The sequence below is a fragment of the Polaribacter sp. SA4-12 genome, from assembly GCF_002163675.1.
GTDB lineage: Bacteria > Bacteroidota > Bacteroidia > Flavobacteriales > Flavobacteriaceae > Polaribacter.
This window is the reverse complement of sequence record NZ_CP019334.1, coordinates 10,001-67,671: the sequence shown is the minus strand read 5'-3', so window position 1 is coordinate 67,671 and position 57,671 is coordinate 10,001. Positions and strand designations below refer to the sequence as shown.

The window sequence follows — 57,671 nt, the reverse complement described above, 5'->3', positions numbered from 1 at the left end:
ACACCAATTAACAGAATAAAAAACTGCATTGGCACTTTTAACAATCCGTTAAAAATTAAACCTAACTGACTTTCTCTAACGGATTTCCCAGATAAATAACGCTGCACCTGACTTTGGTCTGTTCCAAAATACGATAACATTAAAAAAGTTCCACCAAGAATACCTGTCCAAACTGTATAACGATTGCTTAAATCAAAAGAGAAATCTAGCACTTTCATTTTATTACTTGCTCCAGCAATTTCCAATGCTTTCGTAAACGTAATATTTTCTGGAAGCTGACTCATAATCATAAAAAACGCGATTAACATTCCAATAAAAATGATAATCATTTGTTGTTTCTGAGTAACATTTACTGCTTTTGTTCCTCCAGAAACCGTATAAATAATTACTAAAAAACCGATGATAATATTTAACGTTAATAAATCCCAACCTAAAACTGCACTTAAAATAATTGCAGGCGCAAAAATGGTAATTCCTGCTGCCAAACCTCTCTGAATTAGAAACAAAATTGCGGCTAAACTTCTGGTTTTTAAATCGAATCTTCCTTCTAAAAACTCATATGCAGTGTACACTTTTAATTTGTGATAAATTGGTATAAAAACCACACAAATAATCACCATTGCAATTGGCAATCCGAAGTAAAATTGCACAAACCCCATTCCGCTATGAAAAGCTTGTCCTGGAGTTGATAAAAACGTTATTGCACTCGCTTGCGTTGCCATTACAGACAAACCAATTGTCCACCATTTCGAGTCACTTCCACCTTTTATATAATCGGTAACATTGTCGTTTTTTCTGGTTACGTAAGTTCCGTAAGCAACAATAAAAATTAATGTTACAGATAAAATTATCCAGTCTACTGCGTGTAATTTGCTTTCTATCTCCATCAATTAAACCGTAAAATAATTAGTGATAAAATAAAACGCGATAATGTAAATTACATTCGCTATTAAAACCAATGAATACTCTTTTTTCCAGGTATATTTTTGTCCTTTCATTCTATTTTGTTTTATTTTTTTGAAGCTATTTCCTGCTTTCCACTATATCTTTTTTATGAAAAATAAAAAAGGATGCCGTTTCAATCAGGGCTAAACTTATTTGCCAACTTTATTTATTTCCGAAAATATAGTTTTCTAAAATCACTTATTATGGATTCCTGTTTTCACAGGAATGACAACACGAATCCTGAACTTTGCAACTTTAAAACTTTGTAACTTTCAATCTATTCTTTCCCAACAGACAACAAATTCGCAAATAATTTATAAGCTCCAGAAACTCCTGCAGGCAATTCTCTAAAGAAACTTAAACCTGTATAAATGTAATTTCCTTTTCCATATTTCGCAATTAGCAAACTTCCATTTTTAGCAGTTTCACCTTTATCGTTCATAGATAAAATTGGTGTGTATTCTCTACTCCAATAATCAGGAAAATACAATCCACGTTCTTGCACCCAACCTTTAAAATCTTCGTTTGTAATTTTATTTGGGAAATTTAAAAGGGAATTATTTTTATCTAAAATCCGAACCTCAGCAAATTCATCAGTAACTCTATCTCTCGAAAGACTTAATGAAAAAGGCGCAGCAACATCTACTCTTCTATTTGTATTGTACTGCACAATCATGTTTCCTCCTTTTGCTACATATTCTAACAAGAATTTTTGCTTGAATTTCAATTCCTTCACAACATTATAAGCTCTAATTCCTAAAACAATGGCATCATATTTTAATAAGTTTTTCTCATTAATTTCTAATGGATTAATATTTTCTACAAAATACCCAATTTGACGTAAACTTTCTGGAACAACATCTCCAGCTCCTTTTATATAACCAATCTTATCTCCTGCTTTTTTAATGTTTAAACGAACAATTTTAGCTTCAGAATTTGATAAAACTGATTGTTTAGGAATGTGATTATAATTGATTTCAATCAACTCCTTTTTGTATGTTTTTCCTTCTGAAGTAGCAATTACTTCTAACTTTCCTTCAGATTGATTTTTTGGTGGAGTTACAAAAAATGCTACAGTTCTTTTATCGTTCTTTTGATTGATATTAAAAGCAATTTCTTTTGGAGAAACCATCCAACTTGTTGGTACTTTTAAACTCACATTTCCAGAAACATTATTTGCCCCTGCTCTTACCTCAACCAAAACTTTTTTAACAACATCATCAGAAAAAATAAGTACTTTATCTTTTAGTTTTGTAGTAACTCTAGGTAAAATTTCGAAAGGCTCATAAATTTCACCTTTATCGCGTTCTGCATACCTTCTCACCACATTTTTTGTGATAGAAATAGCTACATCATCAATAATTAAATTGAAATCAATTTTTGCTGGTCTTGGTGTTTCTGGATTTCCAATCAATAATTGATCATCTACATTGTACATTCCTAAAGAAGCTTCTTTTCGCAACCAATAAGGATCAGAAAAACTCTTTGCTTTTAAGTTGATTGTCTCTTTAAAATTGATTTTTTTATTCAATTCTAAATCTAATTCTTTAGAAACCGTTTTGTTATCAATTGTTGATGTAATTGAAGTCAATTCAATATTTACATCACTCCTATTTAAAGCTTCAAAATTAACTTCAATAGTAGAATTTGGTGTTCCTGAAGAACTCACAGCAGAAGCTTCTAAATACAAACCAGCACACCCTTCAATAATTGTTTTAATTTGCTTTTCTTTAATTACTCGCCAATGATTGTCCTTTAATTCTTGAATCAATTGATACGCTTCCATCAATTTTGGTAAATGTTTAGACGGATTTACAAAATCGAAATTATTTTCAATTTCATATAAAATAGTTCCTATTTCTCCTCCGTTTTTCACACGATTCCAAGTAGTATTTATTCCTGAAAAAATATCCGTTTTATCTTTTAAAGGATTTCCTTTTAATAACTCAGCATATTCAGTTTGTTCTCCTCTTGTTGTTAATCGCCCAAAACCTTGACATAAATGTTGACTGCTTGCCATTGAAGCTAGCTCATTATTAGAAACTCCTTTTAAAGGATAGTAAACTCCAATATTGAATTTCGTAAAACCTTCGGTTGCTTTTTTAAATTCATCTTCTCTTCCTCTATAAAACCAAGAAGATGTATTTTGAAACAAACGTTTTGGTTGCCAAACACTCGTATATTTAAGTTGTTTAGCATATTTTGTTTTATCATTTGCAAGATCAAAAGCTTCAACACTTAACATCGCAGAAGCTGTATGATGACCATGTGTTGTACCTGGAGTTCTATGATCGAATCTATTAATAATTACATCTGGTTTAAAAGTTCTAATTGCCCAAACAACATCACTTAAAACTTCTTTTTTATTCCAAATTTCTAAGGTTTCATCTGGATGTTTCGAATAACCAAAATCATTTGCTCTACTAAAAAACTGTTCTCCTCCATCTACGCTTCTTGCGGCTAATAATTCTTGAGTTCTAATTACGCCTAACAATTCTCTAATTTCTGGACCAATTAAATTCTGACCTCCATCGCCTCTTGTTAGCGATAAATAGCCAGTTCTTGCTTTTACGTTATTTGCTAAATATGCAATTAATCGCGTATTTTCATCATCTGGATGTGCAGCAATGTATAAAGCGGTTCCTAAAAAGTTTAGTTTTTGAATTTTCTCGTAAATCTGATTCGAAGTTAATTTTTGTGGCTTTTGAGCGAATAAACTCAATGATATCAACAAAAATGTAAATATAAAAATCGTAGTTTTTTTCATGTAATTGGTTTCGTGGTAGTGACAAAAATAGGTTTTTTATGTCCCTTAAAAGTTGAATTAACATAATTATAACGTTTATGAATTCATCAACAAAATGCTAATAACCTGTTAATAAAATAATTTTTAAAGTCACTTATTTAGAATATATTTGTAAAACAAACTAAGAAAAGACATTACATGAAATTTATTGTATCTAGTTCGCAATTATTAAAACAATTACAGGTTTTAGGAGGCGTTATAAATAGTAACAACACATTACCAATTTTAGACAACTTTTTATTTGAATTATCTGAAAATGAACTAAAAGTTTCTGCATCAGATTTAGAAACAACTATGAGTTCTGTAGTTGAAGTAGAAAGTGAAAGTTCTGGTTCTATAGCTGTATCTGCTCGTTTATTATTAGATACTTTAAAAACATTTCCTAATCAACCTTTAACGTTTAAAACGGAAGGTGATAATGCTATTGAAATTAGCTCTGATCAAGGTAAATATGACATGGCTTATTTTAGTGGAGATGAGTTTCCAAAAGCGGTTTCTTTACCATCACCAAGTAAAACAGTTGTTCCTGCAAGTATATTAGGAACAGCAATTTCTAAAACAATATTTGCTGCTGGTAATGATGATTTAAGACCAGTAATGAGTGGAGTATTCTTTCAATTTAGTTCACAAAGTTTAACTTTTGTTGCAACAGATGCTCATAAATTAGTAAAATATTCTAGAACTGATGTTACTGCAGATCAAACTGCAGAATTCATTATGCCAAAGAAACCTTTAAATTTATTAAAAGGAATTTTAGGTGGTTCTGATAGCGAAGTAACTATTGAATATAATGACGCTAACGCAAAATTCACTTTTGATAATATCGTTTTAGTTTGTCGTTTAATTGACGGAAAATATCCTAATTACGAAGCTGTAATTCCAAAAGAGAATCCAAATAAATTAACTGTTGATAGAGCTTCTTTCTTAAACTCTGTAAGACGTGTTTCTATTTTCTCTAGTAAAACGACTCACCAGATTCGTTTAAAAATGGCAGGAACAGAATTAAATATTTCTGCTGAAGATTTAGATTTCTCTAACAAAGCTGACGAACGTTTAAGTTGCGATTATCAAGGTGATGATATGCAAATTGGTTTTAACTCTCGTTTTTTAAGCGAAATGTTAAACAACTTAAGTTCTAACGAAGTTTTAATTGAAATGTCTTTACCAAACAGAGCAGGAATTTTAACTCCTATTGACGGTACAGATGAAGGTGAACAAGTTACAATGCTTGTGATGCCTGTAATGCTGAATAACTAGTACACGCAGTGTACATTTAATTATTCCTACTAAGTAAGTAGGAATCTATAATATTGAAAAGCATCGTTTAATTACGATGCTTTTTTTTGTGGTTAACTTTTTGTCTCTATCAATCTACACTCTAGAGATTATAAAGTTAATAGCTCTTTAAATAAAGAAGCTTTAAAAAGTTAAAACTGCAACTAAACTTTCATATGACTTTTTAATTATTACCTTTATAAATACAAACCCTAAAATCATTAAAGATTCAAATTTCTTATATGAAAAAAATTACCCTCTTTTTTTTACTATATGCTACTACCTTTTTATCACAAAATGCGACAAAAAAAGAAGCATCTATTTGGCTAGATTCTATTGTGGGTCAGCATAACTTACCTATAAATAATGGAGTTATATACATAGAACAATATAGAACACTTAAAGGCAATCATCATTTTTTAATAGACAACAACTTTCATAATGGAGATATTGTATATGATGAGCAGACCTATTACAACGTTCCAATAAAATATGATGTTTTTGAAGATAATATTATCGTAAAGATTCCTTCAGTAAACGAAAACTATCCTTTGCTTTTAGAAAAAGAAAAAATTAGTCAGTTTTATTTAAATGGTAATCATTTTATGAAACTAAATGATTTTGGATTCAGTCGGAAATTATTACTGAAAGACGATTTCATCCTATATAAAAAATATTATAAAGAAAGAATAAGTAAAACATCTACAAAGTTTTCTTACAATAAATTTAAACCCGATAATAAGTATTTTATTTATCATAATGGAGCCTATACCATTATCAAAAATAAAAAATATTGGATGCAACTATTCCCTAATAAAAAGGATATTATACGAAGCTATTATAAAGTTAACTCAAAAAAAATTGAAAATACCCCAGATGTTTTTATGATTGAATTGCTAAAAAAATGTATTAATAAATGAACAAAAAATTCATAATCATTCTTCTTTTTTTAAGTATTAAATTTTATGCTCAAGAAAAAGAACAAATCTCTATTGACTTTAACCAATTAACACAATTAGAAGCTATAAGTTTAATAGAAAGTAAAACTAATTACAAATTCTTCTACATCGATAAATGGTTTAACAAAGAAACTCAAGTAAGTTTAAAGTTTACAAACAGTTCTATCACTAAAATTTTAGAAGCTCTTTTAGAAAACACCAATCTAAATTATTACATTCTAAATAATGTCGATATCATTTTAACACAAAACAGCTTAATTTATGATAGTGTTTACCAAGAAACTATTGAATCTACAGTGTCTGAAACAGAGAACATTTCTGAAGATAAAAAAACAGCTCCTATTCTTATTTCAACCAACAATGCTATAACTAATTCTTATATAAAAAGAATTAAAATAGGTAAAGAAAATAATCTTGCTAAACAGAAAAACTACAAATTATCTGGTACTGTAAAAAATAGTATTACAGGAGAATCAATTGCTAATGTCGTTTTATTTGTTAGAGATAAAAACATCTATACATCAACAGATAAAAATGGTAAATACACTTTTAATCTACCTTATGGTTCTAATATTATTGAACCTATTTTAACAGGAATACAGAAATCTAAAACAGAAGTAATAATATACGGAAACGGAACTTATAACTTTAAACTAAACGAAGTTTCTGAACAACTAGAAGGATTTGAAATTGAATCTAGTGCTAAAAAAAATATTAGAAGCACACAAACTGGTATTACACAAATTAAAGCTGAAGAAGTAAAAACGATTCCACAAGTACTTGGTGAAAGAGATATTTTAAAAATAGCAACTACATTACCAGGAATTCAAAGTGCTGGTGAAGGTGCAGATGGCGTAAACGTTAGAGGTGGAAAATCTGATCAGAATTTATTTTTATTAGATAAAAGTGTTTTATACAATCCTACTCATTTTTTAGGATTATTTTCTGCGGTAAATCCATTTACAACAGATAATTTAAAAGTATACAAAGGAAATATTCCTTCTGAATTTGGAGGAAGGATATCTTCCGTTTTTGATATTACTACGAAAGACAATGATGCTAAAAAGTTTAAAGGTGAAGCTTCTATTGGGCCAATAACGAGTAATCTTAGTATAGAAACACCTATTATTAAAGGTAAATCGACTTTACTATTTGGTGTAAGAAACACCTATTCTAACTGGCTTTTAAAAGCTTTAAATGATAAAAAATTAAAAAATAGTAGCGCTTCTTTTTATGATATAATAGCAAAATACAAACATCATATTAATGAAAATAATGTAGTAAGAATCTCTGGTTACTATAGCAACGATAAATATAGTATTGCATCAGACACTACAAATGCTTATGGTAATAAAATTTTAGCAGTAGATTGGACTCATAAATTTAATGACAAAAACTCTGGAAACCTTTTATTATCAAATAGTAATTATTCTTTTAATATTGATTTAGATAGTGATTCAAATAATAACTTTACATTAAAATATGTAATTGATGAAGTAAATTTAAAATTGAAAATGAAATACTTATATTCTAAGAAGCATAAATTCGATTATGGTATAGCTTCTAAATTATATAATGTAAAACCTGGAAATAAAGATCCAAAAGGAGAAAATTCTATCATTACTCCTATTAGTGTTCAAAAAGAAAGAGCAATAGAAAATGCTTTATTTATTACAGACAACTACACTATAAATAAAAAACTCGCAATCAGTTTAGGAGCACGTTATACGCTCTTTTCTGCTTTAGGAGGATCTACACAAAGAACCTATGCAGCTAACACTCCTAAAAGTGATGCTTCTGTAATTAGCGTACAAGAATATGATAATAATGAAGCTTATAAAACCTACCAAGGTTTAAGTCTTCGCCTTTCTTCTAGATATGCTATTGATGATGAATTGTCTATAAAAGCTAGTTTTAGCAACCTTTATCAATTTATTCATCGACTTACTAATAACACTTCTGCTTCACCAACTGATACTTGGAAACTGTCTGATTTAAACATTAAACCACAAGAATCTTTACAAGCATCGTTAGGAATTTATAAAAATGTAGATGGAAACAATTATGAATTTAGTTTAGAAGGCTATTACAAAGCTTATAAAAACATTCTTGATTATAAAGTTGGCGCTACTTTTTTATTAAATGAATATATAGAAACTGAAGCGTTACAAGGTCCTGGTAAATCTTACGGAATTGAATTTTTAGCAAGGAAAAATAAAGGAAGATTAAATGGATGGTTAAGTTATAGTTACTCTAGATCTTACCAAAAACTAGACAGTGATTTTCTAGAAGAAAGAGTTAATAATGGTAATTATTTCCCTACAAGTTATGATAAACCACACGATTTAAACGTTATCGCTAATTACAAACTAACAAAAAGATTTAGTCTTTCTGCCAATTTTGCTTACCAAACTGGAAGACCTATCACCTATCCTACAGGAAAATACATTTTACAAGGAAATGAATATTTACTTTATAGTGATAGAAATAAATTTAGAGTTCCAGACTATTTTAGATTAGACCTAGGTTTAAATATAGAGGGTAATCATAAAATAAAAAAAGTTGGTCATAGTTTCTGGAACATTTCTGTTTACAATGTATTAGGTAGAAATAATCCATACGCTATCTTCTTTGTTACAGAAAATGGAAAAGTACAAGCTTACAGAAGCTCAATTTTCTCGAAACCAATTCCAACAATTACTTATAACTTCAAATTTTAAAGAAACTTATGAAAACTATAAAACTATTTTTCTTTTTAATCATAATTCTCACATCAGCAAATAGTTGTGTAGAACCTATTGAAATTAAAAACATTACGTACGAAAACTTTCTAGTTGTTGAAGGAAATCTTACAAATGAATTAAAAAATCATACAATAATACTATCCCGAACTTTTGCAACAGAAGAAACGGAAGCAAACCCAGAAACAAACGCTTCTGTACTTGTAAAAGGCAATAATGGAAGTACCTTTTTATATTCAGAAAACACCCCTGGAGTTTATGTTTCTACAATAGCCTATAAAGCTGAAATAGGGAAATCATATACTTTAGAAATTACCACTAAAGATGGAGCATCTTATATGTCTACTTCTCAAGAAATTTCTGGTATAAATGAAATTAATACAATTAAATCAAAAAAAATAACAAGACCAAATGGTGATGAAGGAGTTGGTATTTACGTAAAAAGTGAAGGTGCAAATGATGGCGCTAATTATTATAGATATACATATGAAGAAACATATAAAATTGTAGCTCCAGAATGGTCTCCTTTAAAATTAGAAATTATTTCTGACATTCCTACTTTTAAAGTAAAAACAGTTTTAAAAAACACAACAGATGGTAAAGTTTGTTACAAAACAATTAACGCTACAAACATTGTACAAACAGAAACATTTTCTCTTTCGGAAAATAATGTGGACTTAAACGTACGATTTCTTGATAAAAACGATTTTATCATTTCTCATAGGTATAGTATGTTATTAACACAACATGTAGAATCTTTCGAAGCATATTCTTATTATAAAACGCTTAATAAAATATCTTCATCTCAAAGTAGATTCACTCAAAATCAACCTGGTTTTGTTCCTGGGAATATTTCTTCCACAACAAATACTGATGATAAAGTTTTAGGTTATTTTGATGTAACTTCTGTTTCTAAAAAAAGAATGTTTTTTAATTACTCAGACTATTTTCCAAATAATACAATCGATTTTATCGAAGAATGTGTTTATATAGTTCCTTTATTGAGTGACGAAGGAAAATCTCCTTTAATAGACGAAATAAGAAGAGGTAATTATCTCTATAATAAAGTTTTTAATCCACCTCCACTTACACTTGGACCACATGGACCTTATTTATTAGTTGCAAAAGTATGTGGTGATTGCAGAGAATTAGGAGATAGTATTAAACCTACTTTTTGGGTAGATTAAATAAAAGAATTATGAAATTTAAAATAGTCCTCTTTTTTGCTTTTTTGATGAGTTCCATTCCTTTTTTTGGGCAAATCAAAATTTCTGATGAAGCGTATACTGTATATCAGAAAATACCTCAAGAAAAAATATATGTTCATTACAATTCTAATTTTCTATTAACTGGCGAAAGTTTAATTTACAAAATATACTGTTTAAACACTAGTACTTATTTATTCAGTGACTTTAGTCAAATAGCATACATAGAATTGATAAACGCTAATAAAGAGCGTGTTTTAAAACAAAAAATTAGATTAAAAAAAGGTATTGGTCAAGGTGATTTTTTTATAGCTACAGATTTACCTTCTGGCAACTATAAACTAATTGCATATACAGAATGGATGAAAAATAAAAATTCTTTTTATGAAGAATCCATAAATATTATAAATCCTTTTACTCAAAAAATTGCTACAGATACCATAAATAGCAAAAACAGTTCAATTCTAAAAAAGGATATACTTCCTTTAACCACTAAAAATGGGTTTTTAGAAACAAATAAAATCCATTTTTCAAAAAGAGAACAAGTTACTCTTAACTTTAATGAGAATTTAATAAACAGAACTTCTGGTAATTTTTCGATATCTGTACGAAAAACAATGCCAAATGTATCTTCCGAAAAAACAACTCCTTTAGAATTTACTCAATCAGAAAATCATAATAAATTAGAGAATCATAATTCAGAAAATAAAATATTCTTACCAGAATTGCGAGGAGAACTCATTCAAGGTAAAATTGTAGCATTAGATGATGAACAATCAATAGAGAACAAAGCAATAGGTTTATCTATAATTGAAAAAAACGGAATTTATAAAATTGTAAACACTAAAAAGGATGGTACATTTTATTTTAATTTACCAGAAGAATATGCATCAGAAAAAGCAATTGTTCAAATTTTAGAAAGCAATAAAAATGATTATAAATTAATTATTTCAGAAAGTAAATCACTAGACTTAAGCTCTTTAAAATTCAGTGCTATAAAAACGAATTCACAAATAAATAAAAGTATTAGAGAACGTGCTATTTACTTACAAGTAGAAAATGCTTATAATGAGTTACACCAAGATTCTATATTACCTCCTAAACAAGTGGAGTCTTTATTTAAAAACGCGCTGATAAACTACAAATTAGACGATTATACACGTTTTAACACCATAAAAGAAACAACAGTAGAGGTAATTAAAAATACGTGGTTAACAAAAGAAGGAGACAACTATACTTTTCATGTAAGAGACAATAATTTACATACAAATTATCAAACAAAACCTCTTGTTTTAATTGACGGTTATATTATAAATAATCATAATGAACTGGTGGATTTTAATCCTAAATTAATAAAACAAATTGCTATTATTAGAAATAAGTACAAGTTTAACGCTAACATTTATCAAGGTGTTATTTCTGTAAAAACCTTTAAAGGAGATTATACTCCAAGTTCAAATGAGAAATCATTATCTATAACTCTTTTTAAACCTTTACCAATAAAAAAATACTATTCAAAAAATTACACAAATACAGATTTAAAGAGGGTTCCAGATTATAGAACACAACTTTTTTGGAATCCGAATATTAATTTAACAGAAAAGAATATTACTTTTTTTACTTCTGATGTTACTGGTCATTTTGAAACAATTTTAGAAGGTTTTACAAACGATGGAAAACCTATTTATGAGAAAATAATTTTTACAGTCAAATAATATAAACTGTAATTGGCTTTTTTGATTACATTTAGCAAATGAACTTCCTAGCACATTTATACTTATCCCAAGACGATACCAATATTATGATTGGTAATTTTATTGCAGATCATATTAGAGGTAATAATTATGAGGCATATTCAAAAGAAATTCAGCAAGGTATTTTCTTACACAGAGAAATAGATACGTTTACAGATGCTCATGAAGTTGTTAGAAAAAGTAAAAGACGTTTACACGAGCGTTACAGACATTATGATGGTGTAATTATAGATATTTTTTATGATTACTTTTTAGCAAAAAACTGGTCAGATTATTCTGCAATTCCTTTGGATGTATATACAGAAACGATCAATGATTTATTTAGAAAAATAGCTGAAAAATTACCTATAAAATCTCAAAACTTCATCAAATACATGTTGGAGTATAATTTACTTTTCAATTATGGAAATAAAGAAGGAATTGCGAAAGTTCTGAATGGTATGAATAGTAGAACAAAAGGTAAATCTCAAATGAATTTAGCTATTGAAGATCTACAAAACCTAGAAGAAGAATTTCAAGAAGATTTTACGTTGTTTTTTAAAGATTTAATAGCACACACAAATCAAAAATTAATAGAAATTAAAACTGCTGTATGAAAAAAATAATTTTATTATTCGCACTTTCTTTATTATTGATCAACTGTAAAACAGCAACTAAAAAAGAAAAAATAACTGGTTTAGTAACTCAAAAAGCAATGGTTGTTACTGCCAGAGAAGAAGCTTCTAAAATTGGTGCAGACATTTTAAAAAAAGGAGGAAATGCTTTTGATGCAATGGTTGGTACAGAATTAGCTTTAGCAGTTGCATATCCATTTGCAGGAAATCTTGGTGGTGGTGGTTTTATGGTCTATAGAAAAAACGACGGAGAAATTGGCGCTTTAGATTACAGAGAAAAAGCACCTTTGGCTGCAACCAAAAATATGTATTTAGATGCCTCAGAAAATGTAATTAAAGGAAAAAGCACACTTGGCGCAATGGCTGTAGGTGTTCCTGGAACAATTGCAGGAGTTTTTGCAACACATAAAAAATTTGGAACACTTTCTATTGAAAAAATATTACAACCTGTAATTGAGTTAGCTAAACGTGGAGTAATCGTTACCAAAAAGCAAGAAAAAAGAATTAAAAACTATCAACCTTTATTTTTAGAAGCGAATAAAGATTCAATTATTTTTAGTAAAAGCTGGCAAGAAAATGACACGATAAAATATCCTGCTTTAGCAGAAACTTTAACTAGAATTCAGCAAAACGGAAAAGACGAATTTTACAATGGTGAAACTGCAAAACGTTTGGTGAAATTTATTCAAAAAAACGGAGGAATTATAACCTTAGAAGATTTATCTAAATATGAAGCAAAATGGAGAACTCCTGTTACTTTTAATTATGACGATTTAAAAGTAATTTCGATGTCTCCACCTTCTAGTGGAGGAATTTGTTTAGCGCAAATTATGAAAGCTATTGAACCTTTTAACTTACATGAATTCGGTCATAATAGCACAAAATCTATTCAAGTAATTACAGAAGCAGAAAGACGCGCGTACGCAGATAGAAGCTACTTTTTAGGAGATCCTGATTTTGTTACAATTCCGCAACAAAGATTAATATCTAAAGAATATTCTAAAGAAAGAATGGCTAATTTTTCTTTTGAAAAAGCCACAAAATCTTCTGATGTTTCTCATGGTACTATAGAAATTATTGAAAGTGACGAAACCACTCATTATTCTATTGTAGATCAATTTGGAAACGCAGTTTCTGTAACAACAACTTTAAATGGCGCTTATGGTTCTAAGTTATATTCATCTGAATTAGGTTTCTTCTTTAATAATGAAATGGACGATTTTTCTAGCAAACCTGGTGTGCCAAATATGTTTGGTTTAATTGGTGCAAAAGCCAATGAAATTGTTCCAGAAAAAAGAATGTTAAGTTCTATGACACCAACAATCGTAGAAAAAAATGGTAAACTATTTATGGTTGTAGGAACTCCTGGAGGATCCACAATTATAACATCAGTTTTACAGACTATTCTAAATGTGCATGAATACAAAATGGGAATGCAAGAGGCTGTAAATGTAGCTAGATTTCATCATCAATGGTTGCCAGATGTTATTAAAATGGAACCTAATAGTTTTAATACAGCAATAAAAACTGATTTAAAAAGTAAAGGATATACTATAGACGAAACAACTTCTACTATTATAGGTAAAGTATCGGCAATTTTAGTTTTAGAAAATGGTAAATTAGAAGGAGGAGCAGATAAACGTGGAGATGATACAGCTATTGGTTTTTAATGTTTAATATGAAATACACAGGAAAACCTACCAAAGGCGTGAAATTTTATAACTTACTTTATGAATCTGAAAGATTTTGCTGTGAATTAGGCAAAGTAACTTTAGCTTCAGGAAAACTTGAGGCTGAACTAATTTTATATTTTAAAAAGCATAAAATAAAAGACAATTTTAAAAAAGCTACTTTGGGTAAATTGATTTCTATTGGAGAAAAAAATAATTTAATAAATGAAAATTTCTCAATGGTTTTAAGAAATATTTTAATTCAACGAAATGAATTAACTCATAATATTTACGCTCTTTTTATAGATTTAAAAGACGATTCTATATTAGAAAAAGATAATCTCCTTGATTCTGATGTTCATACTTATATAGAATTTATATGGCAAGTAAGAGAAAATATAAATGATGTAGCAGAAATAGTGAGAGAAAAAACAGTTACAATATGATACAACCATTCCATTTAGCAATTCCAGTTCAAAATTTAGAAAAGTGTAGAACCTTTTACAGAGATATCTTAAACTGTGAAGAAGGTCGAAGTTCTGAACATTGGGTAGATTTTAATTTCTTTGGACATCAATTAGTTATTCATCAGAAAGATGGATTTAACCCAGAGAGAATTTCTAATCCTGTTGATGGACACGATGTTCCTGTTCCGCATTTTGGAGTCGTTTTAACTTGGGAAGATTGGCATTCTTTAGCGGATCGATTAAAAGCTAAGAACACAAAATTTGAAATAGCACCTTGCATTCGTTTTGAAGGAAAAGTAGGAGAACAAGCAACAATGTTTTTTAATGATCCTGAAAATAATGCGTTGGAATTTAAAGCTTTTAAGGATATGAACCAATTGTTTGCCAAGTAATGCAATTAACAGAAACACATATTGTAGAAAAGCTAGAAAAACCAATTCGTTTTCAAGAATACGGAGTTGGAATTTTTAATACAATTCCGACTAAATCTGGCATAAAAAAAGCCATCAAAAAAGAACTTATTTTTATTGATGGACTTTTAGCAACAACTTCTAAATTTATTTCTGGTGGAGAAAAAATTGAGCTTTATCAATCAGAAAAATCATCAACTTTCGAAAGGTTAAAACTTGATATAGAAGTCTTATTTGAAGATGATTATTTAGCAGTGATTTATAAACCCGCAGGAATATTAGTTAGCGGAAATAAATTTGTAACCATTGCGAATGGATTAACTCAAAACCTTAAAAAAAGTAATCAATCTGATGCTGTAAAACCTCAACCTGTTCATCGATTAGATTACCCAACAAGTGGACTTTTACTAATAGGAAAAACGAGCAATTCTATAACTGAATTAGGAAAATTATTTGAAGAAAAGGAAATTCAGAAAACATATTTTGCGATTTCTATTGGAAAAATGAATCTTAAAGGGATTATAAATATTGATGTTGATGACAAAAATGCGCTTACAGAATTTGACGTATTAAAATCCGTTGTTTCAGAACGTTTTGAGTTTTTAAACTTAGTAAAACTACTTCCAAAAACAGGGCGAAAACATCAACTTAGAAAACATTTATTAGCAATTGGAAATCCTATTTTAGGAGATAAAGAATACTTTTTAGAAAATAAGATTTTAAACGGAAAAGGGTTGTTTTTACATGCAGCTTCTTTAGAATTTACACATCCGTTTACGAAAGAGCAAATTTCTATTTCAAAAGAATTGCCTAAAAAATTTACAAAGATTTTTCCTGATTTTTAATTCAAATAAAAATATTATAAAAACATCTCGATACGATTTTGTGAAAAAACAAAATCACTCGATGTGACATTATGTATATTAAACTGTTTGTACGTAATGTCAGTTCGTGTGAAATTTCTTTTTCAGAAATTTTGTATCGAGAACATTTTAAATTTGAATAACTTCATTCATCGTTTTAGACAGTCTGTTTATCAACTCGTACATTTCTTCTTCATTATAAGTTGCAAAACCCATTCTGATAGAATTATGACCTAATTTTGCTAAATCATAGCGTTGCCACTCTCCTATTTCTAATTTATGTTTTTGGGCAACTTCAGCAACTGTTTTCCATGAATACTTTTTATCTAATGTAATCCAAACCGCCATTCCTCCTTTAGGAGTTTCAAAAGAAAAAAAAGTTCGAAAATGTTCCTTTAAAAGTTGACAAAACAAATCTCTTCTGGCCTTGTAAACTTTCATCACTTTCTTAATATGTCTGTCTAAATCTCCCGATTTTATAAAATCTTCGAATGTTAATTCTAACAAAGCATCTCCTTGTCGATCAATAAATCTACGTTGATTTGCCGCTTCGTTTACAAATTCTTTTGGAGCAACTACATAACCAACTCTAAAAACGGGAGCAACTGTTTTACAAACAGAACCAATATAAATTACGTTTCCATTTGTATCATGACTCGCTAAAGGCAAAATCGGAGAATGATTGTAATTAAAATCGTAATCATAATCGTCTTCTATAATTGCAAAATTATATTTCTTCGATAAATTCAATAAATGAATTCTTCTTTCTGCAGATAAAGTTACCGTTGTAGGATGATGATGATGAGAGGTTACATAGACTGCTTTTATTGGTTTTTTCTTACAGATTTGTTCAATTTCATCAGTAAATAATCCATTTTCATCAACAGAAACACGTACTAAATTTGTTGTTCTTTGTAAGAAATTAGTATCAGCAGAACCGTAGTTTGTTTGTCCGACTACAATAATATCACCTTCATTTAAAAGTAATTTTGAAGACAAATAAATTCCCATTTGACTTCCTCTCGTTATTAAAATATTGTTTTTATTAATATTTAATCCACGTGTTTTATTCAAATAATCTGCTAATGTGATTCGTAGTTTTTCATTTCCGAAAAGTGATCCATAAGACATCTCTTTATAGATCTCTTTTTTACTACAAATTCTTCTATACGTTCTTGCTAAATCTTCTGTTGGTGTTAATCTTGCATCAGAAACACCATCATTTAAAGACATAAATCCAATTTCTTTCTTAATAGGTTTTCTTTCTAAAGATTTGTCTTTATAAAATTGAAAACCGATATTATTTATTGGTGAAATCTCCGTTTTTGGTAAAAATCCTTGTTGATGTAACTCGGGTAAATTTGCATTGATAAAAGTTCCTTTTTTAGGAATACTTTCTACCCAACCTTGCAATAATAATTCTTCATAACAAGCCACAACCGTTTTTCTATGAACACTTAATAATTCTGATAAAGTTCTGCTTCCTGGCAACTTCGTTTCTGGCATTAATTTTCGTTCTTTAATCAATGCTATAAATTGATTAGACAACTGCAAATACAATGCTTGTTTGCTTTTTCTGTTTAATTGAAAAATGGTTTTATATGGAAACATAAACTGGACTATTATTTATTTTAAATCTGGACGATTACAAGAGTCCATAAATATAGTAATTTTGACGAAGTAAAAACAACAGATGATTAAATTAGAAAAATTTAATGTTTTAGATTATGATCGATTAATTAATTGGATTGATTCCGAAGAATTAATGATTCAATTTGGCGGGCCTTTATTTAGTTTCCCGATGACACATCAACAATTAGATGAATATGTTACCAATGAAAAAAGACTAATCTATAAAGTTATAGATATTGAAACACAGAAAGTAATTGGTCATGCTGAATTAAATGACATCGATTCTACAAATAAAAATGCACGAATTTGTAGAATTTTAGTTGGTGATACATCAAGTAGAAATAAAGGTTTTGGCAAACAAATTATTGATGCTGTGGTAAAAATAGGTTTCGATGAATTAAATTTACATCGTATCGACTTAGGAGTTTATGATTTTAATAAACAAGCCATAAAGTGTTATGAAAATTGTGGTTTTGAAATTGAAGGATTATTTAAAGAAAATATGAAAGTTGGTAATGACTATTGGTCTACTTACAATATGAGTATCCTAAATACCAAAAAAGAATAATTATGTTAGAAATTAGGCCAAATTGCGAGCATTGTAATAAAGAGTTACCAAACACATCTACAGAAGCAATGATTTGCACTTTTGAATGTACGTATTGCAAAACATGTGCTTTAGAAGTTTTCGAGAATGTTTGTCCGAATTGTACCGGTAATTTTGTTGAACGACCTATTCGTCCATCAAAATTTATGGGAAAACATCCTGCTTCAACAAAGAGAATTTTTAAACCTAAAGATTTAGTGATCGAAAAAGTAAATACTGAAAAGTATAAAAACATCAACCCAAAAGAAAGATAAAAATGATAGAAATTAGAAGAGCAACTGTTGCTGATGCAATTCATATCGCTTTATTAGGAAGAATTACATACACAGAATCTCATGGAGATTTCGTTGAAAATAAGAATGATTTATTAGAATTCTACAATACCTATTATTCCGTTTCTCAAATAAGAAAAGAATTAAATGATGCTGAAAATTTGTTTTGGATTGTTTTTTCTGATGAATTACCAATCGGTTTTGCAAAGATTTCTTTAAATGTTAATTACCCAAATTTAGAAGATAGCAACTCTTGTAAACTACAGCGTTTATACATTCTGAATGATTTTATAGCATTAAAAATAGGTTCTCAGTTACAAGATATCATTTTAAAAAAAGCAACTGATTTAAAGTTTACTTCAATTTGGTTAACAGCTTATTATAAAAACACCAAAGGAATTCATTTTTATAAAAAATATGGTTTCGAGAAAGTGGGCGATATCAACTTTTTTGTTGGTGAAACAAATTATGAAAACTTAGTATTTTCAAAAAAACTGTAGAAATGGAAGCATATCAACAATCAAAATTAAATAGAATTAAAAGAGGCGCCAATAGAGGAACTTACGATGTAGAAAAAATCAACACTATTTTAGATGCTGGTTTTATATGTTACGTAGGTTATATTTATGACGAAAAACCGATTACAATTCCGATGGCGTATTCTAGAAGAGAAGATAAAATTTACATTCATGGTTCTACGGCAAACAGAATGTTAGTTTCTATTTTAGAAAGCGGAGAAACATCAATAACCGTAATGCATTTAGATGGATTGGTTTTAGCACGTTCTGGTTTACATCACTCTGTGAATTATAGATCTGTTACACTTTTTGGAAGTTTAAAAAAGGTTGAAAAAGACACTGATAAAACGGATATCTTAAAGTGGATTGTAAATCAAATGGTACCAAATCAATGGGAATCGATTAGACCAATGCATCAAAAGGAATTAGATAGAACATTGATTGTAGAGTTCACGATTGAAACTGCTTCTGCAAAAGTGAGAGATGTTGGTGTTATTGATGAACCTGAAGATTATGATTTAGATGTTTGGGCAGGTGTTGTTCCTATAAAACAGGTTGCAGAATTCCCGATTTCTGATGAAGGAAAACCTAAAAATATGGAAATTCCGAAACACGTTTTAGATTATTATGAAGCTAACAAATAGTTTCTTCTTTTAAAAAATGATATTTTAGCTTCTGATTTTTTAATTTATAAAAATGAAGAAGCTTTTTAAATTTATCGGAATTCTTTTATTGCTTTTAATCGTTGCTGGAGGAATTTATTATTTTGCTAATAATGAATCTTTACCTGAAGGAAAAAAAGGAAAAGAAGCAGACGCATTGGCTATAAAAATGTTAAATGCATTAGATGGTGATGCTTTTGATAAAACAGAAATTTTAAAATGGAGTTTTAGAAACGAGCATTTTTATACATGGAATAAGCAAGAAAACATTGTTCATATTTCTTGGGCTCAATACAAAGTGACTTTATACACGAAGCAGCCAGAAAAATCTGAACTTTATATTGATGGAAAAATTTCTAATAATCCAGAATTAATTAAACAAGCTCAAAACTTTTTTAATAATGATTCTTTTTGGTTAGTTGCTCCTTATAAAATCTTCGATTCAGGAACAGAAAGAAGTATTGTAAAACATAAAAACAAAGATGCTCTTTTAATAACGTATACTTCTGGCGGTTCTACTCCTGGAGATTCTTATCTATGGATTTTAGATGATAATTATTTACCAACTTCTTTTAAAATGTGGACAAGCATTATTCCTATTGGTGGAGTTTCTGCAACTTGGTCTGATTTAAAAAGCACAAAATCTGGAATTAAGTTACCTACAAAACACACGCTTTCTTTATTCGGATTAGAAATAGATATGGGAGATGTAAGAGCTTATAACGAAAAGGCAGACGAATTAGCTGATAAAATCTTAAAAGCAATCAATCATAAAGCTTATAAAAACACACGTTTTATAGAATGGAGTTTTGGAGAAAAAAGACATTTTAAATGGGATAAAGAAAAACATATTGTGGACGTTTCTTGGGATACAATTCGTGTAAATTTACATCCTAGAAATAAAGAATATAGTACTGTATTCTTCAATGAAAAATTGCAAGAAAAAGCAGATTCAATAATTGTAAAAAAAGCTTGGAACATTTTTAACAATGATTCTTTTTGGTTAGTTGCTCCACATAAATTATTCGAAAACGGAATTTTAAGAAGCATTCAAAAAGTTGATGATAAAGATGCCCTTTTAGTAAAGTACACAACTGGTGGATCAACTCCAGGAGATTCTTATCTTTGGACTTTCGATTCTAATTATATTCCTAAAAGTTATAAAATGTTTGTTCCGAGTATGAAAATGAATGGAACTCCTGCAACTTGGGAAAATTGGATTACCACCGAATCAGGAACATTATTACCGACAAATCACAAGTTTTCTAACGGCAGAAATTTAAGTATGGGAACTGTAAAAGGATACAATTAATGACATCAAAAATATTGGCAAACGGAATTTTAAGAGCTTTAGGAATCCTTTTAGGAATTTTCCTTTTGGGCTATTTTTTATATGCAATTCAATCTGTAATTATCTATATCATAATTGCCGGAATTTTATCATTAATTGCAAGGCCTGTCATTCTATTTTTAAGAAGAAAATTAAAGTTTCCTAATACAATTGCAGTTGTTTTTACAATGGTATTAATGCTGGGACTTTTAACAGGTTTATTTGTAATGTTTATCCCTTTAGTTGCCGAACAAGGTAAGAGTTTGTCTTTGCTAGAAGTAGATAAACTACAAGAGAATGTTCAACAAATATTTAATCAAACTACCGCTTATTTTTCATCAAAAGGCATTGATGTTTTAGGTGAATTAAAGAATGTAGATTTTGTTTCTCAATTTAAAGAAATCCCGAATTTATTAAACTCAGTTTTAGGAGCTGTTGGCTCTTTAAGCGTTGGTTTATTTTCTGTATTGTTTATCTCTTTCTTTTTTATGAAAGATAGCCAATTACTCAAAAAAGGAGTAATGACAATTATTCCAAATGGAACAGAAGGCAGGTTCTCAAAATCATTAGAAACCATTAATGATTTACTATCAAGATACTTTATAGGTTTGCTAACTCAAATTACAATTCTATTTGTTTTATACACCATAATTTTATTGGTTTTTGATATTGACAACGCTGTTGTAATTGCTTTTTTATGTGCTTTATTAAACTTAATTCCTTATGTTGGACCAATGATTGGTGCCGTTATAATGTTTATGCTATCTATGATAAGTAATATTGGTTTAGACTTTCAAACAGAAATATTATCAACCTCTTTATGGATTATGTTTTGGTATTTAATTGCGCAGTTAGTAGATAATTTTGCAAGTCAGCCACTTATTTTTTCTAAAACAACAAAGTCTCATCCTTTAGAAATATTTTTAATTATTATTATTGGTGGCTTACTTTTTGGAATTGTAGGTATGATAACTGCAGTGCCAATGTATACTGCTTTGAAAGTAATTTTAAAAGAGTTTTTGTCTAATAATAAAATAGTAAAATCTTTAACCAAAGACCTTTAATTTTCTTTTGAATCCGGCAATATTACATCCAGAAGTTCAGCAATTTATTACTGATAATTTAAAATCGAACATTACAAAACTGATTTTAAAAGGAAGTCCTTTTGATAATATTTCTGTACAAGAATTAGCGAATCAAATTGTTGCAAAACAAAAATCAGAAAACAAACTATCTTCTTGGTTTAATACCAAAAACATTTACTATCCGGCAAAAATTAGCATTGAGCAAACCTCATCAGAAATTACGGCAGAGTATAAATCTACTTTAGTAAAAGGAGATTTGATTATTGATATTACAGGTGGTTTTGGTGTTGATTGTTTTTATTTTTCTAAACACTTTAAAGAAGTAACACATTGTGAAATTAACGAAGGTTTATCAACAATTGTAAAACACAATTATCAACAATTAAAAGCAAAAAACATCACTACTTTTTCTGGTGACGGACTTGAATATATTAAGAATTCTAAAAAAAAATTCGATTGTATTTATATAGATCCATCAAGAAGAAATGATATTAAAGGAAAGGTTTTTTTATTGGATGATTGCTTACCCAATGTTCCAGAAAATATTGATTTTTTATTTTCAAAGACAAATCAAATTCTGATTAAAAACTCCCCTATTTTAGATATTACAAGCACTATAAATGAGTTGAAATTTGTAAAAGAAATTCATATTGTTGCTATTCAAAATGAGGTTAAAGAACTATTGTTTTTATTAGAAAAGGATTTTGAAAAACCAATCAAAATTAAAACAGTAAATATTGGTAAGAATGATATTCAATCATTTGATTTTAATTATAAAGAAGAAGCAATATCAGAGTATTCAGAACCACTCACCTACTTATATGAGCCAAATTCGGCTATTTTAAAATCTGGTGGATTTCATCAAGTATCACAGCAATTAAATGTATTTAAATTACATCAACATTCACATTTATATACTTCAGAAAAAATAATTGATTTTCCTGGGCGAGTTTTTAAGATTGAAAATGTGATTCCATATAATAAGAAGAAAATCAAAAATTTATTACAAGATAATAAAGCAAATATTACCATTAGAAATTTCCCGAAAACGGTAGATCAAATTAGAAAAGAGACAAAAATTAAAGATGGAGGAAACTCTTACTTATTCTTTACAACACTCAATTCCAAAGAGTTTACTGTTATTTATTGTAAAAAAACAGATAAATAATGTTAACAACTAAAATTATTTCTGTTAACAACTAAACTTCCCTTTTCTTCAATTTAACGCTTTTTTTTATTAAATTTATAATGAGTTTAAGTGTTTTTAGATTAGGGGCTTAAAACACTTAAATAAAAAGTCTCGAATTCACTTTCGAGACTTTTGTTTTTTACCAACTACTTTTTTCATTAAGTTTGTATTAAAAGTACAACTTTCCATAAATGCAAACAATTACATATCAGGCACTAAAAATTAACAAAAACACCCAAACTTCTATTCAAGATGTTTTGGTTGTTGAAGCTGCATTGCAAATTAACATTAACAATGAACCTTATACAGTTGTTATGAGAACTCCTGATAATGACAAAGAATTAATAAGAGGTTTGCTTTTTGCAGAAGATATTTATAAGAGTGATGAAACTTTAATTTTCAATATAGAGAAAGAAGATTATGAAATTTCAACAATTATTAATGTTACTATTTCAAAAGATTTATTAGGAAAAGGTTATCTTAATAAAAGAACATTATTATCTGTTTCTTCTTGTGGAATTTGTGGTAAAAAAGAACTAAAAGACTTAAAGGTTGATGGAGATAAGTTAACTCAAAATCATTCTATTAATAGTGATTTATTACAAGAAATGCTTGCTAAAATGAATAGTTTTCAGCATACTTTTAAAAACTCTGGTGGAAGTCATGCTGCTGCCATTTTTAATAAAAAACATGAATTTTTAAATATCAGAGAAGATATAGGAAGACATAATGCTGTTGATAAAGTTATTGGAGATCTGTTGATAAAAGGGTATTTAAAACAAGCAAAATTCTTAATTGTGAGTGGTCGTGTTTCTTACGAAATTGTATCAAAAGCATTCATTGCAAAAATACCTATTATTGTTGCCGTTTCTGCTTGCTCTTCTTTAGCTGTAGATTTTGCAAAAGAGTTTGGTATTTGTTTAATCGGATTTACCAGAGAACAAAAAATGACAATTTATTCTAACCCATCATTTGTTAAAACAGAAGTTGATTATGTCTAAAAATCCAAATGAACAACCACCAGAAAAATTAACAGGAATTCGTTTAACTGAAGTTCCAAAAACTTCTGTTGGTATAAAGGCAATTGTTTCTGCTTTAACTCATATTAAGAATGAAGTTGGTGTTACTAAAGGAATTCAACTATTGTCTAAAATGAATCAAAGAGACGGTTTTGATTGTCCAGGTTGTGCATGGCCAGATCCGGATGAAAAAAGAGCTTTTTTAGCTGAATATTGCGAAAACGGAGCAAAAGCTGTTGCTGAAGAAGCTACTAAAAATAAAGTTTCTCCAATATTTTTCGCAACAAACTCTGTACAAGAATTATCTAAGTTATCTGATTATGAAATTGGTAAAAGTGGGAGAATTACGCATCCAATGTATTTACCTGAAGGAAAAGATTATTACGAAGAAATTTCTTGGGAGAAAGCTTTTAAATTAATTGCTGATGAATTAAATTCTTTAGATTCTCCTGATGAAGCTGTTTTTTATACTTCAGGAAGAACCAGTAATGAAGCTGCTTTTTTATATCAATTATTTGTACGTCAATTCGGTACAAACAATTTACCTGATTGCTCTAATATGTGTCATGAATCTAGTGGAGTCGCTTTATCACAAACACTCGGAATTGGTAAAGGCTCTGTAACTTTAGACGATTTTAATCATGCTGATTTGGTAATTGTAATTGGTCAAAACCCAGGTACAAACCATCCAAGAATGTTGGCTGCTTTGGGCGAAACAAAAAAACAAGGAGGAAAAATAATTACTATAAATCCTTTACCAGAAGTTGGATTAATGAGTTTTAAAGATCCACAAAACCCATTAAAATGGATTGGTTCTGGACAACAATTGACAGATTTATTTCTTCAAGTAAAAATAAACGGAGATGTTGCTTTGCTAAAAATTATCTTAAAGTTGATGAAAGAAAAAGAAGACGCTGAACCTAATTCCGTTTTTAATCATCAATTTATTAAAGAAAAAACAGCAGGAATAGAAGCACTTTTAAAAGATTTAGATACCTATTCTATTAATGAATTATTGCCACAAACTGGTTTAGAATTATCAGAAATAAAAAAAACTACAGAACTTATTATCAACAATGAAAACATTATTATTTGTTGGGCAATGGGTTTAACTCAACATAAAAATGCAGTTGATAACATTCGTGAACTTGTAAACATTTTACTTCTAAAAGGAAGTATTGGAAAAAAAGGAGCAGGAACTTGTCCTGTTCGTGGACACTCAAATGTTCAAGGAGACAGAACAATGGGAATTTGGGAAAGGCCAAAAGCATCCTTTTTAGACAGTTTAGAAAAAGAATTCAAATTTAAAGCTCCAAGAGAATATGGTTTTGATGTTGTTGAAGCCATTGAAGCGATGCATCAAAAGAAAGCAAAAGTATTTTTTGGAATGGGTGGGAATTTTATTTCTGCAACACCAGATACTACTTTTACTGCGGAAGCTTTACGTAATTGCAACTTAACGGTACAAGTATCAACAAAATTAAATAGGAGTCATTTAATTACAGGTAAAAGTGCTATTATATTGCCATGTTTAGGCAGAACAGAAAAAGATTTTCAAGGAAATAAAGAACAATTTGTTTCTGTAGAAAATTCTATGGGAGTTATCCATCAATCAAAAGGAACATTACAACCTTGTTCAAAAGAATTAATAAGTGAAGCAGCTATTGTTGTCGGTGTTGCAAATGCAACGTTAAAAAACTCAACTACAAATTGGTCTGAATTAATTTCTAATTACGATTTGATTCGAACTAAAATTGAAGCAACAATTCCAGGTTTTGAAAACTATAATAATCGTGTAAGAATTAAAGGAGGTTTTTATTTACCTAACAATGCTAGAGAAAACAACTTTACACCGACTAAAACTGGTAAAGCAAATTTTAGCGTTAATAAACCTTCAGAAATTGAGTTAGAAAAAAATCAATTTATGATGATGACGATTAGAACTCACGATCAATACAATACTACTATTTATGGTTTAAATGATCGATATAGAGGTGTTTTAAATGAAAGAAGAGTTATTTTCATGAATGAAGATGACATGAAAACTTTAGGTTTAAAAAAATTAGATTTAGTCGATTTAACAAGTCATTTTAAAAATGAAGAAAGAAAAGCAAAAGGTTTTTTAGTAGTTCCTTATAATATTCCAAGCCAATGTACTGCTACCTATTTCCCTGAAGCTAATGTATTAGTCCCTTTAAAAAGTAAAGCAGATATCAGTAACACGCCTGCTTCTAAAACAGTTATTATTACCATCAAAAAAAGATAAATATTACCTTATGAAAAAGTTTTTACTTGTATTAATCATTTTTATTTCTAATCAACTTATACATTCTCAAACAGAAGAAATTCCTACAAAAAACATACAAAAAGGATTTGCAAAAATAGATTTCCTTTCAATAGATATGCCCATTACCAATATTCCAAATGAACGAGCAATGGGATTTACTGGGATACACTACAACTTACTTTTTAATAACTCATTTTATACAGGTGTTGGTATTTATGGATCTGTAACTGGAGAAAGAGGAGGGTTTTTCACATTGGGTGTTAACGCAGGAATTAAAAAGTATTTTTCAAATGACTTTTATATTGATACCGGTTTTCACTTTGGTGGTGGTGGTGGTGCAGGTGCTCCTGATGGTGGTGGTGCATTTATTTTGCCTCATTTTAATTTAGGTTATAATTTTAAAAACTTCTCTATAAATAGTGGTTGGAGTTATGTTAACTTTTTTGATGGAGGAATAATCAAAGGAAATCAACTAAATTTTGGTATAGAAATTCCTTTAAATTTTGAATATGCAAATTATAAATCCGCAGAAAGAGAAATAAGTATTGATCGTTTAAAAGAATCTCGTTGGAATCAAAAACCAAAAAGGAATTCTTTAATGGTACATTTTAACAATTTAAAAGTATTAAGTGAAACCAAAGCAACAGGTGGTGAAGTTTTAGAAGGAAAAACGATAAAACTAGCAGGATTCGAATTTACTTCATATATCAATAAAAATTGGTTTACATTTTTAAAACTAGATGGTGCTTACGACGGTATTAGAGCAGGTTATATGGATGTTATTCTTGGTGGAGGATATCATGTATCAATGAATAAAAACAAAACAAACATTTTAGCCAAATTCGGTATTGGTGCTGGAGGTGGTGGTGGTGTAGATACAAAAGGTGGTTTTTTATTATATCCTGATGTATCTATAGAGCAACAAATATTTAAAGATATTTATGTTTCTGTAAATAAAGGTTTCTTGTTAACGCCAAATAAAGACTTTTCTACCTCTACATTTGGACTTGGGATTAAATACTATTTAGAACGAAATGGAGTAAAAACAAATAACAAATCTTTTACACAAGGAAAGTTTAAAGGATTTGACGTAATTGTGAAACAAGATATATACTTCAAAGCTGAAAGAATGACAGAATCAACAGAAAATATGCATCAAATTTCAGTACAAGTAAATTTAGATTTAAATAAAAATGTATTTGTTGCAGGACAAACTTCTTTTGCAAATTTTGGTAATGCAGGAGCTTACGCAGAAGGTTTAGTTGGTTTAGGTTTAAAAACAGCTTCTTTCTTTAATAATTCAACAACATTTTTTACACAATTTTTAGGAGGTGCTGCAGGTGGAGGAAATATAAGTACTGGACAAGGTTTAATACTTAAACCCAGTTTAGGCTTAGATTATCAGCTATCAAACACGTTAAATCTAAGAACTTCTGGAGGTTATGTTAAAGCCAAAGGAGGTGAATTAAGTAGTCCTTTTATCAACTTTGGAATAAAATACAACATATCTCTTTTAAAATTAAAATAATTTCATATATTTGCACCATCAACATCCCCTTGTTGATGTACCCTCTTTTTATATTTATAATGAATTTCTAACATGTTAGACAACCTAACGCGTTATTCATTTATTAAAGCTCCCTGACTTTATAAGTATTATTTAGTTGCTATTTTTTTAATAGTAACAGGATACCTAAAACTAAAGTCCTCTACAAAGTTAGTACCTGTTTACCTATTGAATAATAGTGTTTTATTAATTGTAAAATATTTTATTATGAAAAAAGTACTATTTGCTTTTGCATTTGTAGGGGTGTTAACAAGTTGCCAACCTGTAAAAACAGAATTAAAACATTATGAGTCTAATAAAGTAACGGTAGAAAAGGAATATCCTAATTATCATATTACTTCTTTTAGGCAGTATAGCTATGTCTTTCAGGTATCTAATCCAGAACGCGTAATTCAAGTTACTTTAGATAGTAGTGCTAAAATTGTTAAGAGAGATACTTTAAAAGTATTTAGCTCTCTTGCTGGAAGATAACTACTCTCAAAGTATATTTAACATAACTTAATTTCCCCAGTTTTGTATTTATAAGAGCAATCAAAAAGGTTGCTCTTATAGCCTTTTCAAATAATCAATTACAAAGTTAATTTCTTGCTTTGTAGTGTATTTAGAAAAAGAAAACCTAATAGAGGTTTTATCTGCATCAATAGTCTTTAAAATTTCTGTCAACACATGTGATCCTTTATTACTTCCGCTTTGACATGCACTTCCTCCAGAAACAGCAATTCCAGCCATGTCTAAACTAAATAAAAGCATATCATTTGCATAAGGAAAACGTACATTTAAAATAGTATAACTACTTTTATTTAAGTTTGAAGAAAGTCCATTAAATTGAATATCGTCTGAAACACTTTTCAATTCAGAAATAAAGTACTTTTTTAAATCTTCTATATAATTCTTATCACTTTCTAAATTAGAAATAGCAATACTCAATGCTTTTTCCATACCTAAGATAGAATGAACATTTTCTGTACTAGATCTTGCTCCCATTTCTTGATCTCCTCCATGAAGCATTGGTAAAATGCCGAACCCTTTTTTAAAATAAGCAAAACCAACTCCTTTTGGTCCATGAAATTTATGAGCACTCGCTACTACAAAATCTATTGGAGTTTCATGTAAATCTACAGGATAATGCCCCATAGCCTGAACAGTATCTGAATGAAAAAGCGCATTATTTTTCTTACAGATTGTAGAAACTTTTTCAACATCTAAAAAATTACCAATTTCATTATTTATAAGCATTAAACTTACCAATGTTTTGGTATCTGAACCAGAAAGTAATTCTTCTAAATGATCAGTATTAATAGTACCAAATTCATCAACATTAACATAATCAACAATTATATTATGTGTCTTTTCTATATGATTACACGTATGAAGAACAGCATGATGTTCAATTTTAGAAGTAACGATTCTTTTTACACCTAGGTTTAAAACAGCATTATGTAAAATTAAATTATCTGCTTCTGTACCACCAGCTGTAAAAACAATTTCACTTGCAGTAACATTAAAGTGTTTAGCAATTTTTTTTCTAGCAGTTTCTACTGCTGATTTTGCTTTTCTTCCAAATTGATGAATAGAAGAAGGGTTTCCAAAGTTTTCTTTCATAGAAGAATGTATCACTTCTATTACTTCTTCATCAATTTGAGTGGTTGCAGCGTTATCTAAATAGACTGTTTTCATAGCGTAAAATTACAATTAATTAATTCTGAAATACATAAACTTCTGTAGCTCCTAAGCCATATTTTTTATAAGAAGCATCGTAATACTTTATAGGATATTTATTTAATAATCTTTGAAGTTCAGATTTTAAAACTCCTTCTCCTACTCCATGTATAAATACAATTTTCGAAATTCTTTTAGAAATAGCAAACTCAACTTTATTTTTTGCTGTATCTAATTGAATATTCAAAATATCATAATTATCCATATTTCTAGTGGATTTCACTAGCTTATTAATATGTAAATCTACTTCTAAAATAACTTCTTTTTTTTCTTTTTTAAACAAACTCTTCTTTGGAGGATTTTGAGAAATTTTATCCTTTAAAAGAGAATTATTTATATCACTATATTTTGATAATTCGTGCTGCTCAATATCTACTTTTACTAATTCTGATGAGTTAAATTTAAAAATCATACCATCAGTTGTTTCCACAGAAATTTCATCACCATTAATATTGATGACCTTTCCTTTTAATACATCATCTAAAACCGCTACTTTATTTCCAATTTCTAAACACATTCTTAACCTTATATTTATTTGTTTTCAATTTTGAAGACAGTATATTTGCTGCAAAAATAACAAGATGATTATGACTTCAGCTATTTCTAGTGAAAATTTCTTTTTAAATGCTTATAATAAAATTACTTTAAGTGACGATAGAAAGAATTTACTTCTAAAAATCTCTGAAGGAATTATAGAAGAATACAAAAAAGAAGGAGTTGTTAATTTAAATTTCATCTGTACTCATAACTCAAGAAGAAGTCAATTAGGTCAAGTTTGGGGATTTTTTGCAGCTAATTATTTCGACCTAAATATTAATAGTTTTTCTGGAGGAACAGAAGTAACAGCTTTTTTTAAGAACACTGTAAAAACCTTACAAAAAGTAGGTTTTACATTTCATTTAGGAAATTTTTCGCATCAAAACCCAAAGTATATTATTTCTTTCGACGGAACAACTAAATCTATTTTAGGTTTTTCTAAGAGGTATGATGATGTTGAAAATAAAAATCCTTTTATTGCTATTACAACTTGTAATAATGCAGATACTAACTGTCCGTTTATCCCTGAAGCAATTTATAGATTTCACTTGCCTTTTGTAGACCCAAAAGCTTCTGATAACACAGAATTACAAGATGAAACCTATTTAAAAACGAACCAACAAATTGCTGCAGAAATGTATTTTATTTTCTCTGAAGTAAAAAAAGCACTCGTTTAAATTTTTAAATTTTTAAATTTTTATCATAAGGAATACTATCTAAGATGTGATTAATCACATTTATACGAGCATCCGTTTTTCTATTTGCCCTAATAATTTTCCAAGGAGAAATTTCTGTATTTGTTTTCTCGAACATAGATTTTTTATATACGGTGTAATCATCCCAAAAATCTTGAGCTTTCTCATCTAGTTTTGTCATTTTCCATTGCTTTAATGGATCACTTTTTATTTCTTCAAAACGTTTAGATTGCTCTTTTTTAGATATAGACATGTAAATTTTAACGACATGAATTCCAGATTCTAAAATCATTCTTTCAAAATCATTCACTTGATTCATAAAAATATCATATTCCTTTTGTGTACAAAACCCATTAACAGGTTCTATAACAGCTCTATTATACCAACTTCTATCAAAAAAAACAATTTCTCCTGCTTTAGGAAGTTGCTCTACATATCTCTGAAAATACCATTGAGATTGTTCGTCTTCTGTTGGTTTTGGTAAAGCAACAATACGCATATGACGTGGATTAATACGTTCTGTTAATCTTCTTATTGCTCCACCTTTACCTGCAGCATCTCGTCCTTCAAAAATAACAATTATTCGTTCTTCTTGATTAATTGCCCATGTTTGTAAGCGAATCAATTCTACTTGTAATTCTTGTAGTTTCTTTTGATAATCTACATATCGAATTGCTCTATCAACATTTAGAGGTTCTTTAGATAAAAGTGCTAATAACCCTTTTTTAGAATTGAGTTTTTTTAAATTTTTAGGTGATAATTCCATCATAAACTTAATCTATTTGAGTGTTAGATCTATAATAACGCATAACAACATTAGGATCAGGGTTTAAAACTATTTTCGCTTCCTTTTCTTCATAATCAAACTTTGATAAAACATGTCTAATTGCCTCTAACCTTGCTACTTTTTTATCGTTTGTTTTTATCAGCATCCAAGGACTGTATGACGTATGTGTTTTAGAAAACATTTCTTCTTTGTAATGCGTATATCTATCCCAAAGAATTTGTCCTTGTTTATCCACCGGACTAAATTTCCATCTTTTTAATGGATTTTCTTTTCTTCCTTCAAAACGTTTATGCTGTTCATCTTTAGTAATAGAAAGCCAGAATTTAATAATAATAACTCCATCTTCATACATCATGTGTTCAAATTCAGGAACTTGCACTAAAAATTCTTTGTATTGCTGATCTGAACAAAACCCCATAACAGGTTCTACAACAGCTCTATTGTACCAACTTCTGTCAAAAAAAACAATTTCTCCTGGGTTTGGTAACTCCTTAATATAACGTTGAAAATACCATTGCCCTTTTTCTATTTCAGTAGGTTTATTTAATGCAACTAATCTACTAGAACGCGGGTTTAGATGTTCCATAAATCTACGAATATTACCACCTTTACCAGCAGCGTCTCTTCCTTCAAAAATAATAGCGACACGTTTATTGTTGTTAGATATCCATCTTTGTAATTTAACAAGCTCTATTTGAAGCAACCTTAGTTCTTCATTATATATAACTGTTTCTTTTACTTTCTTACAAGATTTATTCTTCTCTTTTATAAGAGCGAATAATTCCTCACTAGTTTTAGCGTTCTGAAAGTCTTCTGAACTTAATCCTTCTTTGATTTCCATTAATTCTTTTTACTTGGTCTAAAAATAGTTTTTTTTTTCATAAATCAATAAAAAAAACAGCAATTTAATTTAGTTCTTTTATATTTGCTTGTTATGAAATACTACATCTTTACGCTGCTTTTATTTGTTTCATCACTTACAATATCACAAGAAAAATTTTCGCAAGATATAAGCTTTATCACTGACAACGATTTATATGTTTCTAAAGTAAGAGATAGATATTATACTAGTGGTATTTTTTTAGCATACAGATATCTTTCTAATAATAAAAACGAATCTTTAGAGAAACGCATTTTAGAATGGAAATTAGGACATGAAATGTATACTCCAAATAAAGCTGTAGTTTACAATATTAGTCAGCACGATAGACCTTTTGCGGGGTATTTGTATGGAAGTTTTGGTATAAATAGAGTTTATAAAAAACCACAAATTTTAAATACATCAATACAAATTGGTGTAATAGGTTCTAATTCTTATGCAGAAGAACTGCAAGAATTTATTCATGATATTTATGGTTTTAAGGAAGCTGTTGGTTGGGAATATCAAATAGAAAACGCATTTGTTCTAAATTTTAATGCTGAATATTTAACAACAATCTTAAATACTGAGAAAAATCTTTTTGATATTACTTGGACTAACGAGCTTAACCTAGGTACAATTTATACAAATATGTCAACAGGTATTAATGCAAGAATAGGATTTAGACCTTTGCAAAAGATATCTAATTCAATCGCTTTTAACACGAGTTTGAACAACGAACAAAATAACTCTTTTAGAGAAGTTGAATCTTTTTTATATATAAAGCCGATGTTACGTTATGCTGTTTATGACGCAACTTTACAAGGAAGTTTTTTAAACAATACAAGTTTAGTTACTAAAGAATTGGTGCCGATAGTTCTTGATATAGAATTAGGTTTAAAATTTACTGCAAATCGTTTTAACTTCGGATATACTTTTATTTACAATACGAACAAATCTAAAGACTTAAGATATACTTATGGACATAAGTACGGAAGTATAATAATTAACTACCTACTTCGTTAATCATTAAATAAATCATCTTTAAAACCTATTAAATACAACTTTTCTTGTGCTCTTGTTAATGCCGTATATAGCCATCTATAATATTCCTTAGAAACTCCTTCTGGTAAATAAGGTTGTTCAATAAAAACAGTTTTCCATTGTCCTCCTTGAGATTTATGACACGTCATAGAATAAGAGAATTTTACTTGCAATGCATTAAAAAAGACATTTTTTTTAATTGCTAAAAACTGTTTCGATTTTGATTTTTCGTGTGCATAATCTTCTTTTACTGCTTGATATAATTTATTTGACTCTTCATAAGTTAAAGAAGGTGTTTCACTTGTTAAAGTATCTAATAACAATACCGTTTCAAAAGGTTGCATATCTGGATAGTCAATCATTCTAACCTCAACTTCTGCAAATTTAAAACCGTATAATTCTTTGATGGAAAATATTTTTAAAACTTCACAAATATCTCCATTGGCAATAAAACCTGCGGTTGAATTTTCTTTTAACCAAAAATAATTATTCTTAACAACCATTATATAATCACCTGGAGATATTTCGTTTTCTTGTCCACGAATATGCATTCTAATTTGTTCATTATACTGATTTGCTCTTTTGTTAGAACGTACAATAAAAGCAGTATCCTCTACTCCATCATTATCATAAGCAGTCACTAAAGCATCTTCAATATCATAACCATCTTCTAATCGTATAATATCAGGAAAATCGATATTAAATTGAAAATCGGTTGCATCATTTTGAATCATCAACCTTAATAAAGTTGCATTTGCAAGTATACCAGAATCTTCATGCTGACGCATTACCTCATCTAATTCTATTTCTGTTACATTCTTATGAAAATCATACGTTAAAGTATCATGTTCTAAGGCAGGACTAATATTTAATTTTACTGGTGGTAATTGAGCTGTATCACCAATAAATATCAATTTACATTGATGACCAGAATAAACATATCTTATTAAATCGTCTAATAAAGAACCCGTTTCAAATAATTTTTGATTTTGTCTACTATCAGGAATCATAGAAGCTTCATCAATAATAAAAATTGTATTTCTATGCTTATTTGGCTGTAAAACAAAATCTACAGAACCATTGGATTGTTTCTTTGGAAAATAGATCTTCTTATGAATCGTAAAAGCTTCTCTTTTTGAGTACAAAGAAATCACTTTTGCGGCTCTACCTGTAGGAGCCAACAAAACTGATTTTTTTCCTGCAGAAGCCAAACTATTTACAAAAGCACTAATTGTTGTCGTTTTTCCTGTACCTGCATATCCTTTCAATAAAAACAAATCATCTTTATCTTCTCCAAAAATAAAGTCACTTAAAAGGCGTAACAACGTGTTTTGTTTAGAAGTTGGAGAATATTGAAACTTTTTCAGCAATTCTGAGTAAAATTCGGCTGGTTTTTTTATCATATAAAAATTAATTCAACAAAGATACATTGATTTGCTAATAAAAGTTTTTATCGTTAAAAAAAAATTGTAGATTTGCTAGAGACTATTAAAAAAACATAATTAAAATGGGATTAATCGGAATGATTTTGGCAGCGGTTTTAGTTGCAGTGCTTTTAGCTATTATTATAGTTAAATATTTACCTTTAAAATTGAGATGGATTGCATCGATATTGTTACTGGTATTATCAGTATTTTTAATTTATAAAATATACTATGGAATAATGCAGCCAATTATATTTAATAAACAAAAAGTTACAAAATATGCTAAAGTTATTAATCAATTAAAAATAATTAGAGATGCAGAAGTAAAGCATTTTGAAGTAACTGGTAATTATACGAAAGATAAAGCTGGTTTAATTAAATTTATTGATACTGCACAAGTAGCTTTAACAGAAACTAAAACTATTGTAGAAAAAGAAGATAGAGGTGGTGGAATTATTATTGATGTAGAAATCAGAAAAATAGATACTATTGGTTATGAATCTGTTGCAAAGTATTTTAAAGGCAGAAATTACCAAGATATGTTTAAAGTTCCTGGTACAGAAGGAAAAGAATTTGATATTGAAATAGGAACTGTAGAAAAAGTACAGGGATTAATAGTACCTACATTCATCGTGAAAACTGAAAAAGCAGGTATTTTAAAAGGAATGGATTCTTCTTTAATTAAACAAGAATTAGAAGCAATTGCTACAGACCAAATTAAAGGAGAGTTTGTTTCTGTTGGTTCTTTAGATGAAGTTTCAACTGGTGGTAATTGGCCTCCTTCTTACGATAAAAAAGCAGGTGATAAAAAAGAATAGTAATACTACTTTAATAAACATTAAAGATACTAAGTTATCCATCCAATTTAATTTGGATGGATTTTCTTTTTGTATAACAAACAATACAACTAAAGAAGTTTTATATTTTTCTGAATATATATTTGAAGAAAAACAAATAACTCCTGAAGGTTTATTAAAAAAGATTGAAGAAATCTTTAAAACAGACGAATACTTACAAAAAGATTTCTCTTCTGTATTAGTAATACATCAAAACAATTTATTTACGTTAGTACCTAATGCTTATTTTTCTGAAGTGAAACTTTCTGAATATCTTAATTTTAATATTAAAACATTAGCTACAGATTTTATTGCTTTTGATGATATACAAAGTGTAAATGCAAAAAACGTTTACGTACCTTATGTAAACATCAATAATTACTTATTTCAAAATTTTGGCGAGTTTGAATACAAACATCATCTTACTTCATTTATTGAAAGTTTAATTACTTTACCTAATTCTGATGAAAAAAAGGTGTTTGTAAATGTTTCAAAAGATACTATTGATATAGTTGTTCTTCAAAATAAGCAATTAGAATTTTCAAATTCTTTTTATTTTGAAACTAAAGAAGACTTTATTTATTATATCCTATTTACATTTGAGCAATTAAAATTAGATGTAGAAGAAGTAAAACTATATTTTACTGGAGATATTGAATTAGAATCAGAAATCTATACTATTGCATATCAATATATCAGAAATATTTTCTTTTTAGAAAGTAAGAATAACATTTTCGACAAATTAAACGCTTCTAAACATTCAAATTATATCCTTTTAAATTCATGAGAATAATTTCCGGAAAGCATAAAAGCAGACGTTTAAAAGCGCCTAAAAACTTACCTGTTCGTCCAACAACAGACATGGCAAAAGAATCGCTATTTAACATCTTAAATAACACCTATTATTTTGATAGTATTTCTGTAATAGATTTATTCTCTGGTACAGGAAACATCAGTTATGAGTTTGCTTCTAGAGGTACCAAAACAATTTATGCAATTGATGCTCATTTTGGATGTATTAAATACATTAACGAAACAGCAAAAGAATTAGACTTACCAATAAATACTTTTAAAAGTGATGTCTATAAATTTTTAGAAAAAACCACTTTACAAGCTGATGTAATTTTTGCAGATCCACCATATGATTTTGATGCAGAACAATTTTTAAAAATCGTAGATTTAGTATTCTCTCAAAATATTTTAAAAGAAGAAGGTATTTTAATTGTAGAACATTCTAAACATACAGATTTATCTAAACATGAAAATCATATTTACGATAAACGTTATGGAGGAAATGTATTTAGTTTCTTTGAAAACCTAGAACAATAGTTTTTACTAAGCTTTATTATTATACTTATAAAACATAAAAAACACGGCAAATGCCGTGTTTTTTATGTTTTATATTAAAAGGTAATTTCTATAAGAGAGATTTTATAATATCTGAAATAGTAATTCCTTCTGCTTCTGCTTTATAATTTTTCACAATTCTATGAGATAAAATAGGAATAGCAACTGCTTTTACATCTTCTATATCTGGTGAAAACTTTCCATTAACTGCTGCATATGCTTTTGCTGCTAATATTAAATTCTGAGAGGCTCTTGGACCTGCTCCCCAATCTAAATAAGATTTAACTAATTCTGTTGCTTCTTTAGATTTAGGTCTTGTTTTACCTACTAAACGAACTGCATATTCTATAACATTATCTGCTACAGGAATTTTACGTATTAATTTTTGTACCTCAACAATTTCTTCAGATGAAAATAAAGGATTTATTGTTTCACTTTTATTACCTGTTGTGCTTTTTACTACAGCAACTTCTTCTTCAAAAGAAGGGTATTCTAAATAAATTGAAAACATAAAACGATCTAACTGAGCTTCTGGTAAAGGATACGTTCCTTCTTGCTCAATAGGATTTTGAGTTGCTAATACAAAAAATGGTAAATCTAATTTATAATGATTTCCAGAAACAGTTACAGAACGTTCTTGCATTGCTTCTAATAAAGCTGCCTGTGTTTTTGGAGGCGTTCTATTAATCTCATCAGCAAGAATAATATTAGAGAAAATAGGGCCTTTTATAAATTTAAAATGTCTGTTTTCATCTAAAATTTCACTTCCTAAAATATCAGAAGGCATTAAATCTGGTGTAAATTGTATTCTTTTAAAGTTTAATCCTAAAGCATCAGAAACAGTATTTACCAACAACGTTTTTGCTAAACCAGGAACTCCAACTAATAATGAGTGTCCTCCACAAAGAATAGATAATAAAGTGAAATTTACAGCTTCGTGCTGACCAATTATAACCTTACCTATTTCTGCCTTTAAGGCGTTGTATTTAAATACTAAATCATTTACTGCTTTAACGTCAGACATTATTTACTTACTTCTTTTTTCCAGTTCTTATCAAAAGTACACTTACCATGATCTTCTCCTATTTTAATATAAGTATCTTTTATTTTTTCTTTAGCCCACTTTGTAATGGTTTCTTCTTTCTTTTTTTGAAGGGCTAATTGTTGTACTTTAACATAATCTTCAATAATATCTGCAACATGAGTATCTGTTCTGTCTTTCATTAAAATAAACTTATACATTTTATCTCCAGATCTTTCTTCATCATAAAAAGGCTCTGTCATTTCACCTTTTTTAAGATCACTAACCCTTGCATAAAAAGCAGGGTCCATTCTTGTTAAATCAAATTTTGATTCTCCCGTAGATGGGTTTACAATAAGTCCTCCATTTTTCTTAGTATCATCATCAGAATATTTCTTAACAGCATCATCAAAAGTTATTTTACCTTCTCTAATATCAACTATAATTTTTTCTGCTTTCTCTTTAATTTCTTTTAATTTATCTTCAGGAACTTCTGGTTGCATTAAAATATGAGATGCAATTCTTGTATTACCTTTAATTGCGTGCAATTGCATAATATGGTAACCAAACTGAGATTTAAATGGTTTTGAAACCTGACCAATATCTAGTGTAAAAGCCATTTCTTTAAATTCTTTAATAAAAGCAGACTCTTTAGTTACAGTATATTCACCTCCATTACTTGTAACTCCTGGATCATCAGAATTAATAATAGCTTTCATTTTAAAACTAGAACCATCTTCTATTTGCTTTTTAATTTCAAGTAGTTTAGCAATAACTCTTTCTGTTTCTTCATTTGTAGGAACAGCTTTTAAAACAATTTGAGCAAGTTCTATTTCTGCAGGAAATTGAGGTAATTCTCCTTTATCTTTTAATCCAACATAATATAAACGAACTTCTTCTGGAGTAACATCTACTTTTTCAGTAACTTTTTGTTGCTCTTTTTCAATTAAAACATTTTCTGTTTGAACTGTAGTTAATTCCTTTTTTAAATCTTCTAAGTCATTAAAACCATAAGCTTTAATCACTTTTTCTATACTACCATATTGTTGCGTAAAATATTGAATACTTCTATCTACTCTAGATGTAATTTCGGGGTCAGATACTGTAACACTATCAACAATTGCGTGATGTGCCATTAATTTCTGCTGCATTAATTCTTCTAACATTTCGCAGTCAGTAATTTTTACTTTTCCTTCACTTCTTAATTCAACTTCTTGCTTAAACTTAGCAATATCAGAATCTAAAACAATGTTTTTACCTATTACAACTGCTACTCCATCAATTTTAATTTTCTGAGCAGAAGTTTGTAATCCTACAAATCCGAAGAAAAGGGTACAAACTGATAATTTAATATATTTTGAAATTGTTGTTCTGTGTTGCATCTTTTACTATTATTTTTTCTATATCTCTTAATAATTCAATTTTACGTTTATGTAAAATCATTTGTTTTATTGTTGATGTTATATAGCTTATAGGTGCTATAGAATTACGTGGTAAAACATCTTTTATGGTTGCCAAATATAAACCTATTGAATCTTGTTTTTCGATGAATTTTGTTTTTTTTAACAGTTTACCCTTTGAAAAAGGAAGTTTTAACAAAACCTTATCTAATTGAGTCCAAGTTGAATCGTTAAATTGATGGAATTTAAAGCTTAACTCTCGTTTTTCTAACTCTTCTAAGTCATTTATATCATCAGATTTAAAAAGAGACAAAATCTCATCTATATCAATCATATTATTATCTACATGAAGGTACCTTATTTTAACTAATTCTTCATTTAGTTTAAAGTTTTCTTTATTCAGTAAATAATATTTTTCTAATTCTTCCTCAGAAACAATAGTATCTAATTTTTGTTTTATAAGTTGCTCTTTATAATTATTAATTAATAGACTTTCTTTATAATCTTGAACTAAATCATCTATTTGGTTAACCGTTTCTAATGAGCTATTATTCTTTGCCTTTTCTAATAGAAGTCTTTTAATTGCCCAATTTTGAATATAACTATTAACTAAAACAAGACTATCGCCTTTATTTATATTTTTAGGCAAAACACCTTCTAAATCTTTTCTAAACAGTTTCTCTGTATTAACAATAGCTACAATTTCTGAAGCGTTACTTTCTTTTTCTTGGATTTTAAAAAGATCGCAAGAAGCAAAAAGAACAATACAAAATATAAAAAGGAAGTACTTCATTAATTTTTTCCGTAGAATTTAATTAGTTTCTTTAATTGTTTTTTATCAACTTTAATTTTACTTTTCTTTCTTAAATCTGCAATCCAGTTTTTCTCTAAAAAGTTTTGATAATCGTTAATCACCTGCCCTTTTATCGATTTTAAATCATCTGTTTTGTAATTAACTGTATTAGATTCGAAATATTTTTTTAAACCAAGAGTATCTTTAGAAGACTTTGTCCAAATTTTATTTTGCATTAATTCAAAAAGTAACAAACCATCTTCATACTCTTTTAATGTATACGCATATTCTGGTTCTGTATGAATTAAGTTTTCTTTATAATATGTCATTATTTGATCTTCTTTAAACATTTCAAAAAGTTTAAAGGTTGCCAAATGTCTTCTATTTCTAATATACTTAATAAAAGTTTCTTGCGTTACTTTTTTATCATTAATACTGATAATTGTACCTTGTAAAGAATCTTTAGGAATCGATCTTAAATTCTTTCTATCTAAAATCTTTTTTGCGTCTTCAAACTCTATAATAGAATATTCTTTTTTTAATTTATTCACAACTGCTTTTTCAGACAATTGCATTCTAGAACTCTTTTTAACTTTTGTTTTTAAACCTTTTTTCATTTCATCAAAAGACTTAATAGGGTATTTCTTTATTAACTTAACAATATGCCATCCAAAACGAGTTTTAAAAGGCTTAGAGTAATCGTTAACATTTTCTAAAGAAAATGCAGCGTCAGAAAACGGTTTCACCATTCTTCCTGCACCAAACTTACCTAATTTACCTCCATTACCTTTAGATCCTGGATCTTCTGAATATTCTTTAGCTAAGTCTTCAAACTTTTCTTTCGCTTGTAATTTAATATAAACATCAACAATCTTCTTTTCTCCAACAGCAGAAGTATCTCTAATTAGAATATGAGCTGCTTCAATTTCTCCTTTAGACTCTTTAAAATCGTCTACTTGCATTATATGATAACCAAATTGCGTTTTAAAAGGCATCGAAATTTCACCAATTTTAGTAGAATAAGCAGCATTCTCAAAAGGGTACACCATATTAAAAGCAGAGAAATAACCTAAATTACCACCATTTCCTTTTCTACCTGTTTTTGGATCATCTTGTGCAGATTTATCATCAGAAGACTCAGCAGCAACTACTTCAAATTTTTCACCGTTTAAAATACGCTCTCTTAATTTAAAAATTTTATTATAAGCTAATAAAGTGTCTTTTGGTGTTGCTTCTCTAGGCATTCTTATTAAGATGTGCTTTGCTTTTACTTGATTTTTAGTCCTAAAATAAGCATCTTTTACTAATTTGTCTATAAAAGTAGTGTCTTGTAAATAAGGAGCAGAAAGTTGGTTTTTATACGTTTCCATTTCTCTTTTATAAGAAGGTAAAGTATCAAGCTTAATTGCGTAAGCTTCTTTCACTTTTAACTTATAGTTTATATATAACTCTAAATTTTTAGTTACACTTTTAGCATCTTCATTATCTATAGCGTCTAAATTCTTTTCATAAACTCTTTTAAATTCTGAAACTGTTATTTTTTCTCCATCTATTGTAATTAGTTTTTTATCTTTTTTCTGTGCGAAAACTGATACTGATATACTTAAAACAACTAATAAAACTATTTTTCTCATAAATTTTTAATTATAACGAAATTATTCCTTTAATTTTTTCTGCTTTTTGATAATATGTAATTACATGCTCTGATATTTCTATCTTTATTACGATAGAAACGCTAACATATTTCCCTGTCTTTGATTTTTTTTTATTTATTACAGCTCCAGAATCGTTAAATATCTCTTCTACTTCACCTACCTGATTAGCATCCGTAGGTACAATAAACTTATACAGATAATCGGCAGGAAATGTAGTTGTATCATCTAATTGTGCTTTCAATTTTGTGTAAAACTCTTTCTTATCGCTCATAAAAATAGTTTCTTTTTTATAAATTAAATATAAATAATAAGACACAAAATTACATTAAAAATTAGTTTTATAAGGGGAATCATTTATTTTTGTCGAATGCAGCAAAAAATTCTATTAATTGGCGGACCAGGAACAGGAAAAACTTCGGTTTTAAATGAATTAATTAAGCGAGATTATTTTTGCTTTCCAGAAATATCTAGAGAAGTAACTTTAAAAGCGAAAGAACAAGGTATAGAACAAATGTTTTTAACGCAACCTTTACTATTTAGCCAAATGTTATTAGAAGGTAGAGAGCAACAATTTTTAGACGCAGAGAAATCTGATTCTGAACTTGTTTTTTTTGATAGAGGAATTCCTGATGTTCATGCGTACATGGATTTCTTTAAAACGGAATATCCATCAATTTATATTGAAAAAAGTAAGCAATATAAATATGACAAAGTATTTCATTTTTCTCCATGGAAAGACATTCATGAAATTGATAATGAGCGTTATGAAACTTTTGAAGAAACAACTGCAATTGATGTTTTTTTAATGAAATCATATTCAGATTTAGGTTACAATATTATTAATGTTCCTTTTGGCTCTTTAGATGAAAGAACCAATTTTGTGCTTAATTCACTTTCTTGTGAATTATGATTTCTTCTAAAGAAATATTAAAAAAATATTGGGGCTTTTCAGAATTTAGAGCCCTACAAGAAGAAATAATCACAACCGTTTTAGAACAAAAAGATGTAATTGCTTTGTTGCCTACTGGTGGAGGAAAATCTATTTGTTTTCAAGTTCCTGCATTGGCAAAAGGCGGTGTTTGCTTGGTAATTTCTCCTTTAATTGCATTAATGCAAGATCAAGTAGAAAGCTTAACTCAAAAAGGAATTAAAGCAACAAGTATTAAATCTGGATCTACACAAGATGAAATAATCACTTTGTTTGATAATATTAAATTCGGTGGAACTAAATTCTTATATATTTCTCCAGAAAGATTGCAATCTTTTTTTATTCAGCAAAAAATAAAAGAATTAAATATTAATTTAATTGCAATTGATGAAGCGCATTGTATCTCTGAATGGGGACACGATTTTAGACCTTCTTACAGAAATATTAAAATTTTAAGAGAATTAAAACCTGATGTTCCTTTTATTGCATTAACCGCAACAGCAAACGAAAAAGTTCTTAAAGACATTTCTACAAATCTGGATTTAAAAGAACCACAGATTTTTAAAAAATCGTTTTCTAGAGATAATTTAGCCTATCAAATTTTTACAATTGAAGATAAATTACAACGTTTACTTCAAATTTTCACCAAAACAAAAACACCAGCAATTGTTTATGTCAATTCTAGAAAAAAAACAGAACAGATTGCTGCTTTTTTAAACGCCAACAACTTTAAAAGTTCTTTTTACCACGGAGGATTATCATCCGTAGAAAAAAATATTTCTTTTGAAAATTGGATGACTGAAAAAACCCCCATTATTGTTGCTACAAATGCATTCGGAATGGGAATTGACAAAGCTAATGTTAGTTTGGTAATTCATTTAGATATTCCTTCTAGTATTGAAAATTACGTACAAGAAACGGGTAGAGCTGGTAGAAACAATAAAAAATCATTTGCCGTTTTGTTATTTAATAAAAGCGACACATTATTATTTAAAGATCGATTAGAGAAAACGTTATTAAGCATCAAAGAGATTAAAGAGATTCATAAAAAATTATATCAATATTTTCAAATTTCTTTAGGTGAATTGATTGAAGAACCTTTTTCTTTTAATCTTTTAGAATTTTGTAAAAAATATAATTTCTCTGTTTTAAAGGTTGATACCGCTCTTAAAATTTTATCAAACAACGGAATTATAGAAATTAGCAGTCATTATAATAAGAAATCTACACTCCTATTTATTGTGAATAGTAAAACGGTTTTAAATTATTTGGATAAAAATCCTTTTATAAAGAAATTCACAAATTCAATTTTAAGGACGTATGCTGGTTTATTTGAGCAAGAAGTAAATATTAATGAGTTTTTTATTGCTAAAAAAGCAGGAATTACAACCAATCTTGTGTTATCGAATTTCGAGCGTTTACAAGAAGATAATATTATTGAGTATAAAGCTGTAAAAAATGAATCTGACCTTACTTTTTTATTTCCTAGAGAAGATGATTACACTATAAATCGATTTTCAAAAGAAATGAAGCAGTTTATAAATCAGAAGAAAAAGAAATCTGAAGACTTAATTCAGTTTATAAATAACGACACTATTTGTAGAAGTATTCAGGTTTTAGGTTATTTTGATGAAGTAAAGGCAGAAAAATGCGGCATTTGTGATGTTTGTATTTCAGAAAACAGAAAGTCGACTGTAAATTTAGCATCAGAAATAATTCAACTTCTAAAGAACCATCGCAGTTTATCATCCGCAGAAATTAGTGAATCTTTAGTTGCGAATGAAAAAGACATTTTAATACATTTGCGACTATTACTAACGGATGATAAAATCAAAATAAATCATCAGAATAAATACCAACTAAATTTATAATTATGAAAGACTTACGTATTGTTTTTATGGGAACTCCAGATTTTGCTGTTACTATTTTAAAACACTTAGTAGAAAATGATTATAATGTTGTTGGCGTTATAACAGCATCAGATAAACCTGCAGGAAGAGGAAGAAAGTTAAATGAATCTGCAGTAAAAAAATATGCAACTTCTGTAAACCTACCGATTTTGCAACCTACAAATTTAAAAAATGAAGACTTTAATAAGGAATTAAAAGCTTTAAAAGCAGATTTACAAATTGTAGTTGCTTTTAGAATGTTACCAGCAATGGTTTGGAAAATGCCTAAATATGGTACTTTTAATTTACACGCTTCCTTATTACCAGAATATAGAGGTGCAGCGCCAATACATTGGGCAATTATAAATGGAGAAACCAAAACTGGTGTTACTACCTTTTTTATTGATGATAAAATTGATACAGGTGAAATTATCTTACAAGAAGAAATTGAAGTTTTAGAAACTGAAACTGTTGGTACACTTCATGACAAATTGATGAACTTAGGAGCTGGTTTAGTTTCTAAAACGGTAGACTTAATAGAAACCGGAAAAGTCAGCACCACAAAACAACCTGATTTAGAAGAAAAATCTGCTTCAAAATTGAATCCAGAAAACTGTAGAATAGATTGGACAGATTCAATAGACAATATATATAATAAAATTAGAGGTTTAAATCCTTTTCCAGCAGCTTGGTCAATTATAAAAAATGAAGAAGAAGAAATTTCTTCTAAAATTTATGCTGTTAGAAAAGAAAATGAAGCACATAATATAGCAGTTGGTAAAATTATTGCAACAAAGAAAGAATTGAAAGTCGCTGTTACTAAAGGATTCATCATTATTGATGAAATTAAGTTATCTGGAAAGAAAAAAATGGATGCTAAAAGTTTATTAAATGGCTTCACTTTTTCATCTGAAGCGAGATTCATCTAAAGCCTCTAACAGTAAGGTTTTTACAGTTTTTCGTATTTTACAACTAGGTTTATTAACAATTTACGTCGTTTTATTAACAAAAGGGCACTTTTTTCACCCTCTAATTTGCGTAAGGCCTTAATCCGTCTATATTTGTTAAGCTATTAAGCAAAAAAATTTATTCAATTAATTTTAAAAATCAATTTATTATGAACAAGTCAGATTTAATCGATGCAATGGCTGCTGATGCAGGAATTTCTAAAGTAGCAGCTAAAGCGGCATTAGAATCTTTTACAGGAAATGTAACTTCTGCTTTAAAAGGTGGTAACAAAGTTGCTTTAGTTGGTTTTGGTACTTTTTCTGTTTCTAACAGAGCTGCTAGAACTGGTAGAAATCCTCAAACTGGAAAAACTATTCAAATTGCTGCTAAAAACGTAGCAAAATTTAAAGCAGGAGCTGGTTTAAGCGACGCTGTAAACTAAGACTCTTAGTTTTTAAAGTATATAAAAACTCTCTTTTTAAGAGAGTTTTTTTTGTTCCAAAAATTTTATTATATTTAAAGTATCATAATTTATAAAATATCATTTGAAACCAACTAAAGGTAAATTACTAATTGCAGAGCCAGCTATTTTAAATGATAGCTCTTTTAATAGAACCATAGTTTTACTAACTGAGCACACAAAAAGCAATTCTGTTGGTTTTATTTTAAACAGACCTTTAGAGTATACTCTTAACGATTTATTACCAGATATTAATTGTCATTTTCCTGTTTATCAAGGTGGACCTGTAGAACAAGATAATTTATATTTTGTACATAAAATACCTCAGTTACTTCCAGATAGTGTCGAAGTTGCTAACGGAATTTTTTGGGGAGGAAATTTTGAATCTCTAAAAGACTTATTAAACAATGAAGAGATTGAAACTTCTGATATTCGCTTCTTTTTAGGATATTCTGGTTGGGAAAAAGAACAACTTGACGAAGAAATGAATCAAAACTCCTGGTTTGTAGGAGAAAATGACTTCGAAAATATTTTTTCCGTGGATGATGAAAGCCTCTGGAAAAATAAATTATTACAAAAAGGAGGTAATTATAAGCTTTGGGCAAATGCACCAAGTGACTTTAATTTAAATTAATTACCAGCTATTTGTAATATTTTTAAATTACTAGCAATCTTCTTCCCTATCTCAGTAGAAAATGTTTTTTTCTTATAACTTGTTACAGGTTGTACACCAATAATTGCATTTGTAATAAATACTTCGTCTGCTTTTTGTATTTCAAAAGGAGATATTGAAGTTTCCTCAATCGTAAGTTCCTTATTTCTAAAAAGAATTTCAAGAACTTTAAGACGCGTAATACCTTTAATACATCCTTCTGTTAAAGCGGGCGTTTTTACAACATTTCCTTTCACAACAAATATATTTCCATTCGTTACTTCTACTACACCTTTCTTCTCATTTAATAGAATACAGTTATCTAAATCATTTTCATCAGCAAAAATACTTGCTAATGTATTAACCATTCTGTTGTTGGTTTTTATGGTTGATAAAAGCCCAGAATAATTATAAAAATCTTTATATACATCTAAAGCATAAGTATCTTTAGTTTGATAAGTACTTTCTTTTGCTTCAATAGTAAAATCAATTTTATTCGTTTTTGGAGTATATAAACCTCCATCTTTTCTAAAAACATTTAGTCGAACTCTGTATGCAATTGCCTCATTTTGAGTTGCAACTGTTTTTAAAATTTCTTGTTCTAAAAATTCTAATGTAAACTCAATAGGAATTTTCATACGAAGCATTCTCATAGAAGCCATTAATCTAAAATAATGATCTTCCCAAAAAACCACTTTTTTATGCATCACCTTTACAGTTTCAAAAATGGCATCACCATATTTAAAAGCTCTGTTTTCTAATGATAATTTTATGTTTTCTGGATTCTGTAACTCTCCATTGAAGTTGATCATAACTAAGAATTTAAAGATGCGAAATTAGTGTATTTTAAAATATTTAGGCATAAAAAAACTCAACAAAAAAGTTGAGTTTTATAATTTTATAAAAAGATTAATTTAAGCACCTATAGTATGTCTTAATTCATCAATTTGATTTTCCCATAATTGCTTAGACTCTTCTACTTCATCTTCATCATCTGCAAAATCTGTTACAATTAAAGATACATCTTTCGTTAATGCATCAACTTGAATTTTAATTTCAAAGAAGCTGTCATCATCTTCACTTTCTAACCATTTAAAACGAATTCTATCATCCGTTTTTTTAGTTATTAACTCTGCTTTTTCTTCTTCTCCATCCCAAACAAAACTATACTCTTTACCTCTAGAGTTAACTTTATCTGCAAACCATTCTTGTAAATTAGAAGGGGATGAGATATATTGATATAGCATGTGAGGTGATGCGTGAATAGGAATTTCTAGTTCGAATTTTACTTTATCCATTATTATTATCTTAAGACGACAATATAGGTAATAATTCTATTTAAAAAAAATTAAAACACTTCTTGCGAGTTCATAAAATTAATTTATATTTGCAGCCTCAAAAGAATGGCGAGGTAGCTCAGTTGGTTAGAGCGCAGGATTCATAACCCTGAGGTCACGGGTTCAAATCCCGTTCTCGCTACTAAAAAATCCTAAACAATTTGTTTGGGATTTTTTTATTTATTTAAGCTCTTATAAATAGCAATCTTTATCTTTTCTTCGGTAATCCAACCATTAAAAGAGACATAATCTTTAGTGATTTTTTTGTTATGTTTTACTTCTTCTAAAGTTTTACCATTATCTATTTCAGTTTGAATCCTTGATTTTAAATCAACTAACATCTTTTTAAAAGAAATAAGCTCTCTCTTATTAGAAATATTTCCATGACCTGGAATAATTTTAGTTTCATCATTCGCAAGAACTATCATTTTCTGTATTCCATCTATATAACCATTAATACTTCCTCCAGAAGACAAATCTATGTAAGGAAACTTACCTTGAAAGTAAGCATCTCCAGTATGTAAAATGTTGTTTTTGGTGAAATAGACTAAAGCATCTCCATCAGTGTGAGCTTTATGAATGTGAGAAACATAAATATCGTCATTATTAATATGCATCATCATATCTTCTGTAAAAGTAATTACTGGTAGTGCTTCTTTTGGTGATGCTTTCTTAACTTTACCTCTTATAACCTGATCAACACTCATTCTTTTTCTAACATTTTTATGTGCCAAAATTAGAGCTCCTTCTTTTTGCATATTTAAGTTTCCTCCTGTATGATCTCCATGCCAATGCGTATTCATTAAATAATTTACAGGTTTGGGAGTTATCTTTTTAATTGCTTCTAAAATTTTAGGTGTTAATGGTGCAAATTGGTCATCAATCATAAAAACAGCATCATCACCAATAAATAATCCTATGTTTCCTCCTTGACCTTTTAACATAAATACCTGATCAGAAATTTTTGTTGTTATTATTTGCACCTCTTTTTTTTGCGATTGCATAGAAAAAGTGATAAAAATTGAGATACTAAATAGTTTAATAGAATTCATTATTAATAATTTTGATGATTATATTTACTGATGAAATATACAAACAATATATTTATTTAAAATTAATACGCATGAAAACACAAATACAAGTCATTAAAGCAGAAGAAATTTTGACTATAATTCCACTTTTAACAAAATTAAACTCAAAAACACCTCCAGAATTATTAAAAGAAAGAGTTTTAGAAATAGCTGAAATAGCAAATTATGAATGTGTAGGCTTATATTTGGATGGAAAATTAGTCGGTATTTCTGGCCTTTGGTATTCAACAAGACATTATATTGGTAAAACTGTTGAGCCAGATCACGTAATTTTAGACGACACAATTAGAGGACAAGGTCTTGGAAAGCAATTCTTTAATTGGATTGATAATCATGTTAAAAGTAAAGGTTGTGAAGCCATAGAATTAAATGCATATGTAAACAATCCTCAATCTCATAAATTCTATTATAATGAAGGTTATAACATCTATGGATTTCACTTTTTAAAGGTATTACGGGATGACAAAAAGTTTTATTAATTTTTTAAAAAAACAGTTGTAAAACTCAAAAAACATTCTATATTTGCAGCTCTTTACCATGCGAAAGTAGCTCAGTTGGTAGAGCGTCAGCCTTCCAAGCTGAATGTCGCCAGTTCGAACCTGGTCTTTCGCTCAAAAGACTTCATAAATATTATGGAGTCTTTTTTTGCTCAAATTTTATATAAAAAAACACTTGTAGAACTCAAAAAAGATTCTATATTTGCAGCTCATTACCACGCGAAAGTAGCTCAGTTGGTAGAGCGTCAGCCTTCCAAGCTGAATGTCGCCAGTTCGAACCTGGTCTTTCGCTCATAAGACTTCATAAATATTTATGGAGTCTTTTTTTATGCTAAATATTGTATAAAAATGAAAAAGTTAAGCAGTAAATTTGCATCAATAAAAACAAGGTAAAGACTTGTCTTTCAAACACAAAAAAAACCGAAACGTTTAAGCTTCGGTTTTTTAATTTATAAGTTTTTTAATTTGTCTCCAAAAAACAATAACAACAAAATAGGTATTCCTAATGCAATTACTAACATCTTATTGGTTGAAAATACTGAAGGGTTTAATAATAATGTTAAAGCAAAACCTCCAATTGCCCCACCTAAATGTGCAGAATGACCTACATTGCCTAATTGTTTTTTCATTCCGTAGATAGAATATAATAAATAACCTACACCAAAAATGTATCCAGGAATTGGTATTGGAATAAAGAATAAATACAACTCCATTGCAGGATATAAAAGTATTGATGCGTAAACAATACCAGAAACTGCACCAGAAGCACCTACAGCGCTATAATAAGGTTCGTCTTTATGATATTGAAGTGAATATAAACTACCAGCTAATAAGCTACCAAAATAGATGATTAGAAAACTTGGAATCCCTAAAATATTTGCTACAATATCTCCAAAAAGGTATAAAGCATACATATTAAAACCAAGATGCATCCAATCTACATGTAAAAAACCAGATGTTAATGCTCTTATTTTCTCTCCTGATAAAATTCTACTTACTTGAAACTTATATTTATCTAAAAAAGAATAATCTTTAAACCCTTTCATAGAAACCAAAACATTGGCTATAATAAGTAATAAAACTGCTTGATTTATATTGTTCATCATAAAACAAACTTACTAAAAAACAGATTACTAATACTATTCCATTTTAAATTTATATACGATATTTGCAGCACCAAAAGTATTATATGAAATTTATAATTTTTGCTATTGCCTACCCTTTTATTTGGGTACTTTCTAGATTACCAATGAGGGTTTTATATATAAAATCTGATTTCCTTTATATATTAATGTACTATATAATAGGATACAGAAAAAAAGTAGTTTTAGATAATTTAAAGCTTTCTTTTCCTGAAAAGTCTGATGAGGAGCTAAAGAAAATTTCTAAGAAGTTTTTTAAACATTTTATAGATCTAATTATGGAAAGTGTAAAAGCATTTTCTATTTCTGAAAAACAAATATTAAAAAGATATAAATACAAGAACCCAGAACTGGTTGATAAATATGCAAAACAAGGTAGAAATATTGCTTTAGTAGGTGCGCATCAAGCAAACTGGGAATGGTCAATTAGTATGCCTTTAGCTTTAAATATTGATGTTTATGGTGCTTATACAAAATTAAATAATAAATATTTCGAAAAATGGGTTAGAGAATCTAGAGAAAAATTTGGTATTAAAGGATATAAAACTTCTGACACTGTAAGAGGGATGCAAAAAAACTTTAGTGATAAAAAACAAGGAGCTTATATTTTATTAAGTGATCAATCTCCTCAACCTCATAAAACTTATTATTGGAGAGAATTTTTCGGAATAAAAGTACCAATTCACACTGGTGCAGAAATGCTCTCAAAAAGATTCGATTATGTAGTAATTAATTATGTTGCAAAAAAAGTTAAAAGAGGGTATTACGAAGTAGAATTTCAATTGATAACAGATACTCCTAAAGATTTTGAAGATTATCAAATTACTGATAAATACACAGAATTAACTGAAGAGAATGTAAAACAACAACCTGAATTATATTTATGGTCACACAGACGTTTTAAGCATAGAGATAAAGTTCCTAAAGAGTTCTTATAACATATTTTTACATAAAAAAAGTTGCTTTTTTTGTAACCTAGGAATTTCTAATGGAAATTCTTTAGTAGCAAAAGGAGCAACTTATATTTTGATTAAGCTATTAGATATTTAAAACTTATTACTTAATTAAGTTTTCTAATACTTAATAAATAACATATTCAAATTGTACCAATAGATTTTTTTTTAAAACAATCTAAATCTACCACCTATTAAAATATTGTTTTGGAAAAAATAAAAACTCTGTGATGCTGAATCTACAGAATTTAATGACGTTTTAATATCTGGCATATTAATATAACCTATTTTATAATCTGCCTGAATATAAAAATGCTTTAAAAAAGTAATATTTAATCCTGCTCCTGCAGAAACTCCCCAGCCAGATAAGTGAAAATCGTCATGTCTTTCTTTTCCTAATAATGTGGTATCCGTTTTTGGGTATAAAACTCCTAACCCAAAACCTTCTGTTAAGTTTATTTGTAAATTTTCTAAATCTAAACCAAACCAATGATCAATATTATCAAAACGTTTTAGCTCTATATTCAAATAGTTTAAACCATCTGTATGTTCTAAACGTAAAAAATCTTCGGTTAGTTGAACTTGTTGATTATTATAGATTCCATAATACTTAGAATTACCTATATTTATATTCCCATCTATATCTACAAACTGATCATTATCTACAACATATTTCATATGATCAATACCAATTGAAATTGTATAATTTTCTTTGAAAAAATAACCTATTCTAGCATTTGTTTGAGGTTTAGTAATGTTTGTTATTCCAAAATACTTACTAATAGAAAATTTTGATGGAGTGTCTTGTGCTTTTACATCAGATAAAGTAAAATCGTAATTTTCTCCTTTAAATCTAATATCAGAATTGGTATAACTTGCCCAATTCCATCCCCAGTAAACAAAAAACTTTCCTTTATTAACAACTTTATTTTTTTTAGAAGGTGTTGGGTTTTCTTGTCCAACCAAAGAAACTGTGCTAAAAAATAAGACAACTAAAATTATAATATATTTATTCAAATTTTCTAAGTAATTATTTAATTATTGCTTTAATTTCATTGATAAACCTCACTGCTAAATCATCTGCAGCTTGTTGTGATTTTGCTTCTGTATAAATTCTAATAATTGGTTCTGTATTAGATTTACGTAAGTGAATCCACTCATCTGCAAAATCAATTTTTACACCATCTATTGTATTTACATCTTCATTTGAATATGTAGCAGCCATTGTTTCTAAAATTTTGTCAACATCTATTTCTGGAGTTAACTGAATTTTATTCTTGCTCATAAAATAACTTGGATACGAATCTCTTAATTCTTTACAAGACATTTTTTGATTTGCTAAATGTGATAAAAATAAAGCTACACCAACCAATGAATCTCTTCCATAATGAGAAGCAGGATAAATGATTCCTCCATTTCCTTCTCCACCAATTACAGTATTAGTTTCTTTCATTTTAATAACAACATTTACTTCTCCTACAGCAGATGCGGTATAAGTACCTCCATGTTTCTGAGTAACATCTCTTAATGCTCTAGAGGATGATAAGTTAGAAACTGTATTTCCTCCTCCTAATTTTCCTAAAACGTAATCTGCACAAGCAACTAATGTATATTCTTCACCAAACATAGAACCGTCTTCAGAAACTAAAGCCAATCTATCAACATCTGGATCTACTACTATTCCTAAATGTGCTTGTTCTTTTACTACAAGTTCAGAAATATCTGTTAAATGTTCTTTTAAAGGTTCTGGATTGTGAGGAAACTCTCCATTTGGAGTACAATACAATTCAATACATTCTACATTCAACTCTTTTAATAAAGCAGGTATAAAAATTCCTCCTGTAGAATTCACTCCATCTACAACAACCGTAAAGTTAGCTTCTTTGATTGCTTCTACATCTACTAATTCTAGTTTTAAAACTTCATCAATATGTTTTTTAACGTATGTTTTGTCTTTAGTATAAGTACCTAAATCATCTACTTCTGCAAAAGAGAAATCTTCACTTTCTGCTAACACAAGAATTTGTTCTCCTTCTTCTCCATTTAAGAATTCTCCTTTTTCGTTTAATAGTTTTAACGCATTCCATTGTTTTGGATTATGTGATGCTGTTAAAATAATTCCTCCATCTGCATTTTCCATAGGAACAGCAACTTCTACAGTTGGTGTTGTTGATAATCCTAAATCTATAACATCGATTCCTAAACCTACTAAAGTATTTGCTACTAAACTAGAAATCATTTTACCAGAGATACGTGCATCTCTACCAATTACAACTTTTATTTTTTTCTTACCTGAGTTTCGTGCAATAATAAAAGCTCCATAAGCCGAAGCAAATTTTACAGCATCTAATGGTGTTAAATTATCAGCAGTTTTACCACCGATTGTTCCTCTTATTCCTGAAATTGATTTTATTAATGTCATATTGTGTTATTGTCTTTTATTTTGGCTAAACAAATATAAATTATTCTTATTTAGTTCATTAGTAAAAGTCTAAAAAATGCTTTTTGATTGGCTATTAACAAAGAATATTGTAAAAAACTTGCAAATAGTCTGCGTTAGGGATTGAAGCATTTGTTTGAGCTCTTTTTTATGTTAAACTCGTTTCAATATCTCATCTAAATAATGAAATTATTATAACATTTACAGGTGCTGAAATAAAATCAGCATAAAAAAAGCGAGTGCGTAAAGCCCGACCTTTAGGTAACGCCCAAAAAGAGTTGACAGTATTCAGTATTCAGTATTCAGTATTCAGTATTCAGTATTCAGTATTCAGTATTCAAAAATGAAATATCGTGAGATTTATACCTACAGTTTTTTGAAACTTTAATGCATAAAAAAAAGCCGTTACAAATTGTAACGACTTTTAATATATTATGGTTTCCTACCTGGGCAGGAAAAATAACTTAGAAATTATTATTTCTTGTTACCTTCTTCCATTTTCTTCTTTAATGCTGCAAGTCCACCGATATCTCCTAAGGTAGTTTTTTCTGCTTCTGCTGCTTTCTTAACGGCAACTTTCACATTTCTTTTCTCTTGCTCTTTAAATAAAGATGTATGAGATACAACAACTCTTCTGTATTCTTTAGAGAATTCTAAAACTACAAATTCGATTGTGTTTCCTTTATCTAATTTAGTACCGTCTTCTTTTTCTAAGAATCTTGTTGGTGCAAAACCTTCTACTCCATCAGCAAAAGTTACAACTGCTCCTTTATCATTCTTTTCTTTGATTGTTCCTGTATGTTTAGAACCAATTGCATACGTAGCTTCATGTGCATCCCAAGGGTTATCTTGAGTTTGCTTATGACCTAAGTTTAACTTTCTGTTTTCAACATCTAATTCTAATACTTGTACTTCAAGTTTATCACCAACAGTTACAAAATCTGAAGGATGTTTCACTTTCTTAGTCCAAGATAAATCAGAAATATAAACTAAACCGTCAATACCTTCTTCTAATTCTACGAATACACCAAAGTTAGTGTAATTTCTTACAGTACCAGTGTGAGTAGAACCTACAGGATATTTAGCAACGATGTCAGTCCAAGGATCTGGATGTAATTGTTTGATACCTAAAGACATTTTTCTGTCTTCACGGTCTAAAGTTAAAATTTGAGCTTCAACTTTATCTCCAACTTTTACGAAATCTTGTGCAGAACGTAAGTGAGTTGACCAAGACATTTCAGAAACGTGAATTAACCCTTCTACTCCTTGTTCTACTTCTACGAATGCTCCATAATCAGCTAAAACAACAACTTCACCATTTACTTTATCTCCGATTTTTAAATCAGCATTTAAAGCTTCCCAAGGATGAGCAGATAATTGTTTTAATCCTAATTGGATTCTAGATTTGTTATCATCAAAGTCTAAAATTACAACGTTTAATTTTTGATCTAACTCAACAACCTCATTTGGATGATTGATTCTTGACCAAGATAAATCTGTAATATGAACTAATCCATCTACACCACCTAAATCAACAAAGACACCATAAGAAGTAATATTTTTAACAATACCTTCTAATACTTGTCCTTTTTCTAATTGACCAATAATTTCTTTTTTCTGTAATTCAATATCAGCTTCAATAAGAGCTTTATGAGATACAACAACGTTTTTAAATTCGTGGTTGATTTTAACAACTTTGAATTCCATTGTTTTCTCAACATACTGATCGTAATCTCTAATTGGCTTAACGTCAATTTGAGATCCTGGTAAAAATGCTTCGATTCCGAAAACATCTACAATCATACCACCTCTAGTTCTACATTTAACGAAACCGTTAACTACTTCACCAGTTTCATGAGCATTGTTAACACGTTCCCATGCTTTTATTACTCTTGCTTTTTTGTGTGATAATACTAATTGACCAGAAGAATCTTCTCTTTTGTCTACTAATACTTCTACTTTATCTCCTTCAGCTAAACCTTGGTTGTAACGGAATTCGTTTAAAGAAATAACTCCTTCAGATTTAGAGTTGATATCGATGATTGCATCTCTATCAGTAATTCTGATTACAGTTCCTTCAATTACGTCTCTCTCGTTTACGAAACCTACAGTTCCTTCTAACGCTTTTTCGAACTCAACTAATTTTTCTTCATCAACAGCCTCAATACCTTGTTCGTATTTGTGCCAGTTAAAATCTGCTAAAAATTGTGTTGGATCTACAGCTGGAGTCGCTGTTTCTTGTACTTCAGTAGCAACTACTTGCTCTTCAGTGTTTTTTGTTTCTTCAGACATTCTGAAATTACTTTGTATCTTATTGTTTTTCAGATTTTTAACGATAAAAACGCAAAGAGTTGTTTTTATAAATTGTTTTATATATTTCCTTTAACAAATCTGTTCTCGTAAAAAGGAGTGCAAATTTACAAAAATTAGTTGATTTTAAACACTTTAGAATTAAATTATTATTCTTTTTATTAATGATACACAAAAAACTACCTTTGCACTTTTAAAACCTTTTTGATTGATTAGAATGACGATGGATAAAAAGACAAAAGATTTAGTAGATAAAGGAATAATGCTTCCATTAATGGAAGAGTTTTACACAATACAAGGTGAAGGTTCTCATACAGGAACCGCTGCTTATTTTATTAGACTTGGTGGTTGCGATGTTGGTTGCCATTGGTGTGATGTTAAAGAAAGTTGGGATGCTAATTTGCACCCTCCAACATTAGCAGATACTATTGTAAATAATGTAACAAATCACGCAAAAACAGTTGTAATAACTGGTGGTGAGCCTTTAATGTGGTCTATGGATTATATTACCGAAAACCTTCAAAAAAACAATATAAAAACACATATAGAAACTTCAGGAGCATATTCATTTTCTGGAAAATGGGACTGGTTTTGTCTTTCCCCAAAGAAAACAAAATTACCTTTAGAAGAATGTTATCCAGAAGCTGATGAATTAAAAATGATTATTCAAAATAATTCAGATTTTGATTTTGCAGAACGTGAAGCTGCTAAAGTTGGAGATAAATGTCAACTTTTTTTACAACCAGAATGGAGTAAAAAAGAAAAAATGACGCAACTTATTGTAGATTATGTGATGAAAAATCCAAAGTGGAAAATTTCTTTACAAACACACAAATATCTGAATATTCCATAATATTCAGATATTGTTATATTTTTTTTAGAAGCTATTTCCTGCTTTCCACTATATCTTTTTATAGTTGCCATTGCGAAGTTTACTTTTTTGTAAACTGTCGCAATCTCTTTATTTAAAATTATGAGCTCTATTTAAAGGACTATAAAAAGGATGCCGTTTCAATCAGGGCTAGACTAA

The 57,671-nt window shown here is 28.8% G+C and carries 54 protein-coding genes and 3 tRNA genes (1 of these 57 cut by a window edge); 37 read left to right on the top strand and 20 right to left on the bottom strand.

All coding sequences use genetic code 11. From position 1 onward, the window contains the following. Positions 1-887: the 5' portion of a sodium:solute symporter gene (locus BTO07_RS00325; protein ID WP_087519316.1), read on the bottom strand. 838 nt of this gene lie to the left of the window's left edge; only the first 887 of its 1,725 coding nucleotides appear in the window; the start codon lies at positions 885-887; its stop codon lies beyond the left edge, outside the window. Between the two features lie 335 nt (positions 888-1,222). Beyond that, complete coding sequence (locus BTO07_RS00320; protein ID WP_087519315.1) at positions 1,223-3,712, bottom strand: PIG-L family deacetylase; 2,490 nt, start codon at positions 3,710-3,712, stop codon at positions 1,223-1,225. A gap of 177 nt (positions 3,713-3,889) precedes the next feature. Here BTO07_RS00320 and dnaN point away from each other — a divergent pair, with 177 nt between their 5' ends. The 10 genes from dnaN (at position 3,890) to BTO07_RS00270 (ending at position 15,691) form a co-directional block, all read left to right on the top strand. Further along, positions 3,890-5,008 carry a DNA polymerase III subunit beta gene (gene dnaN / locus BTO07_RS00315; RefSeq protein ID WP_087519314.1) on the top strand — a complete coding sequence of 373 codons (1,119 nt, stop codon included), beginning with the start codon at positions 3,890-3,892 and terminating at the stop codon, positions 5,006-5,008. A 260-nt stretch (positions 5,009-5,268) separates the two neighbouring features. Further along, positions 5,269-5,946 (top strand): hypothetical protein, encoded by a 678-nt coding sequence (locus BTO07_RS00310; protein WP_087519313.1) that lies wholly within the window; start codon positions 5,269-5,271, stop codon positions 5,944-5,946. After that, the gene (locus tag BTO07_RS00305; RefSeq protein WP_087519312.1) at positions 5,943-8,705 is read left to right on the top strand and encodes a TonB-dependent receptor; all 2,763 of its coding nucleotides are present in this window, start codon (positions 5,943-5,945) and stop codon (positions 8,703-8,705) included. Before BTO07_RS00310 ends, BTO07_RS00305 begins: the two co-directional genes overlap by 4 nt. An 8-nt stretch (positions 8,706-8,713) precedes the next feature. Further along, on the top strand, positions 8,714-9,913 hold the full coding sequence (locus tag BTO07_RS00300; protein WP_087519311.1) for a DUF4249 domain-containing protein: 1,200 nt from the start codon (positions 8,714-8,716) through the stop codon (positions 9,911-9,913). Between the two features lie 11 nt (positions 9,914-9,924). Next, on the top strand, positions 9,925-11,646 hold the full coding sequence (locus BTO07_RS00295) for a hypothetical protein (RefSeq protein ID WP_157663248.1): 1,722 nt from the start codon (positions 9,925-9,927) through the stop codon (positions 11,644-11,646). Positions 11,647-11,684: 38 nt separating this feature from the next. Continuing rightward, positions 11,685-12,281, top strand: coding sequence for an ACP phosphodiesterase (locus BTO07_RS00290; protein ID WP_442956804.1), 597 nt, complete (start codon positions 11,685-11,687; stop codon positions 12,279-12,281). Continuing rightward, positions 12,278-13,969, top strand: a complete 1,692-nt coding sequence (ggt, locus tag BTO07_RS00285) for a gamma-glutamyltransferase (protein ID WP_087519308.1) — start codon at positions 12,278-12,280, stop codon at positions 13,967-13,969. The genes BTO07_RS00290 and ggt overlap by 4 nt, the downstream gene beginning before the upstream one ends. Before the next feature lie 8 nt (positions 13,970-13,977). Then, complete coding sequence (locus tag BTO07_RS00280) at positions 13,978-14,415, top strand: hypothetical protein (protein ID WP_198342487.1); 438 nt, start codon at positions 13,978-13,980, stop codon at positions 14,413-14,415. Further along, a complete protein-coding gene (locus BTO07_RS00275; RefSeq protein WP_087519306.1) occupies positions 14,412-14,828 on the top strand; it encodes a VOC family protein in 417 nt (138 codons plus the stop codon). Before BTO07_RS00280 ends, BTO07_RS00275 begins: the two co-directional genes overlap by 4 nt. Then, positions 14,828-15,691, top strand: a complete 864-nt coding sequence (locus BTO07_RS00270; RefSeq protein WP_087519305.1) for an RluA family pseudouridine synthase — start codon at positions 14,828-14,830, stop codon at positions 15,689-15,691. Before BTO07_RS00275 ends, BTO07_RS00270 begins: the two co-directional genes overlap by 1 nt. Positions 15,692-15,838: 147 nt before the next feature. On the opposite strand, the gene pdxR is transcribed toward BTO07_RS00270, so the two are convergent. Beyond that, a complete protein-coding gene (gene pdxR / locus BTO07_RS00265) occupies positions 15,839-17,320 on the bottom strand; it encodes a MocR-like pyridoxine biosynthesis transcription factor PdxR (protein ID WP_087519304.1) in 1,482 nt (493 codons plus the stop codon). 82 nt (positions 17,321-17,402) lie between these two features. Between pdxR and BTO07_RS00260 the strand changes: the two genes are divergently transcribed. The 11 genes from BTO07_RS00260 to BTO07_RS00210 all read left to right on the top strand — a co-directional run bounded on the left by BTO07_RS00260 (position 17,403) and on the right by BTO07_RS00210 (position 28,348). Then, the gene (locus BTO07_RS00260; protein ID WP_087519303.1) at positions 17,403-17,909 is read left to right on the top strand and encodes a GNAT family N-acetyltransferase; all 507 of its coding nucleotides are present in this window, start codon (positions 17,403-17,405) and stop codon (positions 17,907-17,909) included. Positions 17,910-17,911: 2 nt separating this feature from the next. Further along, complete coding sequence (locus BTO07_RS00255) at positions 17,912-18,202, top strand: DUF1272 domain-containing protein (protein ID WP_087519302.1); 291 nt, start codon at positions 17,912-17,914, stop codon at positions 18,200-18,202. A gap of 2 nt (positions 18,203-18,204) precedes the next feature. Next, the gene (locus BTO07_RS00250; RefSeq protein WP_087519301.1) at positions 18,205-18,720 is read left to right on the top strand and encodes a GNAT family N-acetyltransferase; all 516 of its coding nucleotides are present in this window, start codon (positions 18,205-18,207) and stop codon (positions 18,718-18,720) included. Positions 18,721-18,722: 2 nt separating this feature from the next. Continuing rightward, on the top strand, positions 18,723-19,382 hold the full coding sequence (locus BTO07_RS00245) for a pyridoxamine 5'-phosphate oxidase family protein (RefSeq protein ID WP_087519300.1): 660 nt from the start codon (positions 18,723-18,725) through the stop codon (positions 19,380-19,382). Positions 19,383-19,434: 52 nt separating this feature from the next. Further along, a complete protein-coding gene (locus tag BTO07_RS00240) occupies positions 19,435-20,712 on the top strand; it encodes a hypothetical protein (RefSeq protein WP_087519299.1) in 1,278 nt (425 codons plus the stop codon). Further along, on the top strand, positions 20,712-21,794 hold the full coding sequence (locus tag BTO07_RS00235) for an AI-2E family transporter (protein WP_087519298.1): 1,083 nt from the start codon (positions 20,712-20,714) through the stop codon (positions 21,792-21,794). Before BTO07_RS00240 ends, BTO07_RS00235 begins: the two co-directional genes overlap by 1 nt. A 7-nt stretch (positions 21,795-21,801) precedes the next feature. Then, complete coding sequence (locus BTO07_RS00230) at positions 21,802-22,983, top strand: class I SAM-dependent methyltransferase (RefSeq protein WP_087519297.1); 1,182 nt, start codon at positions 21,802-21,804, stop codon at positions 22,981-22,983. Positions 22,984-23,195: 212 nt separating this feature from the next. After that, positions 23,196-24,005, top strand: coding sequence for a formate dehydrogenase accessory sulfurtransferase FdhD (fdhD, locus tag BTO07_RS00225; RefSeq protein ID WP_087519296.1), 810 nt, complete (start codon positions 23,196-23,198; stop codon positions 24,003-24,005). Continuing rightward, on the top strand, positions 23,998-26,289 hold the full coding sequence (locus BTO07_RS00220) for an FdhF/YdeP family oxidoreductase (RefSeq protein WP_087519295.1): 2,292 nt from the start codon (positions 23,998-24,000) through the stop codon (positions 26,287-26,289). The genes fdhD and BTO07_RS00220 overlap by 8 nt, the downstream gene beginning before the upstream one ends. Before the next feature lie 10 nt (positions 26,290-26,299). Further along, complete coding sequence (locus tag BTO07_RS00215; protein WP_087519294.1) at positions 26,300-27,838, top strand: hypothetical protein; 1,539 nt, start codon at positions 26,300-26,302, stop codon at positions 27,836-27,838. Positions 27,839-28,084: 246 nt separating this feature from the next. Then, positions 28,085-28,348 (top strand): hypothetical protein, encoded by a 264-nt coding sequence (locus BTO07_RS00210; protein ID WP_157663247.1) that lies wholly within the window; start codon positions 28,085-28,087, stop codon positions 28,346-28,348. Positions 28,349-28,423: 75 nt separating this feature from the next. Here BTO07_RS00210 and BTO07_RS00205 read toward each other — a convergent pair whose 3' ends face one another. Beyond that, positions 28,424-29,554: a cysteine desulfurase family protein gene (locus BTO07_RS00205; RefSeq protein ID WP_087519292.1), complete on the bottom strand. Its 1,131-nt coding sequence runs from the start codon at positions 29,552-29,554 to the stop codon at positions 28,424-28,426. Positions 29,555-29,573: 19 nt separating this feature from the next. After that, positions 29,574-30,113: a Smr/MutS family protein gene (locus BTO07_RS00200; RefSeq protein ID WP_087519291.1), complete on the bottom strand. Its 540-nt coding sequence runs from the start codon at positions 30,111-30,113 to the stop codon at positions 29,574-29,576. Between the two features lie 70 nt (positions 30,114-30,183). Between BTO07_RS00200 and BTO07_RS00195 the strand changes: the two genes are divergently transcribed. Then, on the top strand, positions 30,184-30,810 hold the full coding sequence (locus tag BTO07_RS00195) for a hypothetical protein (RefSeq protein ID WP_232457065.1): 627 nt from the start codon (positions 30,184-30,186) through the stop codon (positions 30,808-30,810). A gap of 4 nt (positions 30,811-30,814) precedes the next feature. Here the strand turns inward: BTO07_RS00195 and ppk2 (BTO07_RS00190) are convergent, their stop codons facing one another. Further along, complete coding sequence (gene ppk2, locus BTO07_RS00190) at positions 30,815-31,594, bottom strand: polyphosphate kinase 2 (protein WP_087519289.1); 780 nt, start codon at positions 31,592-31,594, stop codon at positions 30,815-30,817. 7 nt (positions 31,595-31,601) lie between these two features. Then, entirely contained in the window at positions 31,602-32,456 is an 855-nt protein-coding gene (gene ppk2, locus BTO07_RS00185) for a polyphosphate kinase 2 (protein WP_087519288.1), read from the bottom strand. 93 nt (positions 32,457-32,549) lie between these two features. Here ppk2 (BTO07_RS00185) and BTO07_RS00180 point away from each other — a divergent pair, with 93 nt between their 5' ends. Then, positions 32,550-33,500, top strand: a complete 951-nt coding sequence (locus BTO07_RS00180; RefSeq protein ID WP_087519287.1) for a lipid A deacylase LpxR family protein — start codon at positions 32,550-32,552, stop codon at positions 33,498-33,500. Here BTO07_RS00180 and BTO07_RS00175 read toward each other — a convergent pair. Then, the gene (locus BTO07_RS00175; RefSeq protein WP_087519286.1) at positions 33,497-34,921 is read right to left on the bottom strand and encodes an ATP-dependent DNA helicase; all 1,425 of its coding nucleotides are present in this window, start codon (positions 34,919-34,921) and stop codon (positions 33,497-33,499) included. The two genes, BTO07_RS00180 and BTO07_RS00175, sit on opposite strands and share 4 nt — an antisense overlap. Positions 34,922-35,025: 104 nt before the next feature. Between BTO07_RS00175 and BTO07_RS00170 the strand changes: the two genes are divergently transcribed. The 3 genes from BTO07_RS00170 to BTO07_RS00160 are packed head-to-tail and all read left to right on the top strand — an operon-like array spanning position 35,026 to position 37,107. Continuing rightward, positions 35,026-35,760, top strand: a complete 735-nt coding sequence (locus tag BTO07_RS00170; RefSeq protein WP_087519285.1) for a hypothetical protein — start codon at positions 35,026-35,028, stop codon at positions 35,758-35,760. Further along, positions 35,744-36,565, top strand: coding sequence for a DUF3822 family protein (locus BTO07_RS00165; RefSeq protein ID WP_087519284.1), 822 nt, complete (start codon positions 35,744-35,746; stop codon positions 36,563-36,565). The genes BTO07_RS00170 and BTO07_RS00165 overlap by 17 nt, the downstream gene beginning before the upstream one ends. Next, on the top strand, positions 36,562-37,107 hold the full coding sequence (locus BTO07_RS00160; protein ID WP_087519283.1) for an RsmD family RNA methyltransferase: 546 nt from the start codon (positions 36,562-36,564) through the stop codon (positions 37,105-37,107). Before BTO07_RS00165 ends, BTO07_RS00160 begins: the two co-directional genes overlap by 4 nt. 88 nt (positions 37,108-37,195) lie before the next feature. Here the strand turns inward: BTO07_RS00160 and BTO07_RS00155 are convergent, their stop codons facing one another. From BTO07_RS00155 to BTO07_RS00135, 5 genes are read right to left on the bottom strand one after another with little or no spacing between them, the layout of a single operon-like run. Further along, positions 37,196-38,149, bottom strand: coding sequence for an AAA family ATPase (locus tag BTO07_RS00155; RefSeq protein ID WP_087519282.1), 954 nt, complete (start codon positions 38,147-38,149; stop codon positions 37,196-37,198). After that, positions 38,149-39,528, bottom strand: coding sequence for a peptidylprolyl isomerase (locus BTO07_RS00150; protein WP_087519281.1), 1,380 nt, complete (start codon positions 39,526-39,528; stop codon positions 38,149-38,151). Before BTO07_RS00150 ends, BTO07_RS00155 begins: the two co-directional genes overlap by 1 nt. Beyond that, complete coding sequence (locus BTO07_RS00145; RefSeq protein ID WP_087519280.1) at positions 39,494-40,339, bottom strand: hypothetical protein; 846 nt, start codon at positions 40,337-40,339, stop codon at positions 39,494-39,496. Before BTO07_RS00145 ends, BTO07_RS00150 begins: the two co-directional genes overlap by 35 nt. Next, complete coding sequence (locus BTO07_RS00140) at positions 40,339-41,973, bottom strand: peptidylprolyl isomerase (RefSeq protein ID WP_087519279.1); 1,635 nt, start codon at positions 41,971-41,973, stop codon at positions 40,339-40,341. Before BTO07_RS00140 ends, BTO07_RS00145 begins: the two co-directional genes overlap by 1 nt. Positions 41,974-41,983: 10 nt before the next feature. Then, entirely contained in the window at positions 41,984-42,265 is a 282-nt protein-coding gene (locus tag BTO07_RS00135; protein WP_087522512.1) for a DUF493 family protein, read from the bottom strand. Positions 42,266-42,361: 96 nt separating this feature from the next. Between BTO07_RS00135 and BTO07_RS00130 the strand changes: the two genes are divergently transcribed. The 5 genes from BTO07_RS00130 (at position 42,362) to BTO07_RS00110 (ending at position 46,853) form a co-directional block, all read left to right on the top strand. Then, a complete protein-coding gene (locus tag BTO07_RS00130) occupies positions 42,362-42,904 on the top strand; it encodes an AAA family ATPase (RefSeq protein ID WP_087519278.1) in 543 nt (180 codons plus the stop codon). Beyond that, positions 42,901-44,793, top strand: coding sequence for a RecQ family ATP-dependent DNA helicase (locus BTO07_RS00125; RefSeq protein WP_087519277.1), 1,893 nt, complete (start codon positions 42,901-42,903; stop codon positions 44,791-44,793). The genes BTO07_RS00130 and BTO07_RS00125 overlap by 4 nt, the downstream gene beginning before the upstream one ends. A 2-nt stretch (positions 44,794-44,795) precedes the next feature. Further along, a complete protein-coding gene (fmt, locus tag BTO07_RS00120; protein WP_198342485.1) occupies positions 44,796-45,740 on the top strand; it encodes a methionyl-tRNA formyltransferase in 945 nt (314 codons plus the stop codon). Between the two features lie 188 nt (positions 45,741-45,928). Beyond that, positions 45,929-46,201, top strand: coding sequence for an HU family DNA-binding protein (locus BTO07_RS00115; RefSeq protein WP_087519276.1), 273 nt, complete (start codon positions 45,929-45,931; stop codon positions 46,199-46,201). Positions 46,202-46,304: 103 nt separating this feature from the next. After that, complete coding sequence (locus tag BTO07_RS00110; protein WP_087519275.1) at positions 46,305-46,853, top strand: YqgE/AlgH family protein; 549 nt, start codon at positions 46,305-46,307, stop codon at positions 46,851-46,853. Here the strand turns inward: BTO07_RS00110 and BTO07_RS00105 are convergent. Beyond that, positions 46,850-47,683, bottom strand: a complete 834-nt coding sequence (locus BTO07_RS00105; protein ID WP_087519274.1) for an aminotransferase class IV — start codon at positions 47,681-47,683, stop codon at positions 46,850-46,852. The genes BTO07_RS00110 and BTO07_RS00105 overlap by 4 nt on opposite strands. Positions 47,684-47,785: 102 nt before the next feature. Next, positions 47,786-48,169 carry an START-like domain-containing protein gene (locus BTO07_RS00100; RefSeq protein WP_087519273.1) on the bottom strand — a complete coding sequence of 128 codons (384 nt, stop codon included), beginning with the start codon at positions 48,167-48,169 and terminating at the stop codon, positions 47,786-47,788. A 107-nt stretch (positions 48,170-48,276) separates the two neighbouring features. Here BTO07_RS00100 and BTO07_RS00095 point away from each other — a divergent pair. After that, positions 48,277-48,350 (top strand) — tRNA-Met (locus BTO07_RS00095). A 34-nt stretch (positions 48,351-48,384) separates the two neighbouring features. Here the strand turns inward: BTO07_RS00095 and BTO07_RS00090 are convergent. Next, complete coding sequence (locus BTO07_RS00090; protein ID WP_087519272.1) at positions 48,385-49,260, bottom strand: MBL fold metallo-hydrolase; 876 nt, start codon at positions 49,258-49,260, stop codon at positions 48,385-48,387. Positions 49,261-49,331: 71 nt separating this feature from the next. Here BTO07_RS00090 and BTO07_RS00085 point away from each other — a divergent pair, with 71 nt between their 5' ends. The 3 genes from BTO07_RS00085 to BTO07_RS00075 all read left to right on the top strand — a co-directional run bounded on the left by BTO07_RS00085 (position 49,332) and on the right by BTO07_RS00075 (position 50,088). After that, the gene (locus BTO07_RS00085) at positions 49,332-49,778 is read left to right on the top strand and encodes a GNAT family N-acetyltransferase (protein WP_087519271.1); all 447 of its coding nucleotides are present in this window, start codon (positions 49,332-49,334) and stop codon (positions 49,776-49,778) included. Between the two features lie 60 nt (positions 49,779-49,838). After that, positions 49,839-49,911 (top strand) — tRNA-Gly (locus BTO07_RS00080). Between the two features lie 104 nt (positions 49,912-50,015). Beyond that, a tRNA-Gly gene (locus tag BTO07_RS00075) sits at positions 50,016-50,088 on the top strand. A 157-nt stretch (positions 50,089-50,245) separates the two neighbouring features. Here the strand turns inward: BTO07_RS00075 and BTO07_RS00070 are convergent. After that, positions 50,246-50,902 carry a rhomboid family intramembrane serine protease gene (locus BTO07_RS00070; RefSeq protein WP_087519270.1) on the bottom strand — a complete coding sequence of 219 codons (657 nt, stop codon included), beginning with the start codon at positions 50,900-50,902 and terminating at the stop codon, positions 50,246-50,248. Positions 50,903-50,964: 62 nt separating this feature from the next. Between BTO07_RS00070 and BTO07_RS00065 the strand changes: the two genes are divergently transcribed. Then, complete coding sequence (locus tag BTO07_RS00065; protein ID WP_257789757.1) at positions 50,965-51,876, top strand: lysophospholipid acyltransferase family protein; 912 nt, start codon at positions 50,965-50,967, stop codon at positions 51,874-51,876. Between the two features lie 183 nt (positions 51,877-52,059). On the opposite strand, the gene BTO07_RS00060 is transcribed toward BTO07_RS00065, so the two are convergent. The 3 genes from BTO07_RS00060 to rpsA all read right to left on the bottom strand — a co-directional run bounded on the left by BTO07_RS00060 (position 52,060) and on the right by rpsA (position 56,623). Continuing rightward, positions 52,060-52,908 carry a hypothetical protein gene (locus tag BTO07_RS00060; protein WP_232457064.1) on the bottom strand — a complete coding sequence of 283 codons (849 nt, stop codon included), beginning with the start codon at positions 52,906-52,908 and terminating at the stop codon, positions 52,060-52,062. Between the two features lie 13 nt (positions 52,909-52,921). Further along, entirely contained in the window at positions 52,922-54,313 is a 1,392-nt protein-coding gene (gene glmM, locus BTO07_RS00055) for a phosphoglucosamine mutase (protein ID WP_087519267.1), read from the bottom strand. A gap of 492 nt (positions 54,314-54,805) precedes the next feature. Then, positions 54,806-56,623 (bottom strand): 30S ribosomal protein S1, encoded by a 1,818-nt coding sequence (gene rpsA, locus BTO07_RS00050; RefSeq protein ID WP_087519266.1) that lies wholly within the window; start codon positions 56,621-56,623, stop codon positions 54,806-54,808. Between the two features lie 241 nt (positions 56,624-56,864). Between rpsA and BTO07_RS00045 the strand changes: the two genes are divergently transcribed. Further along, positions 56,865-57,494 (top strand): 7-carboxy-7-deazaguanine synthase QueE, encoded by a 630-nt coding sequence (locus BTO07_RS00045; RefSeq protein WP_087519265.1) that lies wholly within the window; start codon positions 56,865-56,867, stop codon positions 57,492-57,494. Positions 57,495-57,671: the final 177 nt, after the last annotated feature.

Bases quoted from the DNA above. Each gene is read 5' to 3' on its own strand.
- BTO07_RS00275 (WP_087519306.1), top strand. From the start codon at position 14,412: ATGATACAACCATTCCATTTAGCAATTCCAGTTCAAAATTTAGAAAAG.
- BTO07_RS00160 (WP_087519283.1), top strand. From the start codon at position 36,562: ATGAGAATAATTTCCGGAAAGCATAAAAGCAGACGTTTAAAAGCGCCT.
- BTO07_RS00115 (WP_087519276.1), top strand. From the start codon at position 45,929: ATGAACAAGTCAGATTTAATCGATGCAATGGCTGCTGATGCAGGAATT.
- BTO07_RS00045 (WP_087519265.1), top strand. From the start codon at position 56,865: ATGGATAAAAAGACAAAAGATTTAGTAGATAAAGGAATAATGCTTCCA.
- glmM (WP_087519267.1), bottom strand. From the start codon at position 54,313: ATGACATTAATAAAATCAATTTCAGGAATAAGAGGAACAATCGGTGGT.
- BTO07_RS00105 (WP_087519274.1), bottom strand. From the start codon at position 47,683: ATGATCAACTTCAATGGAGAGTTACAGAATCCAGAAAACATAAAATTA.
- BTO07_RS00135 (WP_087522512.1), bottom strand. From the start codon at position 42,265: ATGAGCGATAAGAAAGAGTTTTACACAAAATTGAAAGCACAATTAGAT.
- BTO07_RS00220 (WP_087519295.1), top strand. From the start codon at position 23,998: ATGTCTAAAAATCCAAATGAACAACCACCAGAAAAATTAACAGGAATT.
- fdhD (WP_087519296.1), top strand. From the start codon at position 23,196: ATGCAAACAATTACATATCAGGCACTAAAAATTAACAAAAACACCCAA.
- BTO07_RS00155 (WP_087519282.1), bottom strand. From the start codon at position 38,149: ATGTCTGACGTTAAAGCAGTAAATGATTTAGTATTTAAATACAACGCC.
- BTO07_RS00175 (WP_087519286.1), bottom strand. From the start codon at position 34,921: ATGATAAAAAAACCAGCCGAATTTTACTCAGAATTGCTGAAAAAGTTT.
- BTO07_RS00100 (WP_087519273.1), bottom strand. From the start codon at position 48,169: ATGGATAAAGTAAAATTCGAACTAGAAATTCCTATTCACGCATCACCT.
- ppk2 (WP_087519288.1), bottom strand. From the start codon at position 32,456: ATGGAAATCAAAGAAGGATTAAGTTCAGAAGACTTTCAGAACGCTAAA.
- BTO07_RS00270 (WP_087519305.1), top strand. From the start codon at position 14,828: ATGCAATTAACAGAAACACATATTGTAGAAAAGCTAGAAAAACCAATT.
- BTO07_RS00070 (WP_087519270.1), bottom strand. From the start codon at position 50,902: ATGATGAACAATATAAATCAAGCAGTTTTATTACTTATTATAGCCAAT.
- BTO07_RS00205 (WP_087519292.1), bottom strand. From the start codon at position 29,554: ATGAAAACAGTCTATTTAGATAACGCTGCAACCACTCAAATTGATGAA.
- BTO07_RS00145 (WP_087519280.1), bottom strand. From the start codon at position 40,339: ATGAAGTACTTCCTTTTTATATTTTGTATTGTTCTTTTTGCTTCTTGC.
- BTO07_RS00255 (WP_087519302.1), top strand. From the start codon at position 17,912: ATGTTAGAAATTAGGCCAAATTGCGAGCATTGTAATAAAGAGTTACCA.
- BTO07_RS00295 (WP_157663248.1), top strand. From the start codon at position 9,925: ATGAAATTTAAAATAGTCCTCTTTTTTGCTTTTTTGATGAGTTCCATT.
- ggt (WP_087519308.1), top strand. From the start codon at position 12,278: ATGAAAAAAATAATTTTATTATTCGCACTTTCTTTATTATTGATCAAC.
- BTO07_RS00310 (WP_087519313.1), top strand. From the start codon at position 5,269: ATGAAAAAAATTACCCTCTTTTTTTTACTATATGCTACTACCTTTTTA.
- BTO07_RS00140 (WP_087519279.1), bottom strand. From the start codon at position 41,973: ATGAGAAAAATAGTTTTATTAGTTGTTTTAAGTATATCAGTATCAGTT.
- dnaN (WP_087519314.1), top strand. From the start codon at position 3,890: ATGAAATTTATTGTATCTAGTTCGCAATTATTAAAACAATTACAGGTT.
- BTO07_RS00215 (WP_087519294.1), top strand. From the start codon at position 26,300: ATGAAAAAGTTTTTACTTGTATTAATCATTTTTATTTCTAATCAACTT.
- BTO07_RS00245 (WP_087519300.1), top strand. From the start codon at position 18,723: ATGGAAGCATATCAACAATCAAAATTAAATAGAATTAAAAGAGGCGCC.
- BTO07_RS00240 (WP_087519299.1), top strand. From the start codon at position 19,435: ATGAAGAAGCTTTTTAAATTTATCGGAATTCTTTTATTGCTTTTAATC.
- BTO07_RS00150 (WP_087519281.1), bottom strand. From the start codon at position 39,528: ATGCAACACAGAACAACAATTTCAAAATATATTAAATTATCAGTTTGT.
- BTO07_RS00090 (WP_087519272.1), bottom strand. From the start codon at position 49,260: ATGAATTCTATTAAACTATTTAGTATCTCAATTTTTATCACTTTTTCT.
- BTO07_RS00210 (WP_157663247.1), top strand. From the start codon at position 28,085: ATGAAAAAAGTACTATTTGCTTTTGCATTTGTAGGGGTGTTAACAAGT.
- BTO07_RS00290 (WP_442956804.1), top strand. From the start codon at position 11,685: ATGAACTTCCTAGCACATTTATACTTATCCCAAGACGATACCAATATT.
- pdxR (WP_087519304.1), bottom strand. From the start codon at position 17,320: ATGTTTCCATATAAAACCATTTTTCAATTAAACAGAAAAAGCAAACAA.
- ppk2 (WP_087519289.1), bottom strand. From the start codon at position 31,594: ATGGAATTATCACCTAAAAATTTAAAAAAACTCAATTCTAAAAAAGGG.
- BTO07_RS00320 (WP_087519315.1), bottom strand. From the start codon at position 3,712: ATGAAAAAAACTACGATTTTTATATTTACATTTTTGTTGATATCATTG.
- BTO07_RS00305 (WP_087519312.1), top strand. From the start codon at position 5,943: ATGAACAAAAAATTCATAATCATTCTTCTTTTTTTAAGTATTAAATTT.
- BTO07_RS00180 (WP_087519287.1), top strand. From the start codon at position 32,550: ATGAAATACTACATCTTTACGCTGCTTTTATTTGTTTCATCACTTACA.
- BTO07_RS00280 (WP_198342487.1), top strand. From the start codon at position 13,978: ATGAAATACACAGGAAAACCTACCAAAGGCGTGAAATTTTATAACTTA.
- BTO07_RS00130 (WP_087519278.1), top strand. From the start codon at position 42,362: ATGCAGCAAAAAATTCTATTAATTGGCGGACCAGGAACAGGAAAAACT.
- rpsA (WP_087519266.1), bottom strand. From the start codon at position 56,623: ATGTCTGAAGAAACAAAAAACACTGAAGAGCAAGTAGTTGCTACTGAA.
- BTO07_RS00125 (WP_087519277.1), top strand. From the start codon at position 42,901: ATGATTTCTTCTAAAGAAATATTAAAAAAATATTGGGGCTTTTCAGAA.
- BTO07_RS00235 (WP_087519298.1), top strand. From the start codon at position 20,712: ATGACATCAAAAATATTGGCAAACGGAATTTTAAGAGCTTTAGGAATC.
- fmt (WP_198342485.1), top strand. From the start codon at position 44,796: ATGAAAGACTTACGTATTGTTTTTATGGGAACTCCAGATTTTGCTGTT.
- BTO07_RS00085 (WP_087519271.1), top strand. From the start codon at position 49,332: ATGAAAACACAAATACAAGTCATTAAAGCAGAAGAAATTTTGACTATA.
- BTO07_RS00195 (WP_232457065.1), top strand. From the start codon at position 30,184: ATGACTTCAGCTATTTCTAGTGAAAATTTCTTTTTAAATGCTTATAAT.
- BTO07_RS00250 (WP_087519301.1), top strand. From the start codon at position 18,205: ATGATAGAAATTAGAAGAGCAACTGTTGCTGATGCAATTCATATCGCT.
- BTO07_RS00260 (WP_087519303.1), top strand. From the start codon at position 17,403: ATGATTAAATTAGAAAAATTTAATGTTTTAGATTATGATCGATTAATT.
- BTO07_RS00200 (WP_087519291.1), bottom strand. From the start codon at position 30,113: ATGTGTTTAGAAATTGGAAATAAAGTAGCGGTTTTAGATGATGTATTA.
- BTO07_RS00170 (WP_087519285.1), top strand. From the start codon at position 35,026: ATGGGATTAATCGGAATGATTTTGGCAGCGGTTTTAGTTGCAGTGCTT.
- BTO07_RS00300 (WP_087519311.1), top strand. From the start codon at position 8,714: ATGAAAACTATAAAACTATTTTTCTTTTTAATCATAATTCTCACATCA.